The organism is Kitasatospora sp. NPDC030952, from assembly GCF_055571335.1.
This window is the reverse complement of record NZ_JBVIFM010000023.1, coordinates 40,369-98,039: the sequence shown is the minus strand read 5'-3', so window position 1 is coordinate 98,039 and position 57,671 is coordinate 40,369. Positions and strand designations below refer to the sequence as shown.

General features: G+C 72.6%; 44 protein-coding genes, 1 tRNA gene and 2 pseudogenes (1 of these 47 running past the window's edge). 11 read left to right on the top strand and 36 right to left on the bottom strand.

Annotated features, from left to right (window positions below; genetic code table 11):
* The 5 genes in view from ACZ47G_RS31620 to ACZ47G_RS31600 are tightly spaced (each overlapping or abutting the next) and all read right to left on the bottom strand, a layout consistent with a single transcriptional unit that may run on beyond the window.
* A protein-coding gene (locus tag ACZ47G_RS31620) for an FAD-binding oxidoreductase (RefSeq protein ID WP_465748569.1) crosses the window boundary here: on the bottom strand, positions 1-68 show its start. It extends 1,330 nt beyond the left edge of the window; only the first 68 of its 1,398 coding nucleotides appear in the window; its start codon is at positions 66-68; its stop codon lies beyond the left edge, outside the window.
* Positions 52-768, bottom strand: a complete 717-nt coding sequence (locus tag ACZ47G_RS31615; protein WP_465748567.1) for a VOC family protein — start codon at positions 766-768, stop codon at positions 52-54. The genes ACZ47G_RS31620 and ACZ47G_RS31615 overlap by 17 nt, the downstream gene beginning before the upstream one ends.
* Entirely contained in the window at positions 762-3,026 is a 2,265-nt protein-coding gene (locus ACZ47G_RS31610; RefSeq protein ID WP_465748565.1) for a Gfo/Idh/MocA family oxidoreductase, read from the bottom strand. Before ACZ47G_RS31610 ends, ACZ47G_RS31615 begins: the two co-directional genes overlap by 7 nt.
* Positions 3,023-4,105, bottom strand: a complete 1,083-nt coding sequence (locus ACZ47G_RS31605; RefSeq protein WP_465748563.1) for a saccharopine dehydrogenase NADP-binding domain-containing protein — start codon at positions 4,103-4,105, stop codon at positions 3,023-3,025. The genes ACZ47G_RS31610 and ACZ47G_RS31605 overlap by 4 nt, the downstream gene beginning before the upstream one ends.
* A complete protein-coding gene (locus ACZ47G_RS31600; protein ID WP_465748561.1) occupies positions 4,102-11,877 on the bottom strand; it encodes an amino acid adenylation domain-containing protein in 7,776 nt (2,591 codons plus the stop codon). The genes ACZ47G_RS31605 and ACZ47G_RS31600 overlap by 4 nt, the downstream gene beginning before the upstream one ends.
* A gap of 181 nt (positions 11,878-12,058) precedes the next feature.
* Here ACZ47G_RS31600 and ACZ47G_RS31595 point away from each other — a divergent pair, with 181 nt between their 5' ends.
* The gene (locus ACZ47G_RS31595; RefSeq protein ID WP_465748559.1) at positions 12,059-13,669 is read left to right on the top strand and encodes an MFS transporter; all 1,611 of its coding nucleotides are present in this window, start codon (positions 12,059-12,061) and stop codon (positions 13,667-13,669) included.
* A 160-nt stretch (positions 13,670-13,829) separates the two neighbouring features.
* Here ACZ47G_RS31595 and ACZ47G_RS31590 read toward each other — a convergent pair whose 3' ends face one another.
* From ACZ47G_RS31590 to rpmB, 8 genes and pseudogenes are all read right to left on the bottom strand, one after another.
* The gene (locus ACZ47G_RS31590; protein ID WP_465748558.1) at positions 13,830-14,618 is read right to left on the bottom strand and encodes a thioesterase II family protein; all 789 of its coding nucleotides are present in this window, start codon (positions 14,616-14,618) and stop codon (positions 13,830-13,832) included.
* Positions 14,618-17,200 carry an ABC transporter ATP-binding protein/permease gene (locus tag ACZ47G_RS31585; RefSeq protein WP_465748557.1) on the bottom strand — a complete coding sequence of 861 codons (2,583 nt, stop codon included), beginning with the start codon at positions 17,198-17,200 and terminating at the stop codon, positions 14,618-14,620. The genes ACZ47G_RS31590 and ACZ47G_RS31585 overlap by 1 nt, the downstream gene beginning before the upstream one ends.
* Positions 17,197-18,162: an ABC transporter permease gene (locus ACZ47G_RS31580; protein ID WP_465748555.1), complete on the bottom strand. Its 966-nt coding sequence runs from the start codon at positions 18,160-18,162 to the stop codon at positions 17,197-17,199. Before ACZ47G_RS31580 ends, ACZ47G_RS31585 begins: the two co-directional genes overlap by 4 nt.
* Positions 18,159-19,748, bottom strand: coding sequence for an ABC transporter substrate-binding protein (locus tag ACZ47G_RS31575; RefSeq protein ID WP_465748553.1), 1,590 nt, complete (start codon positions 19,746-19,748; stop codon positions 18,159-18,161). Before ACZ47G_RS31575 ends, ACZ47G_RS31580 begins: the two co-directional genes overlap by 4 nt.
* 55 nt (positions 19,749-19,803) lie before the next feature.
* Positions 19,804-20,000, bottom strand: a pseudogene (locus ACZ47G_RS31570) (large ribosomal subunit protein bL32).
* A gap of 137 nt (positions 20,001-20,137) precedes the next feature.
* A complete protein-coding gene (locus ACZ47G_RS31565; protein ID WP_465748551.1) occupies positions 20,138-21,325 on the bottom strand; it encodes a CobW family GTP-binding protein in 1,188 nt (395 codons plus the stop codon).
* Between the two features lie 17 nt (positions 21,326-21,342).
* On the bottom strand, positions 21,343-21,648 hold the full coding sequence (gene rpsN, locus ACZ47G_RS31560; protein WP_465748549.1) for a 30S ribosomal protein S14: 306 nt from the start codon (positions 21,646-21,648) through the stop codon (positions 21,343-21,345).
* Positions 21,648-21,884, bottom strand: a complete 237-nt coding sequence (gene rpmB, locus ACZ47G_RS31555) for a 50S ribosomal protein L28 (protein WP_465748547.1) — start codon at positions 21,882-21,884, stop codon at positions 21,648-21,650. Before rpmB ends, rpsN begins: the two co-directional genes overlap by 1 nt.
* Positions 21,885-22,112: 228 nt before the next feature.
* Between rpmB and ACZ47G_RS31550 the strand changes: the two genes are divergently transcribed.
* Complete coding sequence (locus ACZ47G_RS31550) at positions 22,113-23,306, top strand: GTP-binding protein (protein WP_465748545.1); 1,194 nt, start codon at positions 22,113-22,115, stop codon at positions 23,304-23,306.
* Between the two features lie 339 nt (positions 23,307-23,645).
* On the opposite strand, the gene ACZ47G_RS31545 is transcribed toward ACZ47G_RS31550, so the two are convergent.
* The 16 genes and pseudogenes from ACZ47G_RS31545 to ACZ47G_RS31470 all read right to left on the bottom strand — a co-directional run bounded on the left by ACZ47G_RS31545 (position 23,646) and on the right by ACZ47G_RS31470 (position 40,694).
* Complete coding sequence (locus ACZ47G_RS31545) at positions 23,646-24,659, bottom strand: WD40 repeat domain-containing protein (protein ID WP_465748543.1); 1,014 nt, start codon at positions 24,657-24,659, stop codon at positions 23,646-23,648.
* A complete protein-coding gene (locus tag ACZ47G_RS31540; RefSeq protein ID WP_465748541.1) occupies positions 24,656-25,690 on the bottom strand; it encodes a CobW family GTP-binding protein in 1,035 nt (344 codons plus the stop codon). The genes ACZ47G_RS31545 and ACZ47G_RS31540 overlap by 4 nt, the downstream gene beginning before the upstream one ends.
* A gap of 2 nt (positions 25,691-25,692) precedes the next feature.
* A complete protein-coding gene (locus ACZ47G_RS31535) occupies positions 25,693-25,968 on the bottom strand; it encodes a hypothetical protein (protein WP_465748539.1) in 276 nt (91 codons plus the stop codon).
* Positions 25,969-26,001: 33 nt separating this feature from the next.
* A complete protein-coding gene (locus ACZ47G_RS31530; RefSeq protein ID WP_465748537.1) occupies positions 26,002-26,514 on the bottom strand; it encodes a Fur family transcriptional regulator in 513 nt (170 codons plus the stop codon).
* Between the two features lie 20 nt (positions 26,515-26,534).
* The gene (locus ACZ47G_RS31525) at positions 26,535-27,371 is read right to left on the bottom strand and encodes a metal ABC transporter permease (RefSeq protein WP_465748535.1); all 837 of its coding nucleotides are present in this window, start codon (positions 27,369-27,371) and stop codon (positions 26,535-26,537) included.
* Positions 27,368-28,285, bottom strand: coding sequence for a metal ABC transporter permease (locus ACZ47G_RS31520; RefSeq protein WP_465748533.1), 918 nt, complete (start codon positions 28,283-28,285; stop codon positions 27,368-27,370). The genes ACZ47G_RS31525 and ACZ47G_RS31520 overlap by 4 nt, the downstream gene beginning before the upstream one ends.
* On the bottom strand, positions 28,269-29,180 hold the full coding sequence (locus tag ACZ47G_RS31515; protein ID WP_465748531.1) for a metal ABC transporter ATP-binding protein: 912 nt from the start codon (positions 29,178-29,180) through the stop codon (positions 28,269-28,271). Before ACZ47G_RS31515 ends, ACZ47G_RS31520 begins: the two co-directional genes overlap by 17 nt.
* Complete coding sequence (locus tag ACZ47G_RS31510; protein WP_465748529.1) at positions 29,177-30,151, bottom strand: metal ABC transporter solute-binding protein, Zn/Mn family; 975 nt, start codon at positions 30,149-30,151, stop codon at positions 29,177-29,179. The genes ACZ47G_RS31515 and ACZ47G_RS31510 overlap by 4 nt, the downstream gene beginning before the upstream one ends.
* 242 nt (positions 30,152-30,393) lie before the next feature.
* Complete coding sequence (locus tag ACZ47G_RS31505) at positions 30,394-32,310, bottom strand: putative Ig domain-containing protein (RefSeq protein ID WP_465748527.1); 1,917 nt, start codon at positions 32,308-32,310, stop codon at positions 30,394-30,396.
* Positions 32,311-32,903: 593 nt separating this feature from the next.
* Positions 32,904-33,890, bottom strand: coding sequence for a phenylalanine 4-monooxygenase (locus ACZ47G_RS31500; protein WP_465748525.1), 987 nt, complete (start codon positions 33,888-33,890; stop codon positions 32,904-32,906).
* Between the two features lie 502 nt (positions 33,891-34,392).
* Positions 34,393-34,563, bottom strand: a complete 171-nt coding sequence (locus ACZ47G_RS31495) for a hydrophobic protein (RefSeq protein ID WP_465748523.1) — start codon at positions 34,561-34,563, stop codon at positions 34,393-34,395.
* A gap of 301 nt (positions 34,564-34,864) precedes the next feature.
* Positions 34,865-35,782, bottom strand: a pseudogene (locus ACZ47G_RS31490) (aminotransferase class I/II-fold pyridoxal phosphate-dependent enzyme); the annotation flags it as partial.
* Positions 35,783-35,914 carry a hypothetical protein gene (locus ACZ47G_RS31485; RefSeq protein ID WP_465748521.1) on the bottom strand — a complete coding sequence of 44 codons (132 nt, stop codon included), beginning with the start codon at positions 35,912-35,914 and terminating at the stop codon, positions 35,783-35,785.
* Between the two features lie 78 nt (positions 35,915-35,992).
* Positions 35,993-36,454, bottom strand: coding sequence for an SRPBCC family protein (locus tag ACZ47G_RS31480; protein WP_465748519.1), 462 nt, complete (start codon positions 36,452-36,454; stop codon positions 35,993-35,995).
* A gap of 205 nt (positions 36,455-36,659) precedes the next feature.
* Positions 36,660-38,294 carry a PP2C family protein-serine/threonine phosphatase gene (locus tag ACZ47G_RS31475; protein ID WP_465748517.1) on the bottom strand — a complete coding sequence of 545 codons (1,635 nt, stop codon included), beginning with the start codon at positions 38,292-38,294 and terminating at the stop codon, positions 36,660-36,662.
* A 306-nt stretch (positions 38,295-38,600) separates the two neighbouring features.
* Positions 38,601-40,694 carry an alpha-galactosidase gene (locus tag ACZ47G_RS31470; protein WP_465748515.1) on the bottom strand — a complete coding sequence of 698 codons (2,094 nt, stop codon included), beginning with the start codon at positions 40,692-40,694 and terminating at the stop codon, positions 38,601-38,603.
* A 574-nt stretch (positions 40,695-41,268) separates the two neighbouring features.
* Here ACZ47G_RS31470 and ACZ47G_RS31465 point away from each other — a divergent pair.
* Together ACZ47G_RS31465 and ACZ47G_RS31460 are read left to right on the top strand one after the other, a co-directional pair.
* Positions 41,269-41,619 carry a hypothetical protein gene (locus ACZ47G_RS31465; protein WP_465748513.1) on the top strand — a complete coding sequence of 117 codons (351 nt, stop codon included), beginning with the start codon at positions 41,269-41,271 and terminating at the stop codon, positions 41,617-41,619.
* Positions 41,620-41,764: 145 nt separating this feature from the next.
* Positions 41,765-42,841, top strand: a complete 1,077-nt coding sequence (locus ACZ47G_RS31460) for a hypothetical protein (protein WP_465748511.1) — start codon at positions 41,765-41,767, stop codon at positions 42,839-42,841.
* On the opposite strand, the gene ACZ47G_RS31455 is transcribed toward ACZ47G_RS31460, so the two are convergent.
* Both ACZ47G_RS31455 and ACZ47G_RS31450 read right to left on the bottom strand, forming a co-directional pair.
* Positions 42,810-43,580, bottom strand: coding sequence for a GNAT family N-acetyltransferase (locus ACZ47G_RS31455; RefSeq protein WP_465748509.1), 771 nt, complete (start codon positions 43,578-43,580; stop codon positions 42,810-42,812). The two genes, ACZ47G_RS31460 and ACZ47G_RS31455, sit on opposite strands and share 32 nt — an antisense overlap.
* Before the next feature lie 52 nt (positions 43,581-43,632).
* Positions 43,633-44,478: a class I SAM-dependent methyltransferase gene (locus ACZ47G_RS31450; RefSeq protein WP_465748507.1), complete on the bottom strand. Its 846-nt coding sequence runs from the start codon at positions 44,476-44,478 to the stop codon at positions 43,633-43,635.
* Between the two features lie 334 nt (positions 44,479-44,812).
* Between ACZ47G_RS31450 and ACZ47G_RS31445 the strand changes: the two genes are divergently transcribed.
* On the top strand, positions 44,813-46,210 hold the full coding sequence (locus ACZ47G_RS31445) for a N,N-dimethylformamidase beta subunit family domain-containing protein (RefSeq protein WP_465748505.1): 1,398 nt from the start codon (positions 44,813-44,815) through the stop codon (positions 46,208-46,210).
* On the opposite strand, the gene ACZ47G_RS31440 is transcribed toward ACZ47G_RS31445, so the two are convergent.
* Together ACZ47G_RS31440 and ACZ47G_RS31435 are read right to left on the bottom strand one after the other, a co-directional pair.
* The gene (locus ACZ47G_RS31440; RefSeq protein ID WP_465748503.1) at positions 46,161-46,958 is read right to left on the bottom strand and encodes an HAD family hydrolase; all 798 of its coding nucleotides are present in this window, start codon (positions 46,956-46,958) and stop codon (positions 46,161-46,163) included. The genes ACZ47G_RS31445 and ACZ47G_RS31440 overlap by 50 nt on opposite strands.
* Positions 46,959-46,968: 10 nt before the next feature.
* A complete protein-coding gene (locus ACZ47G_RS31435) occupies positions 46,969-48,144 on the bottom strand; it encodes a serine/threonine protein kinase (RefSeq protein WP_465748501.1) in 1,176 nt (391 codons plus the stop codon).
* Between the two features lie 197 nt (positions 48,145-48,341).
* On the opposite strand from ACZ47G_RS31435, the gene ACZ47G_RS31430 reads away from it, so the two are divergent.
* The 4 genes from ACZ47G_RS31430 to ACZ47G_RS31415 all read left to right on the top strand — a co-directional run bounded on the left by ACZ47G_RS31430 (position 48,342) and on the right by ACZ47G_RS31415 (position 52,516).
* Positions 48,342-49,634, top strand: coding sequence for an extracellular solute-binding protein (locus tag ACZ47G_RS31430; protein ID WP_465748499.1), 1,293 nt, complete (start codon positions 48,342-48,344; stop codon positions 49,632-49,634).
* Positions 49,624-50,535 (top strand): carbohydrate ABC transporter permease, encoded by a 912-nt coding sequence (locus ACZ47G_RS31425; protein WP_465748497.1) that lies wholly within the window; start codon positions 49,624-49,626, stop codon positions 50,533-50,535. The genes ACZ47G_RS31430 and ACZ47G_RS31425 overlap by 11 nt, the downstream gene beginning before the upstream one ends.
* Positions 50,532-51,356, top strand: coding sequence for a carbohydrate ABC transporter permease (locus tag ACZ47G_RS31420; RefSeq protein WP_465748495.1), 825 nt, complete (start codon positions 50,532-50,534; stop codon positions 51,354-51,356). Before ACZ47G_RS31425 ends, ACZ47G_RS31420 begins: the two co-directional genes overlap by 4 nt.
* A 62-nt stretch (positions 51,357-51,418) precedes the next feature.
* Positions 51,419-52,516 (top strand): radical SAM protein, encoded by a 1,098-nt coding sequence (locus ACZ47G_RS31415; protein ID WP_465748493.1) that lies wholly within the window; start codon positions 51,419-51,421, stop codon positions 52,514-52,516.
* Positions 52,517-52,519: 3 nt separating this feature from the next.
* Here the strand turns inward: ACZ47G_RS31415 and ACZ47G_RS31410 are convergent, their stop codons facing one another.
* The 3 genes from ACZ47G_RS31410 to ACZ47G_RS31400 are packed head-to-tail and all read right to left on the bottom strand — an operon-like array spanning position 52,520 to position 55,136.
* Positions 52,520-53,503: a GHMP family kinase ATP-binding protein gene (locus ACZ47G_RS31410; protein WP_465748491.1), complete on the bottom strand. Its 984-nt coding sequence runs from the start codon at positions 53,501-53,503 to the stop codon at positions 52,520-52,522.
* Positions 53,500-53,994: an NUDIX domain-containing protein gene (locus tag ACZ47G_RS31405; protein WP_465748489.1), complete on the bottom strand. Its 495-nt coding sequence runs from the start codon at positions 53,992-53,994 to the stop codon at positions 53,500-53,502. The genes ACZ47G_RS31410 and ACZ47G_RS31405 overlap by 4 nt, the downstream gene beginning before the upstream one ends.
* A 59-nt stretch (positions 53,995-54,053) precedes the next feature.
* Positions 54,054-55,136, bottom strand: a complete 1,083-nt coding sequence (locus tag ACZ47G_RS31400; RefSeq protein WP_465748487.1) for an NAD-dependent epimerase/dehydratase family protein — start codon at positions 55,134-55,136, stop codon at positions 54,054-54,056.
* A 346-nt stretch (positions 55,137-55,482) separates the two neighbouring features.
* On the opposite strand from ACZ47G_RS31400, the gene ACZ47G_RS31395 reads away from it, so the two are divergent.
* A complete protein-coding gene (locus ACZ47G_RS31395) occupies positions 55,483-57,063 on the top strand; it encodes an NAD-dependent epimerase/dehydratase family protein (RefSeq protein WP_465748485.1) in 1,581 nt (526 codons plus the stop codon).
* 440 nt (positions 57,064-57,503) lie between these two features.
* Positions 57,504-57,580: transfer RNA gene (locus ACZ47G_RS31390), tRNA-Met, on the top strand.
* Positions 57,581-57,671: the final 91 nt, after the last annotated feature.

The following is a 57,671-nucleotide window of genomic DNA, read 5'->3' as shown; positions in this document are numbered from 1 at the left end:
TAGCCGGGATCGCCGGGGCGAAGGAGCTCACCGTGGAAGCGGGCGAGCGGGTCAACGGTCGGATACACGGGGGTCCACTCCTTCCGTGGCGGCGCTCAGCACGGCGCCGTGCAGCCTGGCGGGATCCGGTTCGTCGCGCAGGCCCGCCAGCTCGACGCCGAGGACGCCGGTGCGCGGCGCCTCCTCGGGCGCCAGTCGGCGGTCGTCGTCGACGAGCGTGCGGTACGCCCGCTGGTCGGCGGGCGCCACACCCAGCCGGATCCTGGCGATGGAGAGCGCACCGTTGGGGTGCCGGATGGCGGCCGGGCGCTGCGGCGGATCGTAGGCGGAGACCACGAACGGCACCTCTGCGGGGCGGGGGGCGAGGAACTGGTAGCGCACGAGCTCGCCGTCCGGGCGGGTGCGCTTGCCCTTGATCACGCGGGAGACCGGAAGTCCCGCCGCGAGCAGTGCCGAACGGGTGGCGGTCAGGTCCAACTCATCGTTTTCCAGGGCGAGATCACGCCAGCCCTCACCGGCTCGCGCCCAGTGGGCCAGCCGCCGGCCGGCGGCCGCACCGTAGGCGGCGCCGAACGGCAGCCTCAGCAGCCGGAAGGCCGGGGGGAGTCGGAAGAACTCGATGAACGGTCCCTCGGCGAACCTGAGCAGCGCGTTGTGCGCCCGGGCCGGGTCGCTCCCGAACTCCATGGTGAAGCCGAGGCTCTCGTAGTCCCGGACCACCGCCCGCACGTCGTCGACCTTGCACAGGACGTGGCTCGCGCTCAGCATCCCGGCCTCCTGGCCGCGAAGAGCCGCTGGCCCAGCGGCGCGAGCGGATGGTCCTCCCCCGGCAGGACCAGGACCTCCTCGATCCCGGCTGCCGCGAGCGCCCGCAGCCACTGGCGACGCGACAGGAAGGTGCTGTCGGAGGCCGAGCGGGCGTCCTCGGGCGCGGTCATCATGAAGGCCTGCGAGACGAGGATCTCCAGATGCTCACGGGTCGGCTCGGTGATCAGCAACCACCCGCCGGGAGCGAGGAGTTCGAGCAGTCCCCGGACGGTCGCGCCGGTGTCCCGGGCGTTGTTCAGCACCCCGGCCGCCACCAGGACGTCGAACGAGCCGCGGTCGTACCCCTGCCGCGTCGGGTCCTGGTCGATGTCGAGCAGACCGAAGCTCAGCCAGGGGTGCGCGGCGAACCGGGACCGGGCCGGGGCGAGGAAGAACGCCGAGACGTCGGTGAAGCGGTAGTCGACCGCCGGCCGGGGCCGCCCCACCTCGGTCGGCACGCCCCCGGTCAGTGCCCGCACCACGGCCTCGGTCGTCGCTCCCGTGCCGGCGCCGACCTCCAGCACCCGCAGCGTGCCCGGGTGCGCCTCGGCGATCGTCCGGACGGCCGTCGCCACGGCGGTGTTCAGGTAGCGGGCGGTCACGGTGTCGCGGTACACGGCGTCGGCGCGCTCGGTCCGTCCCTCGGGGAAGAGCAGCAGTGCGGCGCGCTGCTCCCCGGTCATCAGCTCGGGCAGCCGTTCGGCGTTGAGCCTCAGGTAGTCGATGAACTCCGCCGAACCCAGGGCGCCGGTCCACGCTGCGGCCGCCGCGTCCCAGGCGGCCCGGATGGCGCCCTGCTCGACCGTACGGGTGCCGTGCAGCCGCTCACCGTCGCGCTTGACCAGCCCGCGTTCGACGAGCACCCGGAGCCAGCGCTCGATCAGCCGGTGGTGCGCGGGGGCGACGTCCGCCGCGCACAGGATCTCGGCGCCGGTGTGGCCGGGGCCATCGGCGCACAGCACGTCCGCCCGTTGCAGGGAGAGCAGCATCGAGGCGAGCACGGCCTCGTCCAGGCGCTCGACGAACGTCCTGACCTGCTCGGCGGTGACACCGACGACGCGGGCCTGCGCGGCGGCCATCGCTCGGGCCAGCACGTCGTGCAGCGTCGTCGCCACCGCGTCCGCACCGGACGGCGCAAGGTCGGCGACGCCGGCCACCGCGGCCGTCAACTCGCCGACCGGCAGTGGCTGGTGGTCCTGGTGCGGCCGCAGTACCGGGTAGCCGAGCGCGGTGGTGACGTCCTGCCACATCCGGCACAGCGTCAGGTGGTACTGCTCGGGCCGCTCGGCGCCCGGCTCGCCCAGGATCGCGGCGCGCATCGCCAGCAGGTCCGCGCCGATCGCGGCCGGCCACAGATCGCGCAGGATCCGCCGGTAGCTCGGCGGCTGCGCCGGACCGAGGACCGTCGTGCCGGGCTCGTCCAGGTGGGCCGCGCCGGTGAAGTCGAAGCGGTCCTTGACGGCCTCCGGTACGTGCAGGCGCGGACTCCAGGTCACCGGGCCGTGCGTGTCGGTGAGGGTGAGGCTGCCCCCGGCGGTGCCGATGGTCAGCCGGTGCAGGAGGTGGAGATGGTTGTCCGGGTCGGCCGGGTCGACCTGGTTGTGCACGCGCAGGGTGAGCGGCACCCCGCCGACCTCCCCGGCGAGCTGGGAGAACGGGGCGTCGCCACCCTCGCCCACCCGGGAGATCCGCCACGGGCGGAGCGCCCCCAGGGCGTCACCGAGGAGGTGCGTCAGGGGAAAGGCGACCTGCGACGAGCACGCGGCGTCCACGTACCGGGCCGGCTGCCGGGCGAGCAGTACGCGCGCCGCCGCGACGAACCCGCGTACCGCGGGAAGCCGCGGGTAGAGGTCGCCGATCCGGTAGCCGACGCCGTGGCGCCTGGCCTCGCGCAGGCACGCGGCCAGGTCGTCGTGGTGCACGGGCTGCTCCTGGACGACGTGGATCCCCCGGCCGAGCAGGCGCAGCGCCAGATCCGTCCCCGCGCCGCCCAGCACCCCCGAGCGCAGCACGACACAGGCGAGGTCGACGCCGGCGGGCAGCTGCTCGGGGTCGGTGAACAGCGGAACCCCGTGGCGGGCCGCGCACTCGACGGACCGCGCGCTGCCCTTGGCCAGCACGCCGACGAGTTCGAACTGCGCCGGCAGCGCGGCGAGTGCCGCGAGGTAGAACTGGCCGAACGTGGTGCCGCACACCACGACCTTGAGCCTGCGACTCACAGGGATCCCTCCTCGACGGTGGCGAGCTGGTCGATCGCCAGGTCCAGGACCGTCAGCTCGCGGACTCCCGGTGTCCCGCTCAGCCGGGTCACGGCCACGGTGGGATCGAGCGCCGTCGCGGCGAGGTGCGGACCGGCCGGGACCTCGCCGCGCAGCACGGCCAGCGTGGCGGCGGCCGTGACGGCACCGGTGAGCTCGGCGATGCCGGCTGCGCGCAGCACCGCCGTCCGAGTGAGGGCGCGCCCGGCCCGGGTGCCGTCGAGCTGGACCAGCAGGGTCACGTACGGGCTGCGCCCGGCGACGTCCAGGGCGGTGGCCCGGCACAGGCCCGCCACCGCGTCGGCCCGCTCCAGCGTGCGCGCGGCGTCCAGTGCCGCGCCCAGGTGCTCGCCGTCCAGCACGTTGTACCAGCGGCCGTGGTCCAACTCCAGCTCGCGGGCGAGCTGTTCGGCCTCGGCGTCGAGGTAGGGGAACGCCGCGACCTCGCGCGGGAAGTACGGCAGCGCGGTCGCGCCCTGACGGGTCAGCGCACGCCCGAGGCGGCGGCCGTCGCGCCAGGCGGCGAGGGGCTGGTTGGCGCCGCCGAGGACGCCGTGCAGGTAGTCCTCGGCTCCGGTCGCCGTGAACCGGTCGAGCACCCCGGTGTAGGCGGTCAGTCCGTGCACGGTGTCGAACTCCTGGGCGGCGAGCCAGCGCGGCAGCAGCCCGGACAGACCGGGCAGCGCGCCCGCGGCGAACAGCGCGGTGCGCTCCCCCGGGAGCGCCCCGGGCGCCTCCCCGCCGGCGTCGACGTGGTGCGCACCCGCCGCCAGCGCGGCGCGGGCCACCCGTTCCGCGCTCCGGTGGGACGGCCCGGCGCAGTGCACGACCACCTCGCAGCCGCTCACGAAGGCCGCGAGCGAGGCGCCGTCCTCGACGTCGACCACGGCGGCCTCCGCCCCGCCCGCCAGCTCGTCGGCCAGACGCTGCCCGCGCGCCGGGCTTCGGCCGCCGATCCGCAGCGGACCCGCTCCCCAGGCGGAGAGCAGCCGGGCGGCCTGCGCCCCGACCGCTCCGTAACCGCCGATGATGCCGATCACAGGGCTCCCTCCTCCATCTCCTCGGCGGCCGCCAGCTCCTCGGCGATGGCCGCCGTGACCTGGGCGAGGCTGGGCCCGGAGAACATCCGGCGCAGCGGTAGTTCGATGCCGTGGCGTCGGCGCACCTGCTCGATGAACCGGGTCGCCAGCAGGCTGTCGCCGCCCAGGGCGAAGAAGCCCCGACTGCGGCCGACCGTCGAGCAGCCGAGCAACTCGCCCCAGAGTGCGGCCACTTCCTCCTCCAGCTCGCCCTGCGGCGGCTCGTCGGCGTCCCCGGCGCCGTCCGCCGTGAGGAGCAGGGCGACGGCGGTGCGGTCGACCTTGCCGTTGGCGCTCAGCGGCAGCCAGGGCAGGATGTCGACGCGCTCGGGCACCATGTGGCCGGGCAGCCGGGCGGCGGCCTGCTCGCGCAGCCTCACCGGATCCAGGTCGGCGGCGTCCCCGGGGCGCCGCCCGCGCAGCATCTCGCTGAACGAGTCGCCGACCGGGCCGTGGCCCACCTCCGCCCACCCGGCCTGGGCGAGCAGCTCGGCCCAGCGGGCGCCGGGCAGCATCGGGCTGCCGGCCCGGCGGCGTTCCCGGTCGAGTCCGGCGTAGCCGCGGTCGAGCAGGGCGGCGGTCAGCAGGGCGATCGGCGTCAGCTCCACCCGTTCGACCGCCAGCAGCAGGCCGCCGGGGCGGCTCAACAGGGCGGCCAGTGCCGGGCCTCGGCCGGGTTCCGGGTAGCGGTGCAGGACGTTGTCGGCCAGTACCACGTCGAACCGGTGGCGCAGTTCGTCGGGGACCGGCGCTTCGAGCAGTTGGTGGCAGGCGGTCTCGTGCGGGAGTGCCGCCAGCCGGCGGGCCGCGGTGGCCGTCATCGCCGCCGACGGGTCGAGCAGGGTGTAGCGCACCTGCCGGGGGTCGAGCAGCCGGAGCAGGCGTTCGGCGGTGCGCCCGTCGCGGCCGTCCAGCTCGGCGAGCTCGATCGGGCGTCCGGCCGTCTCGGCCAGCGCCGCCAGCTCGCGGGCGATGCCGGCGAGGGCCTGGGCGCCGCCCGGGTCCTGGTCGGCGAGGCCGGCCGGGGCCAGCACGTCGTCGTCCAGCAGCACGGCCGCGTCGAGCCGGCCCGCGAGGATCTCCCGGTAGTCGTCCAGCCGCTCGATCAGTCGCCGGTGCGCCCGGCCGACCAGCCGGCCGTACTCGTCGGTCGCCTGGGCCGGCTCCTCGCGGGCGAGTGCGGCGGCGAGCTCCGGCCCCGCCGCGTACGAACCCGCGTCCTCGGTGAGCACCTTCCGCGCGACCAGCCAGTCCAGCCAGAGCCGCAGGACCGGCAGGTGCTCCTCCGCCACGTCGAGTCGCGCGGTCGGCTCACCCGGGCGGTAGGTGGCGCCACCGGCGACGGAGTCCAGGCGCAGCAGCCGGGCCAGGACCGCCTCGGCCGCCTCGGCCTCCGGTTGCCCGGCCCGGGCCCGGGCCGCCAGCAGGTCCGTGGATGTCGCGACACTCGTCGCCACGGCGCCCGGCGGCACCGCCGGGACCACCGCCGCGACCAGCCGCCGGCCGGCTCGCTCGCCGGCCACGGCCGCCACCGCCCGGCCGACGCCCGGTGCGGCCCGCAAGGCGGCCTCGATCTCGCCGAGTTCGATGCGGTGGCCGCGGATCTTGACCTGCTGGTCGGCCCGGCCGAGGAACTCCAGTGTCCCGTCCGGCCAGTACCGGCCCAGGTCACCGGTGCGGTACCAGCGCTCGTCGTCCCACGTCACGAACTGGAGGACCGTCAGCTCCGGTGCCCCCCGGTAGCCGCGGGCGACACCGGCACCGCCGATCCACAGCTCCCCCGCCACCCAGTCCGGGCAGTCGCGCCCGAACCCGTCGGCCACCCGGAACCGCTGGTTGCGCAAGGGGTGACCGTACGGGATCGAGGACCAGCCGGGGTCGACCTCGCCCACCTCGAAGGAGTTGGACCAGATCGCGGCCTCGGTCGCACCGCCGAGGGCGACGAACCGGCAGCCGGGGCGCTGGGCGGCGAGCCGGCCGGGCAGGTCGAGCCCCACCCAGTCGCCGGAGACCATCACCAGGCGCAGCGGGTCGGGCGGCGCGGCGCCCTCCGCGACCACCAGCAGCATGTCGAGCAGCGCGGGGACGGTGTTCCAGACGGTCACCCGGTGCCGGCGCACCAGCTCCAGCCAGCGCCGGGCGTCGCGCCGGGCCTCCTCCTCGATCAGCACGACCGCGCCGCCCGCCGAGAGCAGGCCGAAGACGTCGTGGACGGAGAGGTCGAAGTCCAGTGCCGAGACGGCCAGCACCCGGTCGTCCGCGCCGATCCCGAACCGCTCGTTGACGTCCGCGACGGTGTTGGCCGCCGCCCGGTGGGTGATCTCGACGCCCTTGGGGTCGCCGGTGGAGCCCGAGGTGAAGATGACGTAGGCGAGGTCGTCCGGCTGCGTGTCGACCGGCTCCGCCAGGGCGTCGGCCGATGCCGCGTCATCGATCAGGACGGGCTCGGTCTGCCGCGTCCACACCGAGGCCGCGCGCCCGGCCTCGTCGGTGACCGCGAACCGGGCGCCGGCCAGTCGGTGGATCCGGTCGCGCCGGGCCTGCGGCTGGTCGACGCCGACCGGCAGGTAGGCCGCCCCGGCGGCCAGCACCCCGAGGACCGCCGCGAGCTGCTCCGGCCCCTTCGGCAGGGTCACCGCGACCACCTCGCCGCGCCGTACCCCGCGCTCGACCAGGACGGCGGCCAGCCGCAGCGCCCGGTCGGCGAGTTCGCCGTAGCTCAGCCGGCCGTCGTCGCCCCAGCACAGCGCGACGCGTCCGGGCCGCTCGGCCGCGTGGCGGAAGAACTCCCGGTGCAGCAGCGCGTCGGGGGCCCCGGTGCCGGTCGCGTTGACCTCGGCACGGGTCCGCCGCTGGGCGTCCGGCAGGAGGTCGGGCACCGGCAGCTCCCAGTCGGCGGTGCCCAGCCGGTCGAGCAGTCGCAGGTAGCCCGCGAACATCGCGTCGATCAGTCCGGCCGGGAAGAGTTCCTCGACCACGTCCCAGTTCAGCCGGACGCCGCCGCCGGCGGCCTCGGTGACCTGGTGGTCGAGCCACACCTGGGGCGTCTGCGACACCCCCCAGACCTGCTCGGCCAGCAGGCTGCCGGGCGCGGGCGCGCCCTGGTCGCCGACGCCGAGCGCGCTGGTGAACACCACCGGCATGGTCGTCTCGGGCTCCCCGGTCGACCTGGCGAGGTCACGCAGCACCTGGACGGCCGACACCTCCCGGTGGTCGAGCGCGTTCCACAGCTCCTGCTGGATCCGGCGGGCACCCGCCAGCCAGCTGTCACCGGCCTCGGGGCGGGCGGCGACCAGGACCAGCGAGGTGAAGTCCCCGAGGACGTGGGCGATGTCGGGGTGCACCTCGTGGCGGTCGAAGAGGGTGAGGTTGAGCGTCAGGTCGGCGCGGCTGCTCCACCGGCCCAGGACCTCGGCGAAGGCGGCGAGCAGCACCGCGGAGGGCGTCAGGCCGTACTCGCGGGCGCGGTCGGCGATCGGCTGCCACCGCTCCGCTGACAGCAGCGCCTCGCGGCGGGTGAAGCGCGGCTCGCGCACCGTGGACGGGTCGACGGCCAGCGGGAGTCCGGGGGCGGGCGGCAGCTGGGGCAGCTGCTCGGACCAGTACCGGCGCGCGGCGGCGAGAGCCGACGGCTCCGGCGTGGCACCGAGCACGTAGTCGCGGAACGACACGCCCACGGTGGGGAGTTCGGCCGCCGGGTCCTCGTAGAGGGCTGCCAGTTCGGTGTAGAAGGTGAGGATGCTGAGGGCGTCGAGGACGATGTTGTCGATGCCGATGGCCAGGCGGGCCCGGTCGCCCGAGCGCACCGCGCGGATCGCGAAGAGCGGCCAGTGCGCGGGGTCGAACACCTGGTGCGAGGCGCTCTCCCGCAGCTCCTGGAAGGCTGCCTCGGGATCGGGACCGGCCTCGGTCACCGCGATGCGGTAGTACGGGACTTCGGGCAGGATCCGCTGCTCGCCGCTCGGGTCGACCACCGCGCGCAGCATCTCGTGCCGCGCGACGAGCCGGTTGACGGCGCCCTCCAGCCGGGCCACGTCCAGCTCCGCCACCTCGTACTCGCGGTAGAAGTGGCAGCCGATCCCGCCGAGGGTGAATCCGGTGTCCCGCCCGAGCCAGTAGGCGCGTTGGACGTCGGTGAGCGGGAACGGCTCGTGCCGGCGCGCGGGCTCGGCGACCAGCTCCGGCGTGGCCTGCCGGGCGGTACCCGGGCGCAGCACGGCCGCGAAGTCGGCCAGCACCGGGTGCTGGAAGAGTTCGGCGAGGGTGACGTCGGCGAAGCCCGCCGCCCGCAGGCGCCCGATCAAGCGGGTGGCCAGCAGCGAGTCACCGCCGAGCGCGAAGAAGTCGTGCTCGCGGCCGACCTCGGTTGCCCCGAGGACCTCGGACCAGGCCGCGGCGGCGAGCCGCTCTACCTCGCCGATGGGCTCGGTGACGGGGGTGGCGGTCCGCCCGTCGTCGAGCAGGCACCGCAGGGCGGCACGGTCGATCTTCCCGTTCGCGGTCAGCGGGAGCGCGGGGAGCAGCACGATCGGCTCGGGCACCATCGCGGCCGGCAGCCGCTCGGCGAGGAACTCGCGCAGCCGCTCGGGGTCCGGCGCCTGCGGGTCCGCCGGGCGGGCGGGCTCCCGGCCGTCCCGGAGCGCCGCGACGGCTGCCAGCGTCTGCCAGTCGGGAACGGGCGCGCGGTCGGCGGACGAGGCCGTGATCGCGGCGGCCGGCCGGCCGTGCTCCCCGATCACCGCGACGGCCCGGGCCACGGCCGGGTGGTCGGCCAGCGCGGCCTCGATCTCACCGAGTTCGATGCGGTGGCCGTGCACCTTGACCTGGTGGTCGGCCCGTCCGAGGAACTCCAGGGTTCCGTCGGGCCGGTAGCGCGCCCGGTCTCCGGTCCGGTACCAGCGACGGCCGTCGACGGTCGGGAACCGGTCCGCCGTCCGGGCGGGGTCGCCGCGGTAGCCGCGGGCCACGCCCGCACCGCCGATCCACAGCTCCCCCGCCACCTGGTCCGGACAGTCCCGGCCGAGCGGATCGACCACCCGGCAGGCCACGTTGCGCAGCGGGGTGCCGTAGGGCACGGACGTCCAGGCGGGCGGGACTTCACGGACCTCGCAGACGGTGGAGTGGATCGCGGTCTCGGTGGTGCCGCCGAGGGCGACGAACCGGCAGCCGGGCGCGGCGGCGGCCAGCCTCCCGGGCAGGTCCAGCGGGACCCAGTCGCCGCCGAGCAGCACCAGCCGCAGCGGCAGCTCCTGGACGTCCCCGCTGCTCGCCGCGGTCAGCAGCATGTCCAGCAGGGCGGGCACGCAGTTCACCACGGTCGCGCGGTTCGCGTGCAGCAGCTCGACCCAGGCGTGGGCGTCGCGCCGCTGCGGCTCGGTGACGCAGACCACCGCCCCGCCGGCCGACAGCGGGCCGAAGACGTCGTAGACCGAGAGGTCGAAGTCCAGCGCGGAGAGTGCCAGCGTCCGGTCCTCGGGGCGGAGGCCGAAGCGCTCGTTCAGGTCGTCGACGGTGTTCACCGCGGCCGCGTGGGTGAGTTCGACGCCCTTGGGCTCGCCGGTGGAACCGGAGGTGTAGATGACGTAGGCGAGTTCGGTGTCGTCCCCGGGCACCGGCGCGGCGAGTGGCTCGACTCCGGCCGGTACGGCGAGGTCGTCCAGCACCAGCCGCACCCCGGCGGACCGGTGGATGCGCTCGCGCCGCAGAGTGGGCTGGTCGACGCCGAGCGGCAGGTAGGCGGCGCCCGCGGCCAGCACGCCCAGGACGGCCGTGAGCTGGTCGGGCCCCTTCGGCAGGGTGATCGCGACCAGGTCGCCGCGGCCCACCCCCTGGGCGGCGAGGTGGGCGGCGAGCGTCAGTGCGCGCGCGGCCAGCTCGCCGTAGCCGAGTTCGCCGGGGTCGAGTTCGCCGTCGGCTCCCCAACGGACCGCTGTCGCGCCGGGGTTGGCCTTCGCCTGGGCGAAGAACCCGTCGTGCAGCCGCGCGCCGGAGCGGGGCGCCTCGGTGGCGTTGACCGTGGCGCGCACGGCGAGCAGGCTCGCGGGGAGCAGCGCGGGCACCGGCAGCGACCAGGTCTCGGGGCCGGACAGCAGCCGGTCGAGCAACGAGCCGTAGGTGTCGAACATCGCGTCCAGCACGCCCGGCGCGAACGCGGCCTCGCGGGCGTCCCAGTTGACCAGCAGACCGCCGTCCAGCTCGGTGACCTGGGCGTCCAGCCACACCTGCGGCCCCTGGGAGATGATCCAGGACGCCTCGCCGAAGGCGTCCCGGACCGCCGCCGGGAACAGCTCGCCCAGTCCGAGCGCGCTGGTGTAGACGACCGGGGCGAGCACGCGTTCACCGTGCAGCCGGGAGGCGTCGCGCAGCACCTCGACCCCCGAGTAGCCGGCGTGCGCGGCGTCGGTGTGGAAGCGGGTCTGCAACCGCGCGGCGCGCTCGGCGAACGAGCCCGCGGCGGCGCCGTCCCAGGCGAGCAGCACCGAGGAGGTGAAGTCGCCGACCAGTGAGCCGACTTCGGGGTGCAGCGGCTCGCGGTCGAAGAGCGGGAGGTTGAGCAGGAAGCCGGGGTCGGCGCTGAAGGCGGTCAGGGTCTCGGCGAACACGGCGGCCAGCGCCATGGCCGGGGTGAGTCCGTGCCGCCGGGCGAGGCCCTCGAAGGTGCGGGCCGTCTCGGCGTCCAGTCGGCGGTGGCGCCGGACCACGGTGGTTGCCGCGGCCTCGGCCCCGGCGGCGAGCGGCAGTTGGGGAGCGGCGGGGAGGTCGGGCAGCCGTCGGCGCCAGTGGTCCTGGTCCGCGCGCAGGGCGGCCGCCCTGGTCGGCGCCTGCCGGGCCGCCTCCCGGTCGGCGAGGTAGCGCGGGTAGCTGTAGGCCAGGGGTGGCACCGGGCGGGCGGGTTCCGTGTAGCACCGGGCCAGATCGGCCAGCAGCACGCGCAGGCTCAACGCGTCGGCGGCGACCATGTCCAGGTTGACGTGCAGTCGGGTGCCGTCGATCCGCATACCGGGCGGCAGCAGCGACAGTTGGACGTCGAAGACCTCCCCGGCGGCGATGTCCAGCGAGCGGTGGGAGAGACATCGGCGCAGTTCCGCGAGTTCCCGCTCGGCCTCGGCCACGGTCAGCGCCCGCAGGTCGTGCACCCGGAGCCCCGACCAGTCGCTCTCCGGCGCGATGTACTGGCGCCCGTCGTCCAGGATCCGCGCTCTGAGCATGCCGTGCCGGGCCAGCAGCGCCCGCACCGCGGCCTCCAGGCGCGCCGGGTCCACCCGGGCGCCGTCGAACTCGTGGTAGAAGTGCGCGGCGACGCCGCCCAGTTGCTGACCGTCGGCGCGGCCCACCCAGTAGGCGTGCTGCATCAGGGCCAGTTCGAAGGGCTCGGCCTCGTCCACGTCGGCGCCGGGGTCCCCGGCCGGGGCGGGTGCCTCGGCCGGGGCGGGTGCCTCGGCCGGGGCGGGTGCCTCGGCCGGGGCGGGTGCCTCGGCCGGGGCGGGTGCCTCGGCCGCCGGCCGTTCCACCAGCTCCTGCCACGCCGCCAGCATCGGTTCGGCGGCGAGTTCGGCGAACCCGACCTCCCGGCCGGAGCGCCGCAGCTCCCCCGCCAGCCGCATCATCGCCAGTGAGTCCAGGCCGAGTTCGATGAGGTTGGCGTGCGCGTCGATCCCTTCGGCCGGCAGTCCCAGCAACGCGGCGACGGCGTCGGCGAGTTCGGCCGCTGTGATTCCACGATCCTGCGTCACGTGAGGTCCTCTTCTTGGGATGCGGCGTGCTCGGGTGCCGAAGCGGTGCGCCTTGCGGATCGGCCGGTCCGGGACTGACGACCCGGACCCTTATCGGTAGTGGTTATCATATGCATTAAGCCGTCTCGGCAGGCAAGCCCGCTGCGGTGAGGGCGAATTCACAGACGAAGAGAGGGTGACCATGAGCAGTACGGAAGCGGAGCCGGTGGACGGATCGGCGACCTCCGCCGACTCCCCGCAGACGCCCGTCCCACCCGAAGTCCGCAGCGCCCGGCGCTGGACCACCGCACTGACCTCGCTCGCGGCGGCGATGATGACGCTGGACATCACCGTGGTCAACGTGGCGATGCCGCAGATCGGCGACGACCTGCACGCCTCGCTGGACAGCCTGCAGTGGATCGTCAACGCCTACACGCTGACCTTCGCCGCCCTGCTGCTCACCGCCGGCTCGGTCTCCGACCGGATCGGCCGGCGCCGGATCTTCCTCGCGGGGGTTGCGCTCTTCACCGCGTCCTCCGCCGTCTGCGCGCTGGCTCCGAACGCGGCGGTACTGATCGGGGCGCGGGCGGTGCAGGGAGCCGGGGGCGCACTGGTCCTCGGTACCGCGCTCGCCCTGATCGCGGGAGCGTTCGAGGGCGCGCCGGGTCGTGCGCGGACCACCGCGATCGGCCTGTTCACGGCCGGCGGCGCCGTCTCGGCCGCCCTCGGCCCGCTGGTCGGCGGCTCGATCGTGCAGTGGTCGAGCTGGCCGTTCCTGTTCGCCGTCAACGTGCCGGTCGGGCTGCTCATCCTGGTCGGCGCGCTGCGGAAGGTCCCCGAGAGCGTGGTCGCCGACGCGGCCGAGCGGATCGACTACGCCGGAGCGGTCCTGGCCGTCCTGGCGCTCTTCTCGCTCAACTACGCCCTGCTGTCCGGCTCGGAGAAGGGCTGGTCGGCGGCGGACGTGCTCGCCACTCTCCTCCTGGGGGCCGTGCTGGCCGTCGCTTTCGTCGCCGTCCAGTGGCGGCTGGGCTCGCGCGCGATGCTGGACCTGCGGCTGTTCGCCATCCCCTCCTTCACCGGCGCGGTGCTGCTGAGCTTCGCCGCCCGGATCTTCAGCTTCGGTCTGCTGCCCTTCCTGACCCTGTGGCTCGGCGGCATGCTCCGGCTCACCCCCTTCCAGGTCGGCCTGGTCCTGCTGGCGCAGTCCGTCGCCCTGGTGATCGCCGCGCCGCTCAGCTCGGTGCTGGCCAAGGCGCTGTCGGTCCCCAAGGTCCTGGCGCTGGGCATGGCCCTGGTGGGTGCGGGGATGTTCCTGGCGGTCGGCATCGGCCCGCGCGACGACTGGACGGCGGTGCTGCCCATGCTGCTCCTGCTCGGCGCGGGCGCCGGTCTGACCCTCCCCCACCTGCTCGCACTGGCCGTGGGCGTCGTACCGGCCTCCCGGGCCGGGACGGCCTCCGGCACGGCGAACAGCTTCTTCCCGCTGGGCACCGCCACCGGCGTCGCGCTGTTCGGCGTGGTGCTCACCGGCAAGGTGAGCACCACCCTCTCGGACTCGGCACTCGGCTCTCTCGGTGCCGCGCCCGGCAGCGGCCACCAGGTGCGCGAGCTGGTGACAGCGGGCCGGTTCGACGTGGTCGGCACGGCCGTTCCCGAGTCCGCCCGCGGTGCCGTGCTGACTCTCGCGCACACCGCCTACACCGGAGCCCTCTCCAGCATCTTCCTCATCGCCGGCGTGGCCGGTCTGCTGGCCGCCGTCGCCAGCCTGCTGCTCATCCGCGAGAAGGACATGCTGACCGCCGCCGACTGACCCCGTGCCGCGCTCGGGCCGAGGCGCGGACCAGCCGGAACCCAAGGCGAGAAGGGCTACTTACCGTCCTGCCCGTCCTCCTGCACGGGCCTGCCCCGTGACCACGACCCGGTCGACGTCGTGGTCACGGGACAGCATTCTCAGCCACCGCCCCATTCGGTCAGCAGGCCGGGTTCGACCACTCGGATCGCGGAACCCTGGGGGCGCGGCCGGAGACGGGCAGGCGGTGCAGGATGGCGCTGACGACCTCACCGGGGTGGGTGGAGAGATAGAAGTGGCCACCGGGGAAGGTCAGCAGTTCGAACGAGGCCGTGGTGCACGCCCGCCAGCCCGCGGCCTCCTCAACCGTCAGCTCGGTGTCGTCCGCTCCGACGAGCGCGGTGACCGGACAGGGCAGCACTCCGCCGGGCTGGGCCTGGTACGTCTCGATCAAGCGGTAGTCGCCACGCACCACCGGCAGCACCAGCTCGCGGACTTCGGGGATCTCCAACAACTCCGAGGCCGTGCCGCCGAGGCGGATCAGCTCGCCGCACAGGGCGTCGTCGTCGAGCAGATGCGTGGTGCCGCCGTGGTGGTGCTGCGGCGCCTCGCGGGCGGAGGCGAAGAGGTGGACCGGAGCACGATGCCCGGCCGCCAGCAGGTGCAACGCCAACTCGTGGCCGACGGTGGCGCCCATGCTGTGGCCGAAGACGGCCCATGGCCGGTCCAGCAGTGGCACGAGCGCGTTCGCCAGGTCCGCGACCAGCGCGGGCAGGTCCTTGGGAATCGGATCGTCAAGGCGCTCCTCCCGCCCCGGCGGGCACGCGAGCAGCAGTTCGACCTCGGGCGGGAACAGGGCGGCCCAGCGTCGGTACAGGCCCGCCGTGCCGCCGGCGTGTGGCAGGCAGAGCAGGCGCAGCGCGGCGTCGGGGCGGGGCTGCGGGCGGCGCAACCACTCGGCGGCGGGCATCAGGCGGGTCCTCCGTCCAGGCCGGCCGACAGGGCCGCGGGCAGTTTCGGGACGGCCGCCAGCAGTTCCGCGGTGATCGGATCGGCGGGTGAGTCGAGCAGTCGACCGGTCGGGCCGACTTCGCGGATGCGGCCCTCCGCGAGTACCGCGAGCTGCCCGCCGAGCCGGGCCGGAACCGAGAGGTCGTGGGTGACGACGATCAGTGCCACGCCCAGCTCTCTGCGCAGCTCCGCCAGCAGACCGAGCACGGTGTCGGCGGTCGGCGCGTCCAGCGCGCTGGTCACCTCGTCGCACAGCAGGACGGCCGGCTCGGCCGCCAAGGCCCGTGCCAGGGCCACCCGTTGGCGCTGGCCCCCGGAGAGCTGCGTGGGACGGCGGTCGGCGTACTCGACCGGCAGCCCGACCCGCTCCAGCAGTCGGTGCACCTCGCGGCGCAGCGGGACACCCTCGACCTCCGGGCGGAACCGGCTGAGCGGCCGGGCGATGATCCGCCCGACCGTGTGGCGCGGGTTGAGCGAATCGTGCGGGTCCTGCGGGACCAGCTGCACCATGCGCAGCTGGTCCCGGGAGCGCCTGCGCACTCCCGGTGCCGCGCCGTGGCCGGCCAGCTCCAGCGTGCCCGACCAGTCGGCGTGCAGGCCGGCCAGACAGCGCAGCAGCGTGGTCTTGCCGCCGCCGGAGGGGCCCACCACGCTCAGGCAGCCTCCCGGCTCGACGGCCAGGTCGACCCCGGAGAGCACCCGCCGCGTGCCCCGCCGCGCCTCCAGCTCGTCGACCTTCAGCGCTGGTTCCGCGGTCGAGGCGGTCGACCCCGTGCCCGGTCCGGGCCGCCGCACGGCCGCTCGCACCGCCGCGCCGACGAGCAGCCGCCCCGCCTCGCTCGACGGCCGCCCCAGGACCTGCGCCACCGGACCGCGCTCCACCACCCGACCGGCCTCCAGGACCGCCACCTCGTCGGCCACCGAAGCGACTTGGGCCAGGTCGTGGGCGACCAGCAGTACGGCCGGACCGCCACGCTCACGCAGCCGGCTCACGTCCGCGAGCAGCGCCGCCGCGGTGACCGGGTCCAGCGCGCTGGTGGGTTCGTCCAGCACCAGCAGATCGGGCCGGTGGGCGAGTGCGGCCGCCAGTGCGATGCGCTGGCGCTGACCGCCGGAGAGCTGGTGCGGATAGCGGCGCCGGAAGGCCTGGTCGCTCGGGAGCCGGACCAGTTCCAGGGCGGCGCGGATCCGCTCGGGGCGCTGCGCCCGGGGCACCGACCGGGCCCGCAGGAACTCGTCGATGTGGTCGCCCACCCGCATCGTCGGGGCGAGTGAGGTGCGCGGGTCCTGCGGTACGTATCCGGCGTGTCGGCTCCGCAACCGGCGCAGCGCGCCCTCGGGTGTCCCGAGCACCGGCAGGCCGGCCAGCCGTACCTCGCCGCCCCGCAGCAGCAGCCCTGGCCGCAGCTCGCCGAGCGCGGCCAGCGCGACCGTGGTCTTGCCGCTCCCCGAGGGCCCGACCAGGGCCAGGATGCGGCCCGGCGCGATGTCGAGGTCGACGCCGTCCAGCACGGGCCGTGGGCCGGTCGGCCCGGGAGCGTCGACGGTGACTCCCCGGAGTCGAAGTGCGAGGCCATCAGCGCCGCCAGGCCCTGTCCCGCCGATCTTGCCGGGCCCGCGATCGGCCGGACAGGGCCTGGTCTCCCGCGCGACCGGACGCCATCGCCCACGAGAGCGCCCGCGGCCGCCGGACCGGCGGCCGCGGGGCACCCCCACGGCCGGGAACGCCGCGTCCACCAACAGGTTCGCGGCCAGCAGCACCACCAGGATCCCGGCTGCCGGCACGGCCACCGCCAGCGGCTGCAGCGACATCCCGTCCCGGTTCTCCAAGACCATCAACCCCCAGTCCGCAGCCGGTGGTTGGGCCCCGTATCCGAGGAATCCGGCGGTGGCCACGATGAACACCGCACCCACGAACCGGACCCCGGCGTCCGCCGCCAGCACCGGCGCGAGGTTGGGCAGCACCTCGCGCAGCAGCAGGTACCCGGTGCGCTCGCCGCGTGCCTGCGCGGCCTCCACGTAGTCGTGCTGCAAGGCCTGCAGCGTGGCGGCCCGCACCACCCGGACGATCTCCGGCAGGAGCACCACGGCGGTGGCCCCACCCACCCCGAGCACTCCGCGTCCCAGGGCCACCACGGTGACGCTGAGCAGCAGGAAGGACGGCAGGCTCAGCAGCACGTCCGCGCACCGCAGCACCGCCGTGTCGAGCCGGCCGCCGCGCAGCGCCGCCAGCATCCCGGCGCTCGCGCCCGCCAGGTAGGCGACGACGAGCGCCGCCAGCGAGAGCAGCAGCAGCGAGCGCCCGCCGGCCAGGACCCGGCTCAGCACGTCGGCGCCCAGGTGGTCGGTTCCCAGCGGGGCGCCCCCGCCGGCCGGGGCGTACGGCATGTCGAGCACCTCGCCGGGCCCGTGGGGGGCCAGCAGCGGACCGATCAGGGCGAGCAGGACGACGGCCGCCAGCGCGATCCCCGCGGCGACGGTCCGCGCCCGCGGGCGTCCGCCGTTCCCCTTCGGGTTCAGCACTGCCTTCTGCGATGTCAACTCAAGCTCCTTGCCGCAGGGTTGAGCGCTGCGGCGAGGAGGTCCGCCAGCAGGTTGAGGACGACGGTGACGGTGGCGACCAGCAGCGACACCCCGAGCAGCACCGGCACGTCACGGGCGGCGGTGGCGTCGACCAGTGCGGCGGCCAGACCGGGGTAGCCGAACAGCTTCTCGGCGACCAGCGTCCCGCCGAGCAGGTAGGCGAGGTACCGGGCCAGCACCGGCACGGCCGGCACCACGGCGGCCGGCAGCACCCAGCGCAGGACCACCCGGCGCTCGGGCACCCCACCGAGCCGTGCCGTGCGCACCGCGTCCGAGCCGATGGCGGCGACCACCCCGGCGCGCACCAGCCGCACGTTCTGCGCCAGGCTGACCGAGAGCAGCGTCACCACCGGCAGCACCAGGATCCGCGGCTCGGTCAGCGGACTCTGTCCCGCCGAAGGCACCGAGACGGCGGGCAGCCAGCCGAGCCCGACCGCGAAGAGCAGCACCAGCAGCGTGCCGGTGACGAACTCCGGCAGGCTGACCAGGGTGAGCGTCACGGTCGACACCACGTTGTCCGCGGCCCGGCCCGCGCGCAGCCCCGCCCACAGGCCGAGGCCGAGGGCGAGCGGTACCAGCAGCGCGGCGGCGACGGCGCCCAGCAGCAGCGAGTTGCCGGCTCGGTCGGCGATCAGCTGCGAGACCGACCCGCCGCCGGTGTAGGAGGTGCCGAGATCGCCCTGCAGCGCATGCCACAGCCAGTGGCCGTAGCGGACCCAGGCGGGCTGGTCCAGGCCGAGGCCGTGCCGCAGCTCGGAGATCTGCGCCGGGCCGGCCCGGCCGCCCAGCCGCGCGGCGGCGGCGTCGCCGGGGGCCAGCGTGGTCGCCGCGAAGACCAGGGCCGAGACGGCCAGCAGCGTGCCGGCGGCCAGGCCGACGCGGCGCACCCACCACAACGCCGAGGTCCGCAAGGCCGTCACGCGCTCAGGAAGGCGTCGCGCAGGCACGGGTAGTCGAAGAACCCGCGCGCCTGGACACCGTGGGCCGCGGGGGCGGAGGCGGCGATCGGGGGGATCCGGGCGAACACCGCGTCCCCACCGTTGTCGTACAGGTAGTGCTGCACGTCGTGCACCGCGCTGGTCCGCCTGGCGTCCCCGACGGCGGCGTGCATGGCCGTCAGCAGACCGTCGAGGGTGGCGTTGGACGGGCCGGTGAACGGGTACGAGGCCTTGGCGCCGTAGTACATGGAGAGTTGCAGCGGCAGCGGCATCGCGTGGTACAGGTTGGTCTGCAGCGGCGCGCTCAGCAGGGCCTTGATGTCGGTGTAGTAGTCGGCCGCCGGGATTTTGTTCACCGATACCGACAGACCCGCCCCCTGGGCCTGCTGGACGAAGGCGGTCGCGCTCTCCAGCGTCCCGTATTCGTAGTCGCTGGTTCGCACCGAGAGCCTGGTTGCGTCCAGCCCGGCCGCCGACCAGAGCTTGCGAGCCTGGTCCGGGTCGTGCGCCCGGCGCGGCAGCGAGCTGTCGTACCAGGACTGGTGGCGCCCGAACGCGTCGTCGGCGACCTCACCGTAGCCGAGGGTGACGGTGCGGACCATCGCGTCCCGGTCGATCGCGAAACGCACCGCTCGGACGGCCTCGGGCTGGGTGAAGGGGCTCGTGCCGAGGTTCATGTCGAAGGCGAGGTCGCTCCAGAGCTCCTGCGGAGCGGTGAGGATCCGCAGCGCCTGGTTCTTCTCCTCCGCACGCGCGGCGGTCAGGGTGAGACCACCGGCGTAGTCGAACTGACCCGCCTTGAGGCCGCTGAGCCGAGCGCCGGCGTCCGCGACCGAGAAGAGCTCGATCTCGTCCAGGTAGGGCCCGCCGTTCGCGGCGTCCCAGTAGTCGGTGCGGGCGGTGAGCAGACTGCTGCTGCCGGCCGTCCAGCTCTTGAGGACGAACGGACCGGAGCCGGGCGCCTTCGCGAAGTCCGTGGTGCCGTCCGGGAAGACGAACATCGACTGGGCGAGCACCAGGTCGAAGAAGCCGTCGGGGGCCTTGAGCCGTAGCTCCAGGGTGCGCGGGTCCCGCACGGTGGAGTTCGCGGTGTCCAGCCCACCGAGCAGCCCGCTCTGGGTGGTCGGGTTGGACGCGAGCGTGCGCAGGCTGAACAGCACGTCCTGGGCGGTGAGTTTGCGGCCGTCGCTGAAGGTGACGCCGTCGCGCAGCCGCACGGTCCAGTGGGTGGCGTCCGCGTCGGGCTGGACGGAGGAGGCGAGTCGCCAGACCGTGCCGCTGCCGTCGATCTCGCCGAGGGTGTCCCAGACCAGCCGGGCGCGGACGTAGTCGAGGGCGCTGCCGGTGGCCTGGAGCACGTTGGTCGACTCGGCACTGGAGCCGGCGAAGGCGGCGCGCAGCTTGCCGCCGCGCCGTGGCGGGACCGAGGCGTCCGCGGTGGCAGCGGCCAGCGGCGCGTGGGCCGCGCCGCTGTCGCAGCCTGCCAGCAGGCTGCCTCCGATCGCCACCCCGGCGCCGGCTCCGAGGGTGCGCAGCAGGGTTCTCCGGGATATCTGATGTGCGGTCACGGTGTCCTCATTCGGCGGTTCCGGGATGACGGTCGGGCGGGCTCGAAGCTGCGACTCAGGGCGTGAGCAGTCCGCGCTCGTACGCCTTGACCAGGTTGCGCGGGACGAGGAGTTCCCGTCCGTTGACGGTGATCGGGACGAGCTGCGGCGCCGCGGCCTTCCACTGGGCGCGGCGTATGGGCCCCTCCTGCCCGAGGGCGGGCAAGGAGGGAGGGTGTTGCTGCGGGACGTCTTGCGCTTGGGGACGGCCATGTCGGTTCTCCGGTAGGTGAGTTGAAATCAGCGAGCGGTCGAGGAGTAGGGCAGCGGTGTCATCCCGCGTGCGTTCTGGGGGCGTCCGGTTCCCGGGTGCTTTGCCACGGGGGCCGTCCCTCCTTCAGGGCAGGGGTTCAGGACTGGGCGTCCAGCAGGTCGGCGAAGGCGTCGGGCAGGGCCTTCCATCCCGGTTCGCCGGCCACCAGTTCGGCGTCGGTGAGCAGGCAGGAGTCGAGCAGCTCGACGATTCCGTCGGCGTCCAGTCCTTCGGCGGTGAAGCTGAGTTGCTGGATGCGGTCGCCGTGCCGGGGGTCCCAGTCGAGGGCGGCGGCGGCCCGGCGGGTGGGCGGGTAGAGCTCCCAGACCGCGTCGGGCAGCGAGGCGAGCCAGGGGCCGCACTCCTCCACCGCCAGGCTGGCTCCGGCGGCGTCCCAGGCGAGCATCAGGTCGGGGCGGTTGGCCAGCCAGAACCGGCCGCGGCTGCGCTGGGCGGCGGGGACCAGTTGCTCCAGCGCCTGGTGCAGCCGGGTCGGGTGCAGCGGGCGGCGGCGCTCCCAGACCACGGTGGCCACGCCCGCCTCGTCCCGCTCCTGGGGCAGCAGCGCCAGGGCCGGGTTGACCCGGTCGCGCGCGGCGGCGACGTCGAAACCGCCGAGCGCCGCGCGGATCAGTTCACCCGTCCCGAACCGCGCCAAGCGGGCGGTGGGGTGCAGCTGGCGGAGCATCGCGAGGCCCGCCCGCCGCTCGGGCGCGTCACCTTCGCCGCCGGCCCGCGGCACGGCCAGCACGGTGGCGTACTCGATCTGGTGGGCCAGCGCCTCGGCCAGTGTGCGGCCGTCGTCGGCGCTGGTGTGCTGTCCGTGCTCGTGCAGCGCGTCCGGCACGGACAGCTCGCCGATCAGTCGCAGCGGATCCACGGCGGCGACCACACCGGCGAGTTCGACCACCTCGTGCATGCAGGTGTCGTCGACCTCGCCGCCCGCGATCAGTTCCACGACCGGGTGCGGGTCGCTGCCTCCCCACAACTCAACGACGGCGAGCCCGTGTTGGCCGGCCTCGGCGATCCGGGCGAGTTCGGGCAGCAGATCCTCGCGCACGGCGCAGCAGGGGCAGTCGTTGGTCAGCGGGACGGTCGCCGGGGCCGACTCGCCTTGTCCGTCGCGGATGTGGCGGTGCACCACGCCGTCGGACGCGTCCCGCAGGTCGTGGTGGAGGACCACCGCGTCGACGCAGCCCTCCAGCAGTTCCAGCACCGCCTGGCGGCGCTCCGCCTCGTGCAGTCCGGCGACGACCACCACGGGCAGTCTGACGTCCTGGGGCACGGCTCCTCCTCGGGTGGTCACCAGCTGGACTTGCGGACGCCGGGGAGGTGGCCGGCGTGGGCGAGGATGCGCAGGTTGATCCTGGAGAGGCCGAAGGCGCGCTGGTAGCCGCGCGGGCGGCCGTCGACGCTGTCGCGGTTGCGCAGCCGGGTGGCGCTGGCGTCCCTGGGCTGGCGGCTCAGCTCCTGCTGGGCGGCTTCGCGTTCGGCCGGCGTGCTGGCCGGCCGGGCGATGATCCGCTTCAACTCGGCGCGACGGTCGGCGTATCGGGCGATCATCCGGCGGCGGGCCTCGTTCTTGGCGATCTTGCTCTGCTTGGCCATCAGACCTTCTCCCCCCGGGCGCGGATGCGGGCGACGGCGGCCTCGATGCCGATCACGTCGACGGTCTTGAGTCCCTTGGCACTGAGCGTGAGGCGGACGTACCGGCCCTCGCTGGGCAGCCAGTAGCGCTTGCGCTGGATGTTGGGGTCGAAGCGCCGCGGGGTGCGGCGGTGCGAGTGGGAGATGGTGTTGCCGAAACCGGGCTTGCGGCCGGTCAGTTGGCAGTGGGCGGACATGGCGGACTCCGGTGATCGCGGGCGCGGCGGGGCAGCGCGGCGGGGTGGGCGGGCGCATGGCCCGTCCTGACGGAACCAACAGTACCCCAGATGAAAACGACTTCCATTTCGGTATAGTGCCAATCGACCCAGAGCCCGAGTCAGCCCCGAGAGGCTGACCCACCGTCACCCCTTCGCCCCTGCCGGCAGTCACCCCGGCCGGAGCCCACCACGCAAGGAGATCCGCTCGTGCCCGGGCGCCCCACCCTCGCAACGCCACTGCCCGTCACCGTCCTGTCCGGATTCCTCGGCGCGGGCAAGACGACCCTGCTCAACCACCTCCTCAACAACCGGGAGGGCCTGCGCGTCGCGGTCATCGTCAACGACATGAGCGAGATCAACATCGACGCGGCCCTGGTCCGCGAGGGCGGCGGCGCGCTCTCGCGCACCGAGGAGCGGCTGGTCGAGATGACCAACGGGTGCATCTGCTGCACCCTGCGCGACGACCTGCTGGAGGAGGTGGACCGGCTCGCCCGCGCCGGGCGCTTCGACTACCTGCTCATCGAGTCCAGCGGCATCTCCGAGCCGATGCCGGTCGCGGCGACCTTCTCCTTCGCCCGCGACGACGGCGCGACGCTGGGCGACATCGCCCGGCTCGACACCATGGTCACCGTCGTCGACGCCGTCAACTTCCTCCCCGAACTGCGCACCGGCGACGAACTCGCCGACCGCGGCCTGGACCAGTACGAGGACGACGAGCGCACCGTCAGCGACCTCCTGATGGACCAGGTGGAGTTCGCGGACGTGATCGTCCTCAACAAGACCGACCTGATCACCCCCGAGGAGGCCGACACGCTCTCGGCCACCCTCAGCCGCCTCAACCCGGCCGCCCGGATCGTCCGCTCGACGTTCGGCCGGATTCCGGCCGCCGAAGTCCTCGGCACCGGACGCTTCGACGTCGCCCGCGCCCAGGAGGCCCCGGGCTGGGTCGCCGAACTCAACGGCGACCACGTGCCCGAGACCGAGGAGTACGGCATCTCCAGCCTGGTCTACCGGGCCGACCGGCCGTTCCACCCCGAACCGCTCTGGGACCTGGTCAGCCGCCGCCTCGACAGCCCGGAGTTCGGCGCCGTCCTGCGCTCCAAGGGCTTCTTCCGACTCGCCACCCGCCCCAGCGTCACCGGCCTCTGGTCGCAGGCCGGCGCGGTCGCCCGATTCGAACCCTCCGGCGTGCACGCCTCCCGGCCCGAGCCGCCGGCCCCCTCGGACGAGGCCGCGCGGGGCCAGGAACTGGTCTTCATCGGCACCGGACTGCGCCCGGAGCAGCTTCGCGCCGCGCTGGACGAGTGCCTGCTGACGGACGCGGAGCTCGCGGCGGGACCGGACGCCTGGTCGGCCTACGACGACCGGTTCCCGGCCTGGGCCGAGTACTGCCCCACCTGAGCGACCACTCGATCCGCGGGATCGTCGGTGAGCGGTGACGATCCGAGCGGCCCGCAGCACCCGCAGCGGCCGGCTGCGGCACGACAGGAGGTGGTGGGGCCGACTACAGCCGGCCCCACCACCTCCCTTGTGACGGCGGCTCGAGCGACGTCCCCCACGGTCGCCCCCCGAGCCGCCTTCCGATGGCGCCCCACAGCACCATCGGCCCGCCGCCGCACGCTCAGCGCACGGCGACCAGAACGGGGTTCCGGGTGCAGGGGCGGTAGGCGCGGGCGCCTCCCCTGAGAGAGATCTCCCTACGCGATGCCCGGCGCCGCCCAGCGCCGCAGCGCCACCGCCTCACCTCAGCCTGTCCGGCAGTGGCCATGCCTCCACCCGTCCCTCATAGTCGGCGTGCACCAGCAGCTCCGGCCCGGCCCAGGCCATCGCGGTGACCGGCTCGGACAGTTCGCGCTCCTCGACGGGCCTGAGCAGCGCTCCGGCTCGTCCGGAGTCCGCCCGCCAGAGCGCGAGGGTGCCCTCGGCGCCCGCGCTGGCCAGGAGGGCGGCGCCGCCGGGCCGCCAGGCCAGCGCGGTGACGGTCTCGTGGGCGCGCAGCGAGCGCGGCTTGGTGCCGGCCGGGCCCTTGCCGGAGAAGTCCCAGACGGTGATGTCGGGGGCGCCGTCGGAGGCCAGCCAGCGGCCGGAGTCGTCGAAGGCGAGCCGGGAGATCTTCTCCGGGTAGCCCTGCATGGTGAGGTCGTCGCCGTCGCGGGTGCGCCAGATGTGGATGCTGGAGTCCTGGTTGCCGGTGCAGATCCAGCGGCCGTCGGGGTTGAGGGCGATGGCGAGGTGCGAGCCGAGGTACTTGTACTCGGCGACCGGCTTGTCGGTGTGCCGTTCGTGGCAGCGCACGCCGCCGTAGGCCGAGCTGACGAGGCGTCGGCCCTCGCGCAGCCAGGCCAGGTCCGTGACGGTGCTCGGGGCGGGGTCCGTGCGCCACTGCTGGATGCCGTCGGTGTCCAGCACCAGGACGCGGCGGCCGACCGCGACGGCGACGCGGTCCGGTGCGGCCCACCGTACGGCGGCCGACCACTGGCCGGTGTCCCAGGTGAGGAAGCGTCCGTCGGAGCGCCGCCACAGGCCGTGGCCGGTCGGCCCGGCCACGGCGAGGTGGGCGGCGTCCGGTGAGAACTCCAGGGCCAGGAGTCCGCCGGGCAGGGTCACGGTGCCGACAGGGGTCCCGGAGGCGATGTCGAGGATCCAGCCGGTGCCGGCCGCGCCGGCGACCGCGACCAGGCCCGCGGCGGTCGCGACGGCCACCGGGGCATCGTCGACAGTGGTGGTCCAGGCGGCGGCGAAAGCGGTGGTCATGCGTTCACCCCGGCGAGGCAGGCGGCGAAGCCCTCGTTGAGGGCGTCGCGGTCGAGGTTGCGCCCGATGAAGACGAGCCGGTTGCGGCGCGTCTCGTCCGCGCGCCATTCGCGGCCGTTCTCGCCCTCCAGCAGCATGTGGACGCCCTGGAAGACGTACTGCCGCTCGTCGCCGGCGATGGCGAGGATGCCCTTGGATCGGAAGATGTCGGCGCCCTGGGTGCGGAGCAGGTTGCCGAGCCAGGCGTTGAGGCGCTTGTCGTCGAGTTCGCCGGGCAGGTCGATGCCGACGGAGGTGACGGTGGTGTCGTGCTGGTGCTCGGTCTCGGTGAGGAAGGTGGGGTCGCCTTCCAGGACCCGGTCCAGGTCGAAGGCGTGCACGTCCAGGATCCGGGTCAGCGGCACCTGGGCCTGCTGAGCGGGGATGATCTCCACCAGCGCGTTGATGGCCCGGATGTGCGAGGTCACCTCGGCGATCTGCTCCGGCGTCGCCAGGTCGGTCTTGTTGAGGACGATCTTGTCCGCGAAGGCGACCTGCTCGACGGCCTCGTTCTCCACGCCCTCGGGCTTGACCTCGGTGAGGTGCTCCAGGACGTGGGCGGCGTCGACCAGGGTGACGATGGCGTCCAGGCGCAGGTGGGAGGCGATCTCGTCGTCCATGAAGAAGGTCTGCGCGACGGGGGCGGGGTCGGCCAGGCCGGTGGTCTCGATGACGATCCGGTCGAACTTCTCGCGGCGGCGCATCAGGGCGCCGAGGATGCGGATCAGGTCTCCCCGGACGGTGCAGCAGATGCAGCCGTTGTTCATCTCGAAGATCTCTTCCTCGGCGTCGAGGACCAGGGCGTCGTCGACGCCGACCTCGCCGAACTCGTTCTCGATGACGGCGATCCGCATCCCGTGCTGCTCGGTGAGGATCCGGTTGAGCAGGGTGGTCTTGCCGGAGCCGAGGAAGCCGGTCAGGACGGTGACGGGGACTCGGGTGTCCACGGCCTCGTCCGAGGCGGCGTCGGTGTCGGTGTCGGTGTCGGGCACGTTCATTCTCCTTCGGAGACGGCCGGGGCTCCGGCCAGGGCTTCGGTGAGCAGTTCGGGGGTGATCTCGGCCACCGGGTGGTGCAGCGTCCAGCGCCTGGTGGGGCCGGCGGACGGCAGGACCGCCACGACGGTCTCCACCGGCGGGCAGCCCGGTTCGGTGCAGTCGAGTTGGCGCACCATGACGGTGTCCTGGTCGCCGAGTTCGAGCAGGCGTCGGGTCTGCTCCTTGATCGCACTCAGTTGGGCCGCGCGGTGCGGGGACGGAGGTCTGGGCATGGCAGGACCCGCCCTTCAGGGGTTGGGTTGGATTCAACGAGTGGCGCAGGCGAGACAGGTGCCGGTCAGTTCGACGGTGTGCTCGACGGCGGTGAAACCGGAGCTCACACCTATCTCGTCGGCCCAGGTCTCGACCGGGGCGGAGTCCACCGGGAGGCTGAAGCCGCAGTGACGGCAGATCAGGTAGTGGCAGTGGTCGGCGCCGGGCCGGTAGCGGAAGGACCGTTCCCCGGCCTCGTCCCGCACGACATCGGCCCGGCCTGCGACGACCAGCGCGGTCAGCGTCCGGTAGACGGTGCTCAGCCCGACCCGGCTCCCCGTGGTGAGCAGCCGGGCGTGCAGGGCCTGCGCGCTGACGAAGCCCTCGGTGTCGACCAGGGCCTGGAGCACGGTGACGCGCTGCGGAGTGGGGCGGCCGATCAGCGCCACCTCGCCCGGCGGCGGGACGCCGGTCGTGTCATCGGCCACTCGGCGGCGCCGCGCGTTCGCTGCGGCCGGCGGCCGGTCGCCGGTGGCGGGTGCTGTGGTCCTGCTCGTCTCGGTCATGGCGTCCCCCGTCCTGCCGGTCAGGCCGCTGCCGGGATGGCGCGCCGCGAGGGTCGGACCAGGAAGGTGGCGGCGTAGACGGCGCTGGCGGTGGCCATGATGGCGAAGCTCGGCGGCAGCTTCGGCACTTCGGCGCTGAGCAGCAGCCCGCCCCACATCTCCCCCACCGCGAGCGCGCCGGAGAGCGCGAGCGCGCGGAACGGGCGGTCGGTGAGGCGGATCGCCGCACCGGCCGGGGCCGCGAGCAGGCCGAGCAGCAACAGCGAGCCGACCGCCTGGGTCGCCTCCCCCGCGCAGGCGCCGACCAGGGCCAGGAAGCCGAAGCCGAGCAGCCGCACCGGCACCCCGCGCGCGGCGGCGACCGCCTCGTCGAGGGTCGCGAAGAGCAGCGGTCGGGCGATGAGCAGGACCACCAGGCAGATGGCGGCGGCGATGGCCACGGCGAGCGTGGTCTGACTGCCGTTCAGCCCGAAGATGGAGCCGAACAGCACGGTGGTGCCCGCGCCGCCGCGGGCCGCGCTGCGCGAGGTGGTGTAGAGGGTGAGGAAGAACGCGCCCAGGCCGAGGATCCAGGCGAAGACGCTGCCGATGACCACGTCGTCGGGGCGCCCCTTGCGGCCGAGGCCGCCGAGCAGCAGGCCGACCCCGATGGTCGCGGCGAACAGGCCCAGCCGCAGGTCGTAGCCGCCGGCCAACGCCGCCATCGCCCCCGTGAACGCGACGTGGCTGAGCGCGTCGCCGGTGAAGATCTGGGCGCGCAGTACCAGGAAGTAGCCGACCAGGCCGCAGGCCGACGCGATGAACGTCCCGGCCAGCAGCGCGTGCTGGAAGAACTCCTGGGAGAAGACCGTGCTCATGCCGCACCTCCGATCGCGAGCGGACCGCGCGCCCGACGGCCGTGGGCCTCGCGGGTCATGCGCACCAGGTGGGCCGCGACATAGCCGGCGAAGGCGAAGCCGGTCACGAAGAAGCCCAGCGGGTAGGGCTGGTAGTACGCGGCGGTCAGTCCCGCCCAGCACGCCGCCAGGCCGATCAGCACCGCCAACAGCAGGCTCCGCCCCGGACGGGCGGTGAGCTGCTGGGCGGTGGCGGCCGGTATCACCATCAGCGCGAAGACCAGCAGCGTGCCGGTGATCTGGCTGGCCTCGGCCGTCGCCGCACCCAGCAGCACCAGGAACACCGTGGAGAGCAGCCGCACCGGCACTCCGCGCCCGGCGGCGACCTCCGGGTCGACGGAGGCGAACAGCAGCGGGCGCCCGATCACCGCCAGCACGGTCAGTACCACCGCCCCGACCACCGCCAGCACCACCACCTGGCCGGTGGTGATGCCGAGGAAGTCGCCGAACAGCAGCGCCGTCGGCCCCTCCAACAGGCCCTTGTACAGGCTGATGAACAGGAAACCGCAGGCCAGCACGAACGCCTGGACGGTGCCGGTGACTGCGGACTCCTCCGACCCGCTCTCCCGGCCCTTGCGGCCGAGCGCGGCGATCACCAGGGCCGCCGCGACGCAGAAGCCGAAGTAGCCGAGCGAGAGGCTGAAGCCCGCCAGCGTGGCCAACGCCGCGCCGGGGAAAGCCGCCACCGACAGGGTGTGCCCGGCGAAGGTCTGCCGACGCAGCACCATGAACCAGCCCACCACCGCGCAGACGACGGCCACCACGAGTCCGGCCCGGAAGGCGTTGACCATGGATAGGTAGGACCACATGTCCTGGAGGTCCGCGATCAGGTTCCAGGAGAAGGCGGGCGACGTGGCGTCAGAGGCCAGCGGCATGACCGCCTCCGCTCCCGTGATCGGAGTGCCGGTCGGTGTGCAGAGCCGGCGCCTCGGGCTGGCCGACCACCACCAGCCGCCCGTCCGAGGTGCGCAGCACCTCGACCGGCGTGCGGTACAGGCGGCTCAGCGTCTGCGAGGTGATCACCTCGGCGGGGGTGCCGGAGACGGCGCCGCCCTCGGCGATGTACACCACCCGGTCCAGGTGGTGCAGGATCGGATTCACGTCGTGCGCGACCATCACCACCGCGACCCTCTCCTGGTGGCAGATCCGGCCCAGCAGCGCGGCGACCGCGCTCTGGTTGGGCAGGTCGAGGCTGTCCAGCGGCTCGTCGAGCAGCAGCACCCGTGGGCGCCGTATCAGCGCCTGCGCGATCAGCAGCCGCTGCTGCTCACCTCCCGAACACTGCCCGATCGGGCGGTGCGCGTACGTGGACGCACCGACCAACTCGACCACCTCCGCGACGCGTTCACGCGCCGCCCGGCGCTTGGCGCGGCCCCAGCCCGGAACGGGGATCCCCCACGAATCCCCGTCCAGGCCCAGCCGCACCACGTCCACCCCGCGGATGCGCACGCTCGCGTCGAAGCTGCGCCGCTGCGGCAGGTAGCCCACGGCGGCGTTGCGCGCCCCGGGCCGCTCGCCGAGCACCCGCACCTCACCGGCGGCGGCCGGCAACACGCCGAGCAGTACCTTGACCAGGGTGGACTTGCCGACTCCGTTGGGGCCCAGGACCGCGGTGAACTCACCGGCCCCGACGGTCAGTTCGACACCCGACCACAGGGTCCGCCCGCCGACCCGCACGGCCGCGCCGCGCAGCGACAGCACCGGTTCACTCTTGTCCGTCGCCGCCCCGGCCTTCGGGGTACGGACCTCTTCGGTCGGGTGAACACTCACTTGCCCGTCGCCGCCTTCAGCGCGTCCTCGATGCCCTGCAGCTGCTGGCTCTGCCAGTCCTGGAAGGTGGCACTGGCCGGCGCCAGGGTCTCGGTGACGGTGGCGACCGGGATGCCCTGCGCCTTCGCGGCGGCCACCTGCGCGGTGACATCGGGGGTCGAGTTCTGCGAGTTGTACACGTAGACCTTGATCTGCTTGCCGCTGATCTGCTGGTCGATGGCCGCCTTGTCGGCGGCGGTCGGGTCGGTGCCCTCGCTCATCGCGTCCAGGAACGTCTCCGGGGTGAGCATCTTCAGACCCAGGCCCTCGGCGAGCGGCGTGACGATCGACTCGGACGCACCGATCGGGGTGCCCGCGTACTTCGACTTGATCTCGGATATCAGCTGGTTGTACTTGGCCAGCGTCTTCGTCTCGAAGGTCTGCTTCTGGGTGTCGAAGTACGCGGCGTCCGCCGGGTCGATCTTCTTGTAGTCGGCCGTGATCTGGTCGACGACCTTGTTGACGCTCTCCGGCGCGTACCACTGGTGCGGGTTGTCGCCCTCCTTCTTCCCGAGGAGGTCCCCCACCTTCAACGCGGTCCGGCTGCTCGCCGGGTTGGCGGCCAGCAGCTTGTCCGACCACGCGTCGTAGCCGATCCCGTTGGTGATCGCGTAGTCCGCGCCGGCCACGGTGCGGCCGTCGGCGGCGGTCGGCTCGTAGGAGTGCGGGTCGGTGTCCGGGTTGGTGATGATGCTGCTCACCTTCACGTGGTCACCGCCGAGCTGGGTGGCGATCGAGCCCCAGAAGTTCTCCGCCGCCGCCACCTGGATGACCTTCGAACTCCCGCCGCTGCTCGCGCCTGCGGTCGGCGACGTGCTCTTGGCCGAGGAGGTCGAGCAGGCGCTCGTGGCGGCGAGGGCGGCGACGGCGGCGGCGCCGACCACGGCTCTGACGGCGCTTCGACGGGCCGTGCGGGACAGGGCTGCGCTCATGACGGGCTACTCCTCGAAACCTGCTGGCCCGGCCGTGTGCGGCAGGGTTCAGCTCCGGTGGACACCTCCAACACTAGATGGAAACGGTTTTCATAACTAGCCTGCTCGACTCGGAGATGGAAATCATTGCCAAACCTTGACTGCGCCCGAGCAGGGCCGAACCGGCCACACCGTGGGACCCACCCAAAGGGTCGGCCCGGCGGCAAGGAGCCGCCGGGCCGAAGGTTCGGACGGGCCAGGGGTCAGCTGGTCTGGATCGCGGTGTCGTCGATCACGAAGCTGGTCTGGAGAGAGGAGTCCTCCACGCCGGTGAACTTCAGCGTGACGCTCTGCCCGGCGTAGGCCGACAGGTCGATCGTCTTCTGGGCGTAGCCGGTGTTGTGGTCGAGGTTGGAGTGCGTGGCCACCGTGGTGCCGTTGACGGTCACGGTGAGCTTGTCGTACTGGGCGGTGGTGGTGGTTTCGGCCGTGTCGATGTGCAGCCAGTAGCTCAGGGTGGCCTTGCAGCCCGACGGGATGGTGACGGTCTGCGCGAGGCTGTCGGTGTGCGAGGTGCCGTAGCCGTTCAGCCAGGCCTTCCAGGAGCCGCTGTGGGCGGGCTCGGACGTCGAGTTGTCGATGACGCCGCTGGTCGCGGTCCACGGCGCGGCGGAGCCGGTCTCGAAGCCGGGGTTGCCGAGCAGCTGGGCCGGGGTGCAGGAGCCGCCGGTGCCGTTGACCGTCCAGCCGAAGCTGGTGGAGCCGGTGGCGCCGGTGGTGTCCTTGGCGGTGGCGGTCACGTTGTAGCTGCCGGCCGCCGTGGCGGTGCCGGTGATCAGGCCGGTCGCCGAGTTGATGGAGAGGCCGGTCGGCAGGCCGGTGGCCGAGTAGGTGAAGCTCTGGCCGGAGGCCGAGTCACTGGCCTGGACCTGCAGGCTGACCGAGGCGCCCTGCGCGGTGGTCTGGTTGCCGGGGTTGGTGACGCTCACCGTGTTGCCCGTCGAGCCGCCGCCCACGATCGGGTGGGAGATCGCGCAGGAGTTGGTGTCGTTGGACCAGCTGGCCTGCTCGGCCCAGGTACCGAAGCTGCCGAAGGTGATGTTGGCCGCGCCGCCCGCGGTACCCGGGGACAGCCAGGCGCACTCGTCGGAGTTCTCCTGGCCGTTGTACGAGCTGCCGGACACGTGGTTCGTCCAGCCGCCGGCCGGGTTCTGGTCCGACATCATCTCGTGCCACTCGTGGCCGAGGGTCATCGTGAAGCCGTCCAGCGTACCGGGCGAGTTGACGAAGCCCACGCCGCAGCCGGCGCCGGAGTCGATGTTGTACGGCTGGTTGCTGAACGCGACGTCGCCGTACGGGGAGTTGACCGCGCCGCCGGTCAGCGTGGTGTCACCGTTGTAGTCGTGCCACGCGCAGTACTGGTTCTGGTAGTTGTCCGGGTTGGTGCCGTGCGGCGACAGGATCACGTAGTAGGCGTCCCGGTTGGACGCCGCCGTGGTGTTGCCGAAGTGCGCCGCTGCGTTGACGGCTTCCTGGCCGAGCTGGTGCCCGGTGGCCGCGCTCGGCGAAGCCGCCGCGTTGTCGTACCACACGCCGGCGAGCACGCCACCGCTCTGGTACGGGACGAAGTTCGCGTTGGAGGGGCAACTGGTGGCCCCGGCGGCCACGTTCGGCCCGTCGCACCACTGCGTCAGGTCCGCGGACCACAGCTCGTTGCCGGTGCCGATGCCCTTGAACATCTGCTGGGCGGCGCCCGCCGCCCCGGCGGAGTCGCCCGAGAACTTGGCGTTGCCGTTGGCGTCCGAGGTCTGCGTGCCCCACTGGTTGCCGTAGAAGACCAGGTAGACCTTGGAGTGGCCGCTCTGCACGCCGATCCCGTCGATCCCTCCGCCGTAGGAGAGGGTCTGCGGTCCGGTGGCCGCGCCGGCACTGGGCTCCTGGTGCGTGGAGGCCCACTGCTTCATCTTCTCGTTCTGTGCGATCGTGGGCATGACGCCGTGCCGGTAGGAGTGCTGGTAGGCGGGGCTGTACGGGTTGGTCACGGAGCCCTTCTGCGACGATGCCGACTCGTCGGCCGCCTGGGCGGCACCGCTGGTGGTCAGGGCGGCGGTGACGAGGGACAGCGACGCGACGGCGGCCAGGGCCGCTCGTCTGAGCGCACGAACGTGGGGGATGCCCATGTGTGGGGGTTCCTCTCTCCTGCCGACTCCGGTGCCGGTCGGCCCGGATGACGGCTCGTGGCAGGGCGGGTGCCGGCGAGGCTCGGGCGCGAGGCGTAACGGTGGAGTGGCCCGTGCTTGCCGGCAGTGCCGTGGGGGCTGACGGACGTCGACCGACGCCGCGTCAGCGGCAGAGCTGCGGTGCGGGTGGAGCAGCGGAAACCAGTGCCCGGTGGCCGGCCTACTGAGGCTCCGGCGGGGGCGTGAACGGAAGAAAAGCAGCGGTGACAGGCCGCAGTCAACGGATAACGCAAAAGAAGGATGCGCGCGCCGCCGAAACCTCTGAGAAGGAAAGAATCTGACGAGAAATCAGCAACGGGATGCTCTCGCATCCGTCATTTCGGGATCTCCGGAACAGCGCGCGGCCCGGGTCACCAAAGGCCCGACGCGATCGGCAACACCCGGTTCGACTCAACCGGTTACAGCACCATCGGACCTGGCCTCAGACGGCGTCGCCCGACACCAGCGACGCAGTGTCCGATTCAGACCACCGACGTCCATGCGCGTCCAGGGCGCTTGGTCCCAAAGTGGTCCAGGACGGCGACCCCGCCCAGTTACAACCGGTGACCGGGATCTGTCGGCCCTTCAGCAACTCCCGCCGCGAGCACGGCCGGAACCGCCACCGGGCCGCCCGCAGCGGCTGGAAGTCTGGGAATCGCGCCGCGTTGTGACCTCGGCGGCAGCCCCAGCCGGGACCCGGTCTCCTCATCGAAGTCGTCCAGGAACGCGTGCAGTTGCTCGGAGAGGTGGTCGAGCGAGCGCGTCGCGAACAGGGTCGGCTGGTAGCCCGCGACCTCGAAGGGTTGGCGCAACACCTCCCCGAGGTCCCAGGGACGGACCTCGGCCAGGTGCAGGCGGGCCAGCTCGCCGTAGGAGGACAGCAGTGCCGCGCCGTACGCCCGCACCTGCCCTCGTTGCACCAGCACGCCGTACTCCAGGCTGAACCAGTACACCCGGCTGATCAGGTCCAGCGCGTCCTCGGTGTCCACGCGCTGGGCGGCGGCCCCGAACAAGCGGTACAGGTCGGCGAACCACGGCGAGGTCAGGTGGGTGCCGTGACCGAACACGTCGTGGATGATGTCCGGCTCCGGGGTGTAGAGCGGCAGCGCGGGATGCCGCACGAACTGCACGGCGTGGAAGTAGCCCAATGCCATCGACCCGAGGAACCGCTTGTTCGGCACGAACCCCCCGGCGACCGCGAAGTCGAACCCGGTCAGCGACCGAAGCCGGTCACCGACCTCCGCGTGCTGCGGCACGTGGTCCGCCGGGATCGGCGCCGCCTCACGCGCCTGCTCCACCGCGGCGCACACCCGGCCGCGGTGCGCGGCCACCAACGCCCGGTACACAGAACGCCACGTCTCGTGCTCCCGGTCGGTGTACCTGACGCGGCAGGCACGATCACCGACTTCTCGACCCTCGGCCAGAGCCGCGACCGCGGCGCGGCGACGCCGGTACACCGGATCACTCAAGCTCGGATGACGATCAGCCCGCCCGAGACGACCATCGGGGCTCAGGGGCGTCCGACTCACGAGCTCGGTCATACGGTTCATGGTCGGGCAGCGGCCCACCAGAGACAACCGGACCACCAGTGCCGGCGTTGCGGCCGTCCCACTGGAGGGCGCCGCCCGCGTAGCTGGAGATGCGGTAGTCGTCGCCGCTGGACGGCAGCGGCTCGGCCGCGCCGGCGGTCCCGGCGCCGAAGGCCATCCCGGACACGACGGTCGCGGCGGACAGGACGACGGCGGCGGCCGTACGACAGGTGATCATCTCCGGTCTCTCGGGCGGCTCCCCCTGGAACCGGCCTGCGGTCATGCCACCGGGCCGTGGTGTACACAGCATTGACGGTCCGTCAACGGATTCGTTGACGGACCATCAATGCGGTGGCGCCGGCCGCTCGGCAGGCCCCGCCGACACCGGCTCCCGCCTCCCGGCTCCCGTACGCACGCCGATGCGCTCGGCGTGGCCGCAGCGGGCCTTGCCGCCGGCGCCCCGGCGGCTGCCGGGACGTCCTCGGAACCACGCGGGCGGCCGCGGGCTGCGGTGCTACCAGCGGTACCAGCGGCCTCGGGTGCCAGCGCTGCTGGTGCCGCGCGCGACGAACCCGAGCAGCCAGACCACCAACACCACCACGGCCACCCACCACAGGGCCTTCAGTGCAAAACCCACACCGAACAGGATCAGGGCCAGCAGGAGCACGAGCAGAAGGGGAACCATCGTCAGCAACCTCCATGGTCGGTCGAAAGTCCTTCGTGCGGACTCGTCTGCCCCGTACCGCCCTCCCCATGCATGTCCAGAGCACAGAGGCGGTGCCGGCGGCGTTCGGCACCAGGACCTGTGTGCTGACAGCGTGGTGCCGGCCGTCGAGGGTGCGCGCCTGGACACGGGCCCGGTCCGACAGGCGCTCGACCAGGTCGCGCGCCTTCCTCCTGCCGGGCGCAGCCGGTGGCTCCGGCGGGTGCTGCGGGGGCGGGTGCTGCGGGGGTGGGGTGCTGCGGCATGGGGCGCGTGCCGGGGATCAGGTCTCGACGGCGACGCGCACCGTGTCCAGCTGCGGGTCGGCGCTGTCGGGGATGAGCATGCCGGCGGACAGGCCGCTGCGCAGGTAGTCGATGACGTCCTGGTTGAGGCGCTCGCCCGGGAGAGCGGCGGGGATGCCGGGCGGGTAGGGGGTGAGCATCTCGGCGGCGATGCGTCCGGCGGCCTTCTCGGCGGGGACTTGTTCGGTGGGTCCGAAGAACGCGTCGCGTGGCAGGAGCACCTGCTCCAGCCGCAGGTCCTGTGGAGCGGGGATGTGGACGCGCGGCGCGGGGCGCAGGTCGTGGGCGATCGCGGCGAGTCCGGTCAGGCCGCGCAGGAGGGTGTCGGTGGTGGTGGTGTCGTCGGCGTGGGTGAGCTGGGCGCTGATGCGGCGGTGGTCGCAGATGTGCAGGGTGAGCTGGTGGTGGGAGCGCAGCCAGTCGCCGGCGCGGTAGCCGGTGGTGCCCAGGGCGGAGATGTCGATGATGACCTGGAGGGGGTCGACGTCGAAGGCGAGGCCGGGGCCGCAGAAGTCCGCCCGGTCGTGGACGTGGAGGCCGTCGATCTGCTCGATCCGCCGGCGGGTGGTGTCGGCGAGTTCGAGGGCGTGGTCGTAGAGGGTGCGGCCGTGCTGAACCATCTGGCGGCGCCAGCCGTCCAGGGCGGCGTAGACGAGGGTGGAGGGGCTGGTGGTGGCGAGCAGGTCTTCGCGCTGCTTGAGGACGGCCGGGTCGACGAGGTCGCCCTGGAGGTGGAAGACGGAGCTCTGTTCCAGGGCCGAGCCCATTTTGTGGACGGAGGTGACGCACACGTCCGCGCCGGCGTCCATGGCCCAGCGCGGAAGTTTGGGGTGGAAGGGCAGGTGCGCGCCCCAGGCCTCGTCCACGATGAGCGGCTTGCCCGCCGCGTGGCAGACCTAGCCGATGGCTGCCAGGACCCGGGGGTCGGTTCCGCGGCCCTGCTTGTGGCCGGGCGGCGTGAAGACGGTGAGCGGGTTGGCGCGGAACGCCGCGAGCGCTTCGAGCACCGGTGCTTGGGACTGGTCCATGCTGGTTCGTGTGCCCGGGCACCGGAACGGAAAACGGGGGCGCCGGATGGCCGGCGCCCCCGGTCGTGAGGGATCAGGTCAGCTGCCGGGGGTGATCCGCCCGCGCCAGCCGCCTTCCTCGACACCGCGTTCCTCGATGAAGGACTTGAAGCGTTTGAGGTCGCCCTTCACCCTGCGGTCGACCATGCCCATCGCGTCGGCCGCCTTTTCCGCGATGCCCTCGGGCTCGAAGTCGATCGCCAGCCGCACCTCGGTGCGCTGCTCGCCCAGGCGCTCGAAGGTGACCACGCCCATCTGGCGGACGTCGCCGCCCAGGGTGCGCCAGGCGATCTTGTGGTCGGGGAGCTGGTCGACGATCTCGGTGTCGAACTCGCGGGTCGCACCGGCGACGCTGGTCGTCCAGTGGTTGTGGCGTTCGTCCAGCTGGGTGACCTGCTCGACGCCTTCCATGAAGCGGGGGAAGTCCTCGAACTGCGTCCACTGGTTGTAGGCGGTGCTCAGCGGCACGTCGACCTCGATGGATTCCTGCACCATGCTCATCGCGGATCCTTCCGGACGATGCGGACGTTGGTGTCCGTTCGCCTGCCCCGCCTTCGGCAGATGATGCACTGATCCGCCCCGGTAACGCGTCGGGCGGTGGCGCTGGGCACCTTGAGCGGGTCACGGGTGGGCGGACCGCAGCCGCCCAGCCCGAAGTCCTCCCTTCCGCCGATCACCGTGGGCAGGACGAGCGACCCACCCCCGCTCAGCGGGCGATGTGCAGGGCGCAGATGTCGTCGCGGCGCGCCTGTGGTCCGACGAGCGCCCGCGTGAGCGCGTCCACGCAGCGCGGATCGCCCACGTGGACCAGGGCGGTGCGCGCCAGACGGGCCAGTCCCTCGTCCAGGGCCTGGCCCGGGGTCTCGACCAGCCCGTCCGTGTAGAGGAACAGGTGGTCCCCGGGCAGCAGGTCGAGGGTGGACGCCTCGTAGTGCGCCTCCGTGGTGGCTCCCAGCAGCGTGCCCTCGGGAGCCGGCAGGAAGCGGGCTCGGCCCCCGCGCACCAGCAGCGGGGGCAGGTGGCCGGCTCGGACCCAGGTCAGCCGGGAAGCGACCGGGTCGTAGCGGGCCATGATCATGGTCGCGGTCTCGAAACCCTGGTCCGGTGTGTGCAGCAGCAGGGTGTTGAGGCGGGCCAGGATGGCGGGCAGCGGCGTGCCGGTGATGGCCATGCCCTTGCCGGTGAAGCGCAGCAGCGCCATGGTGGCCACTGCGTCGAGCCCGTGGCCCGCGACGTCGCCGACGACGAACAGCGCGTTACTGTCGGGCAGTTCGATGGCGCTGTACCAGTCGCCACCGAGGTTGAGACCTTCCTGCGCGGGTTGGTAGGCGACGTCGACGGTCAGGCCCGCCAAGATCCGGGTCTGGCGGGACACCGGAAGGAGAGTGTCCTGGAGGCGGGCGGCCAGCTGGCGTTCGGCGGCCAGCTGGCTCTGCTGGGCGAGCGCCTCCTGCTGGTGATGGCGGAGCTGCTGTTCCGCGTGCTTGGCGGCGGTCAGGTTCTGGAAGAAGCCGTGGACTTCGACCGGGTCGGCGTGCGCGTCAAGTTCGGCTTCCGCGACGATCCGCACGTGCCGCACCTGTCCGCCCGGAGTGGTGATCCGGAACGTGTGATCGATCGGCTGACCGTCGCCCAGCAGCTGATGGACAGCCCCGCCGAGGGCCGGAAGGTCCTCGGCCGGGACGTGGGAGGGCAGTTCCTCCAGAGTCATCGGGCCCTGGGCCGGATCACGGTCGAAGATCGTGTAAACCTCCTCGGACCAGGTGATCACGTTGCGAACCAGGTCCCAGTCCGCCCAGCCCATGCCCGCCAGGCGCTGCATGACCGCCAGACGGCGCTGCTCACGCTCACCCGTGTCCAGGCGGGTCCAGGAGACGATCAGCCCGCCTTGGCACGGCACCGCCCGCACGCCGTAGCGCGAGCGGTGCGGGATGCCGGCCGCGACCTCCTCGTACTCCAGCTCGCCCTCATAGCACTCACCCGTCTCCAGGACCTTCAGGTAGCCGAGCCACAGCTCACTGCCCGCCGCCCCGGGATACGTCTGGAGGACGCTGAGCCCGATCAGATCCCGGCCCCGCCGGCCCCCGATGTCCACCGCCCCGGGCGAGGCCGCCGAGAAGCGCAGATCCGTGACCTCTCCCTCTGGGCCGAGGACCGGCTGGAGGAAGGTCACCGATCCCGGGACCCCGGCCAGGACCTCCTGAACCGCGGAGACCGCCGGCTCGGCGACCGGGTTGAGGGCGGGTGGCTGCTGGCGGGCCAGGTACTGGCGCGAGGAGAAAACACCACCGTCGCCGGGTCCCCCGGACCGCGTGACCTCGTGCTCGACGTCGACATCCATGGGACGAGCATGACACGTAGGCTCCGTGGGACGACCAATTCCTGTTGTTCGTCCCCCCGCTCCCGCCAGAGCGGCCCGTCCGAAAGGCGCCGCGTCGGGAAGTGGCGCGCTACCAGCCGGTGCCGTTCCCCGCCGCGCCGCCCCACACCGCCGAGTGGACCCCCGACCGCTCCAACACCTGGATGCCGGGCCCCGCCGGGGTAGGCGTGCCCACGGGCCCGGGCTCGGCCGGTGCCCCGCTCGCTGCGACGGCGTGCGGGGCACCGGCCACGGTTCGGGGCGGGTCCGGGGTTCAGCGGCCGGGGTTCAGGGCAGGGTCGTCCAACTCTGGCCGGCCGCGGCCGGGTTGGCCGGGTTGGTCATCCCGGTCGAGCCCGCGGTGGTGCCCGCGACGTCCAGGACCAGGCCGTTGCCGACGTTGGTGATGGTCAGCAGGCCGGAGCTGTTCTGGACGACCTTCCACTTCTGCCAGGGGTTGTTGGGCGAGGGGTTGAGCAGGTAGGCGCTGCCGACCCCGCTGCCGCCGGCCAGTACGGTGTGCGTCTGGGCAGCGGTGTAGCAGTTGTCGCTGATCGTCACCGTGCCGTCCGCGTTGGGCGTGAACAGCCACTGCTGGGCGGCATTGCCGCTCTGGTAGGCGTTGATGTCGGAGTTGGCACCGGTGGCGGCGTAGCAGCCGCCCTGGACTTCGAGTGCCCGGCCGTCGGTGCCGCCCGCGCTGATCGCGTGGTACTTGCCGTCACCGACGATGCCGGTGCCGGTACCGGTGCCGGCACCGCCGCCCATGCCGATGCTTCCGCCGGCGATCCGGTAGAGCGTGACGCCGTGCGCGGGGATCCAGTTGCCGCCGATGGTGCCCGTGGTGGTGCCGGTGGCGCCGGTCCACAGGTCCCGGTAGGAGTAGCTGGAGCCGGCGAGGCCGAGGTCCGCGAAGCTGGCGCTGGGCATCGCCCAGTTGTTCGGGTCCTGGTTGATCAGCGCGACGGCCAGGTCACCGTTGGCGAGCCGGCGCTTGAGGATGACGGGGGCCGTCGGGGAAGTGGGCGGGTTGCCGACCAGGGTGGCGGGCTTGGCCAGGCTGTCCTGGTCGATGGCGATCATGTCCGGGTTCTTCAGCAGCCCCAGGGCGGAGGCGCTGATGCCGGTGGACCAGGTGTAGCCGTTCGAGGTGCGCTGCGAGTCGGCGGTGGTGCGCAGGTCGGCGCCGGAGATCAGCGGGGCGGCCATCATCGACAGGATGGACAGCTCGGTGCGCGATTCGTCGTCGGTGAACGGCTTGTTGCCCTTGTAGGTGTCGGTGACGCCCCAGATGCCGCTGGTGTCCTGCCAGCCGGCGAACATCATGTCCATGTCGTTCCAGCTGCCGGGGTGGACGTTGCCCGGGTACTGCAGGGCGGTCTGCAACTGGCCGTTGTAGAGGACACCGTCCAGCTCACTGTCCCGGTCGCCGCCGATCCGGCAGAGGTTGGCGACCTGTCCGCACCACACGCCGGTGGGGTAGTACCCGGGCGCATGGTTCGGCAGGGTGCCGGCGGCCGCGATCAGCGGGTCGGTGCGGGCCGGGTCGTCGGCGTTCAGCAGCGAGGGGATACCGGTGTGCGCGGGCTGCGCGGACAGGCTGAGGGTGACCTTCGGCCGGCCTGCGGCGGCGGTGGCCGCGTCCAGGGCGTGCTGGAAGGTCTGCGTCCGGGCGTAGATGGACCGGGCGAGCTCCTTGCCCTCGCCCTGCGGGTAGTAGCTGTAGTTGTCGATGGTGATCGTGGGCCCGTAGGGGCAGTCGTCGTACTTGACGTAGTCGACGCCCCAGGAGACGAAGTCGGTGGCATCGGTGGACTCGTGGCCCAGGCTGCCGGGGTGGCCCTGGCAGGTGGTGTAGGTATCGGTTGCGTACAGACCGAACTTCATGCCCTTGCTGTGCGCATACCAGGCCAGGTACTGGATGCCGTTCATGGTCCGGCCGTTGACGGTCTGCGAGGGGAACGAGTCGGGGTCCGGGACCAGGTGGCCGCTGGTCGGGTCGTTGCCGCTGCCGTCGGTGCCGGAGACCGGGTTGCCGTGGTTGTCGTACAGCTGCATCCCGTTGTCGGCGTTCTTCACGAAGTCCGTGGTCTGGCCGTCCCGGTGGCGCATCGACCAGCCGTCGTCGACCGTGACGGTGTTGTAGCCGGCCTGCACCAGACCGTTGGCCGACATGAAGTCGATGGTCTGCTTGACCTCGGTCTCGTTGATGGACGCGTTGAAGCTGTTCCAGGAGTTCCAACCCATGGGCGGGGTCAGGGCGTTGCCGTTGCCCAGGGCGGCGGCCGGCGCGGCGGTGACGAGGGTGGTGGCACCGATGCCGGAGGCGGCGAGCGCCATGGCGGCCAGCAGGCCGGCGACGCGAGGTGGCGATGTGCGCATGTGGGGGCTTCCCGAGTGCTGGGTGCGCCAGGTCCGCGTCCACCCGAAGGGGCGGGGCCTGGCCACGGCTGGTGGGGGGCGGCTCTGAGTTCTGACGCGCCTGGACGCGGTCGTGACCACGAGCGGCACCCACAGACGCCACGCTGGGAGAACATCACGACAGCACGTCAGACAGTCACCGTCGGTGGGGCGTTGACAGGGCGGATCGCTGGGCCGCCCGGCTCCGAAGGTGATGCCATATGATATTGCACCAATCAGAACCCCACAAGACTCAACACAAAAACCCACACCTGCTGATGATTGATGTTGCCCCCCACGACCTGGTCGTCACCACCCCGGGCCTCGCGGACAGGTGCATCGAGGCCTACGTCGAACGTGCCCCGGGCCAGCGCGTACGCGCCCTGGATGTAGGCGGCGGACAGCAGCAGTTCGAGTCCGGGGCCAGGACCTGGACCAGCCGGTCGGGCCGAGGGCGACGAGCAGTCACCTGCCGTCAGTTGCCGCGGATGACGGGGCCGATCCTCCTCGCCTCGTATCAATCTGTCCTGAATGCGTCGTCACATCACCCGCGAGTGTGCCGTTCACTGTTCCGACAACGGGGCCCGCTGCCGCGCGGCCGGTCGATGCGAAGGGGGCCGTGATGCGTGGAGCGGGGCGCTTTCTGATCATCGCGGCTTATGCCGCGCTCAGCGCAGGTGTGGTGGTGGTCGTGCACATCGACGGACGGTTGCCGCTCGCGCTCACCCTCTGCGTGGCCGGGTTCGCCGCGTTGTGCTGGCTGACGCTCGTCGCCTTGCTCATGCCCGGGCGACGGGGGTCCGAGGCACCGGTGGACGGGCATCGCGGCCCGGGTGGCCGGCCCGCCGGCGGTTCCCCGCCGGACACCGATCCGCGCGCGCAGTCGCATTGGAGGGCCCGTCGCTGACGCCGGCCCTGCCCTGCGGAAACCGGCCAACGTCAAGCGGCGGCCGTACCCGCCGCAGGCGGCTTCTGCGACCATGGCGCGAGACCCCAGTGCTCCGGATCGAGGGAGGCCTACCGTGCAGCCGGTGCGTGTGAGTTCGGCGGTCATGACCCACCCCGTGCGGCTGACCCAGGCCCGCGAACTGGCCGAGCGGCTCCGGCTGGACGGTCTGGCGCTGGATCCCGCGCCGGACGAGGCACCGTCGGCCTTGCGGACGGCGCTGGTCGCCTGGGCGGCGGCGGACTCCCGGAAGAGTCATCATCTCGTCGTCCAGGACGACGTGTCCGGACCGGACAGCCTGGTCGCGCTCGTCGGCCGGGCAGCCGCCCGGTTCCCCGACGAGGCGCTCGTGTTCTACACCAACTGGCACGCCCGCAACGGCGGCGCCGCCCGGCTCGCCGCGGTCGCGGGCGCCGCCTGGGTCCGGGCCGTGCCCGACGAGTTCACGCCGTCCCTGGCCGTCTGTCTGCCCTTCGATGCGGCGGAGGACTTCCGGAGGTTCGCCGCCGGCAGCGCGGAGCGTCACGACGACGAGCTCTTCTCCGTCTTCTTCCGGGCCCGTGGCGGCCGGATGGGTCTGCTCGCCGTACCCAACGTGGTGGAGCACATCGGCACCAGCAGCATCAACGGCCACGCCACCCAGGGCATCCGGCTCGCCGTTTGCCCGATGGACGCCTCCGACGCCGGGCCGCTGCTGGAGCGGGGCAGGGTCCTGGAGGAGCCGGGGTGCATTCCGTACATGCGGTACGGCGAGGGCTACCTGCGGGTCGTCGGCCAGGAGCACGGTCCGGACGGTGGCCGGAGTCACCGGCCCTGGCGCGAGGCCCTGCCGGCGATCGGCCTCACCGAGCGGGCCGTGCAGGTCGCGGTGGCGGACGGCATGCCGGAGGACCTGGCGTCGGAGGTGGCGCGTCTCTTCGGCCGGGACTTCGCCGAGGAGTTGTGGATCCACTGTCTGCTCCTCGGTCGGCAGGCGGCCGAGGCCGCCCGCCGGCTGGGCGGCGGGCCCGGTGAGGTCCCGCCGGCCGCCGTCGTCCGGATGAGGGAGGCGGCGGTGGCCACGGCCGGCCCCGCCGGCCTGCCGCCCGAGCGCCGCCCGGAGGCGGGGCCGGAGGAGGTGCGGCTGATGTCCGGGTTCGCGTGGACGGCCGTCAGTGCGGGTGAGCGGCTCCGTCCGGCGTGACCGGATGGGTGATCCACACCCCGGGTTCCCAGTAGGAGCCGAGGTCCCGCGCGTGCTCGACGCGCAGCGGGGAGAGGCCGCCGGGGAAGACGTAGTCGCCGTCCTCCGGGAACGCGAGGCCGGTCCAGCTCTCCCATTCGGCGACCGTCCCGGTGATCCGTGACGAATACTCGGAGGCGCCGGCGATCGTGCCGCCGGCGCCGACCTGGGTGCGGATCCACGGGTCGAGCGGGGCCCCGTCCGGGCCCGTCCAGGCCGCGTACCGTTCGATCGGCACCAGCGGGTAGCGGTCCTTCCACGTGGGCCGTACCGGCACCAGCACCGTCGCCAGGCCGGCCCGCCACGCCAGTCGGCGCATTCCGTCGAGGAGCACGGTGGAGAGGCCCCGGCGCTGGTAGTCCTCCGCCACCTCGATGCCCAGCGCGCACAGCGCTCTGGACGGATGCCCCGCCGCGCGGTCGGCGAACGCCCGGGCGATGGAGTCGTCCAGGCCGGTGCCGAGGTCCGCGGCCGTGCCGTCCCAGCTGCGCGGCAGCGAGCGCCCGGCGCCCGCGACCAGCTCGCGCTCCTCGTCGTACAGGACGAACTGGTACTCGGGGAACTCCTCGAACAGGCGGTTCCAGTAGCTGTCGTTGACGTCGCCGTGCAGGTTGTACTCCGGCACGACGCCGGCGAACCGCTCGGGCATGCGGTCCCACAGCTCGGGGCGTTCCGCATGGGTCACCACCACCAGGGCCATCGGGCCTCCCTTCCTCTCCTCCTCGCCGCCGCTCGCCGGCGGACGAACGGATCTACGCGGGCACCTCGACGTCCCAGACGATGACGATCGGCAGCCCGTCCCAGGCCGCCCGCGCCGCCTCCGAGATGAACTCCTCGTAACCTCCAGGCGCCAGGCGCCCGTTGAAGAGCGGTTCATGGCAGGCCCGCACGCGCAGCCCGGCCCCGGTGAACGCCTCCAGGTACCGGCCCGGCAGGTGCACGTGGTTGCGGACGAAGGCCAGCCGGTCGGGGCCGTGCACGAAGAGGCACTGCCCCTGGAGAGCGATGGTGAACGGGTGCATGTCCGAGACGATGATCCGCCCGCCGGGGCGGACCACCCGGGCCAGTTCGGACACGGCCGCCGCAAGATCCGGGAGGTGGGTCATGGCCAGGGAGCAGACGGCCAGGTCGACCGAGTCATCGTCGAGGGGGAGGCGTTCCAGGTTGCCGACCCGGAACTCGGCCTGCGGGGCGTGTTCGCGGGCCCGGGCCAGCATCTCGGGCGACTGGTCCACCCCGATGGTCCGGTGCCCGCGGGAGGCCAGGGCGCGCGTCTGGCGGCCGGTACCGCAGGCGGCGTCGAGGGCGGTGCCGGCGGGCAGGGTGTCGAGGATCGCGTGCACCTCGGGTTCCTCGACCTCGATGTACGAGCTGGGCAGCGAGTCGTACAGCGCCGACCAGGAGGCGTAGCCCTCGGCGGCGTCGAGTTCGCTGACGTCGGCACCGCCGTCCGGCAGCAGTCCCTCGCCCGCCGCGAAGCGCCGGATGTCCTCGACGCGTTCCTGGAGGAACTTCTCGTCCCCGTCCAGGGCGTGGCGCAGAAGTGCCAGGCCCTCGATTCCCAGGACCAGTTCCCGTACGCGGAATTCGCCGCTCATGTGAGCCCCTTGTCAATAGTCGGGTGTGGCGGGATTTCACGGTGGCCGGGCCGGCCCGGCCGCATTCTGGTGTTACCCGCCGGGTGGGAGCGGACTCGGCCCCCCGGAATGCTGTCCGAAAGGCCGCCTTGAATTGTCCGGTTCACGGCGCCGTTGCCCGGCATTCCAGGGACACCTAGCATGACCAGCCGAACGCGTCGAACACGTCGAACAGGCCGGACCTGCCGGCGTCGAATGCATTCGCGCCGATCGATTGTCCCACTGGGGAGGCGGAGTGATAGAAGGATATCTCGGCGGGGAAAGCGTCCTCGTCGGCGGAAGAATGACTTTTCACGTGTCCACCGACGCTGCCGGATTCCGATTGAGGTTCTACCGGCTGGGCAGCAGCCCGGTCCTGGTCGCCGAGACCGGGTGGTACCCCGGGGCACTCCACCTGCCGCCCCCGCACCCGGACGGCGTTCCCGGACGGGCCTCGCCCGCCCACGACTGGAACTGGCCGGCGCTCGCCCTGCCGGTTCCCGAGGCCTGGACTCCCGGGATGCACCTCGTTCAGTTCATCGAGGAGGGCGCCGGCGACCCGCCGCTCCTCGACGCCGCCGGCATCGAGGGGCCCGCCCGCGAGTTCTTCGTGGTACGGCCGCGGCGGGCCGGCAGTCGCTCCCGCATCCTCTACAAGAAGTCGACTTTCACCCGGCACGCCTACAACCGCTCCGACCGCCCGGGCGAGGAGCGCGCCGTCAGTCTCTACGACCACCCGGTGTACCTGTCCGCCACCGACGCCACCCCGCACGGGCACAAGGTCAGCCTGCACCGCCCCGGCGGGGTCATCGATCTTGCTTACTGGGACGCGCCGTTCATCGCCTGGCTGGAGCGCAACGACTACCCCGTCGAATTCTGCACGGATCTCGATCTGCACGAGGATCCGGAGTTGCTGTCCTCCTACGATCTGCTGCTCAGCGTCGGCCATGACGAATACTGGAGCGACGCGATGCGCACCCAGGCCGAGCGATTCGTCCGGAACGGCGGGAACATCGCCTTCCTCAGCGCCAACACGTGCTGGTGGCGCATCCATCCGACCGATGGGAACACCGCCTTCGTCTCCGACACCGACCACCACGTGGGGGACGACTATCCGCACCGGCCCGCGACCGACCAGTGGTGGCCCGCGCCGCCCGACGGTGTGGGCCGCCCCGAGAACTCCCTCACCGGGGTGAGTTTCCGCAACGGCGGAATGTGGGCGAGCACCGAATGGCCCGGGGACCGTCCGCGCGACGGGTACACGGTGCAGCACGCCGACCACTGGGTCTTCGCCGGCACCGGGCTGCGCGACGGCTCCGGTGGCGGGGAGCCCGACCGGCTCGGCGCGGGCACCCCGCTCATCGGGTACGAGTGCGATGGCGCGGCCTACACCCGGGACGCCCACGGCATCGCCCACGCGACCGGTGAGGACGGCACGCCGGCCTCCTTCCTCATTCTCGGCATCCACGTCCTCGAACCGGTCCACGAGGACTTCCACGACTTCAAGTGGGGCCACTGGAACGGCCCGGCCCGCGAGCCGGGCCGGACCGGCCCTCGAGCCGCCACCATGGGCATCCACACCGCCGGCGGCACCGTGTTCACCGCCGGCACCACCGACTGGCCCGTCGTCTGCGGGCGCGAACAGGACGCCGCCGTCGAGCGGGTCACCCGCAATCTGCTGGACCGGCTGCGGCACCGCGCCGCGCGCCCCTGAGCAGTTCCCGCAGTCCGCGGATCCGGGCCGCGCCTGCCGGCAGGGGCGGCTCGGGTCCGCGCACCGCAGGGTTCGGCCGGCACAGGTGGACGGACCGCATCCCGGCGGCGAGCGGGCCGAGCACGTCGGGCTCCCACATGTCACCGACGAACAGCACCTCCCCCGGCCGCAGACCGCAGCTTTCCAGGAGGACCCGGTAGATCAGCGGGTGCGGCTTGCGCGCCCCCGCTCGCGCCGAGCCGACCACGACGTCGACCGCCGCGCCGAGGCCGACCGCGCCGAGGCAGTCCGGCAGGTTCCAGAACCAGTTGGAGCACACCCCGACGAGCAGCCCGGCGGCCCGGAGCTCCCCGAGGACCGGAAGGGCGTCCTCGAAGAGCTCCAGGTGGACGGCTTTCATGGCCCGGTCGATCTCCTCGACCAGGCCGTCCAACGCGTCCTCCGGCACCCCGCAGGCGCGCGCCCGCCGGCGCAACCGGCCCAGTTCCCAGCCCGTGTAGGCGATTTCACCGGCCGAGTGCACCGCGTGCTCCTCGCCCTCGCCGGGACCCACCGCCCACTGGTCACCCCAGCGGGTGCCCTGGTCTGCGAGGCCCCGGCGTTCGAAGATCGCTCGATGATCGGGCGGCAGCGGCTCGACCATCCGCACCAGCGTCCCGTAGAAGTCGAAGACGACGGCCCGGACCTCCGACGGCAGCACCGGCAGCACGTCCACCACCGGCCCGTCCACCACCGGCCCGTCCCCCACCGGCACGTCCTCAGTACCGGCCGTACCGGCGCGGGAAGTAGTCCTGAAGAGTGCCCTCCCGCTCGATGTCGACGGTCGCGCAGTGCAGCCCGCCGCCGAACGGCCCCACCGCCCGGAAGGGCACCGGGACGATCTCGAAGCCGTACGACGACAGCTGCTCGGCCAGCCGGACCTCCTTCTCCTCGATGCACAGGGTGTTCTCGTCGAGGTTCAGCATGTTCCCGGCGAGCCACGGACTGGAGAACGACAGTTTCGGCGGGTGGTCCCAGCTCGCGGGCTGCACCGCCTCGACGATCTCCCAGTCGTTGAGCCGGTAGAACTCCATCAGCTCGGCGTCCGCGAGCCGCTCTCCGCAGTGCAGCACCAGGCCGGGGCGCAGCGGCACCCAGGTGGCGTCGATGTGCAGCGGGTGGGTGTTGGTGGAGGTGACCGCGTGCACCCGGTGGTCGGGGAAGTGGCGCTTCAGCCACCGGTAGCCGCTCCGGTTGGTGACGAACGAGAGCTGAACGAACAGGTCCTTGCCGAAGCGGGCCACGTCGGCGGCGTCGAACAGGGGCTCCGCTTCGGTCAGCACCAGGTCGTAGTCGCGGACCCGGGCCAGTTGCTCCTCGGTCGGCAGTTCGTTGTAGGTGTCCCAGAACCCGGTGTGGTACGAGGCGTCGGTGAGCCGAGGCTTCGGGGCGGCCTCCCAGCGCATGTGCTCGTCGGCTTCGAACAGGCCTTGCAGGACGGGCCGGTAGCACAGGTACTCGTGCCAGCGGCTGCGGTAGGACATGGTCGCTTCCAGGACTTCGTTGCCGACGGTCAGCAGCAGGTCCCGGGGCGGCATGCAGCCGAACATGGAGTCGTGGGTCCATTCGGGGGTGCTGACCGGCTGGGTGAAATCGACGGGGGTGGGGCGATCGACGCGGATGCCGCGGCGGCGCAGCAGTTCGGCGAAGTCGTCGAGCTGTTCTTCGGCCTCGGCGACCATGTCGGCCGGCATGGGGCCGTAGGTGCCCAGGGGGAAGCCGTCGTCGGGGTAGTCCCGGCGGACCGCGTGTTCGGGCGCCTGGACCACGGTGCCCTCGGCCCGGCCGACGATCACATGTCGCAGTGGGTCCCAGCCGTTCCAGGAATTGACCCGTACCGGCCGTGCGGTCGCCTCGGGGGTCGCATCGGGCGCGGTCGTCTTCTGCTCGGTCACGTACAAGCCCTTCGATCGGGGTCGTGTGGGTGACGCAGAGGCCCAACCTGCGGGTGCCACCCTGGAGGCGTCAAGGCGTTGCGCCCTCTGCGGGACAGCCAACGTCATCTTCCGGCCGAATGTCCGTGTCCCGGCGAAGATCAGGGATCAGACGGGTAGTCAGAAGACCGTCGACGAAGCCCAGATGGAGGAAATCCATGGCCCTTCGCATGTCCTGTCGGCCCGTCGTCCTGGCGTTGCTCGTGTCATTGGCCGCGGCCGGGTGCGGCTCGGGCTCGGGGGGCGACGGCTCCGGGGCCGGCGGCAAGCTGACGGTGTGGCTGGCCGTGGACGCCCAGGAGAGCTGGCCGCAATTGGTCCAGGCCACCAACGACCGGTTCGCCAAGGCCCACCCCGGGGTCCGGGTCGACGTCCAGTACCAGCAGTGGACGACGAAGAACCAGAAGCTGGACGCCGTCCTCGCAGGGAAGACCGTGCCCGACGTGGTGGAGATGGGCAACAGCGAGACCACCAACTACATCGTCAACGGCGCCTTCGCCCCGCTCGACCCGGCCCGCTTCGACCAGTCGGACGCTTGGCTGCCGGCGCTCGCCGACGCGTGCCGCAACGACGGGAGAACGTACTGCGTGCCCTACTACGTCGGGGCGCGGGTCGGCGTCTACCGGACCGACTACTTCACCCGGGCCGGGGTCACCGGTGCTCCCAGGACCTACCCCGAACTCATGTCCGCGCTCGACAAGCTGAAGAACACCCTCGGCGCCGACGACCCGAACTTCTCCGCCCTCTACATGCCCGGCCGCTACTGGTACGCCGCCATGGCGTGGGTGAAGGACGCGGGCGGCGAGATCGCCGTGAAGGACGGCAACCAGTGGAAGGGCGCACTCTCCTCGCCGAAATCCGTTGCCGGGCTGACCGAGTGGAAACGGCTGATCGACGCCTACTACGTCGGCGACCGGGCCAAGGACAACGGCGACCAGCCGGCCGTCGTCGGCCAGGGCCGGGTGGGCGTCTTCTACGGCAACACCTGGGAGGCCGACGCCGCCGCCGACGAACGCTCCGGTGGAGATCCGAAGCTGAAGGACAAGTTCGCCACCTTCCCCTTCCCCGGCCCGTCCGGCAAGCTCCTGCCGCCGTTCCTCGGCGGTTCCACCCTGGCGGTTCCGGCCAAGTCGACGCGCAAGGATCTGGCATCCGACTGGATCAGGATGTTCACCGACCGGGAGTCGCAGAAGACGCTGATCGCCGCGAACACCCTGCCCAACAACACCGCCCAGCTGGCCGAGGTCGCCGCCGGGGGCATCAACGGCCCGGCCGCCCAGGCTGCGGCGACCGGGGGCTGGATGACCCCCTTCGCGCCCGGCTGGACGTCGGTGGAGAAGTCCAACGTCCTGCCCGAGATGCTCGAACGGATCGCCAACGGGAAGGCGTCGGTCCAGGACGCCGCGCGCGAGGCGGACCAGCGGATCGACGAAGTGATCAATGAGCGCTGACCGGGTCCGGCGGCGCCGTCCGCTGCTGCCGTACCTGCTGATCGGGCCGACCGTCCTCGCGCTCGCCCTCGTACTGGGCTACCCGCTCGTGGACATGGTCGTCCTCTCCTTCCAGGACATGACCCGCGAGCAGTTGTTCAGCGGCGCGTCGCCGCCGTGGGCCGGACTCGCCCAGTTCCGGCGGATCCTCGGCGACGGGTTCTTCTGGACGGTGGTCGCCCGTACGGTGCTCTTCACCGCGGTGTGCGTCGCCCTCACCGTCTTCTGCGGGATGGTGACGGCGCTGCTGATGCACCGGGTCTCCCCATGGGTGCGCGCCGTCATCGCCGGGGTGCTGGTCACGGTGTGGGCGATGCCGGTCATGGTCGCCGGGTCGATCTTCCGCTGGCTCTTCGACGCCGACTACGGCGTGGTGAACTGGCTGCTCTCCCGCCTGCCGGGGGTCGACCTGGCCCGGCACAACTGGTTCACCAACCCCTGGGAGGGGTTCGCCGTCATCGTCGCGGTCGTGGTGTGGGGCTCGCTGCCGTTCGCCGCGATCACCCTGCGGGCCGCGCTGGCGCAGGTCCCGCCCGAGTTGGAAGAGTCCGCGGTGCTCGACGGTGCCCGTCCGGTCCAGGTCTTCCGGCACGTCACCGTCCCCGTGATCAGACCGGTCCTGCTCATGGTCACCACGCTGATGGCGATCTGGGACTTCGGCGTCTTCAACCAGATCTGGCTGATGCGCGGCGGCCAGCCGGAGCGGGAGTACTACCTGCTGGGCGTCTACTCCTTCATCGAGTCGTTCGCCGTCAACCGGTACAGCGTCGGGGCCGCGATCGCGGTGGTGACCGTCGTCCTGCTGCTCGCCGGTTCGGTCGTGTACCTGCGTCAGATGCTCAGGACGGGAGAGATCGAATGAGGCGACGGCGGTCGCTGGGCTACGACCTGCTCGGGCTGATCGTCGCCGCCGCGATCGGCTTCCCCGTCTACTGGATGGTGCTGACCGCGTTCCGGCCGGCCAGCGAGATCCTGAGCCTGCCGCCGAAGTTCTGGCCGGGCCGGCCCACGCTCGACAACTTCGCCCGGGCGCTGGGCACCGAGACCTTCTGGGCCAACGTCCGTTCGAGTGTGGCCATCGGCCTCGGCACCGTGCTGGTGTCGCTGGTCGTCGGCACCCTCGCCGCCTTCGCCCTCGCCCGCTTCCGCTTCGCGGGCCGCCGGGCCTTCGTCGTGGTGATCCTCATCGTCCAGATGGTCCCGCTGACGGCCCTGATCATCCCGGTGTACCTGCTGCTGAACGACGTCGGGATGACCGACAGCCTCACCGGCGTGATCCTCACCTACCTGGTCTTCACCCTGCCGTTCACGGTGTGGATGCTGCGCGGCTTCATCGCCGGGGTCCCCGTGGAACTGGAGGAGGCGGCCCTGGTGGACGGCTGCGGCCGCCTCGGCGCCTTTCGCCGGGTGGTGCTCCCGCTGCTGGCACCCGGCATCGTGGCCACCTCCGTCTTCGCCCTCGTCCAGGCGTGGAACGAGTACGTCCTCGTCTACGTCCTGCTGTCGAGCCCGAAGAAACAGACCGTCAGCATCTGGCTGGTCTCCTTCCAGACCAGCTTCGGGACCGACTACGGCGGTCTCATGGCGGGTGCCACGCTGACCGCCCTGCCCGTCGTGGTCTTCTTCCTCGTCGTCCAGCGCAGGATCGCCGCCGGCCTCGCCGTCGGCGCGGTCAAGGGCTGACCGCGAACGCAGAAGGACCGGCCCGCACGGTGGCACCCCGTTCACGTCCACAGGAGGATTACGTGACGCACGACCGCCTCGATCTCGTGTCCAAGCTGTACCAGCCCTCCGGCTGGCCCCGCGTGCTGCAGGCCGCATCGGGAGAACCATCCAAGGCGCCACTCGTCGTAGACCTCGATCCGACCACCTTCTGCGACCTGGCCTGCCCCGAGTGCATCAGTGGAAAGCTGCTCAACCAGGGCCGTTTCACCCCCGAACGGCTGGCCGCACTCGCCGAGGAGCTCGTCGACCTGTCCGTGCGGGCCGTGGTGCTGATCGGCGGCGGCGAGCCGCTCGCCCACCGGGGTACCCGCCGGGTGCTACGCATCCTCGGCGAGGCCGGCCTGGCCGTCGGGGTCGTCACCAACGGCACCATGATCGACAAGAACCTCGACGAACTCGCCCGGTACGCCACCTGGGTCCGCGTCTCGATGGACGCCGGCACCCCCGGGACGTACGGACTGTTCCGCCCCGACCGCAAGGGCCGCAGCGTCTTCGACAAGGTCGTCGCGAACATGCGGCTGCTCGCCGCGGCCAAGACGGGCGCCCTCGGCTACTCCTTCCTCGTGATGACACGCCAGGAGCCGGACGGCCGGGTCGTCAGCAACCACACCGAGGTGCTGCGGGCCGCCGAACTCGCCCACGACATCGGCTGCGACTACTTCGAGACCAAGGCCATGTTCGACGACGACCACCACGTCATCCAGGTGTCCCAGGACATCCTCGACTCGGTCGACCGCCAGCTCGCCGAGGCGGCGCGGCTGCAGAGCGACACCTTCCAGCTCGTCAACTCCTCCACGCTCACCTCGCTGCGCCGCCACACCGGCCCCGTCCAGCCCAAGGAGTACCACCGCTGCCGGGTGGCGGAGCTGCGCACCCTGATCACCCCGTCCGGTGTGTACGTCTGCGCCTACCACCGGGGCAACCCGCTCGCCCGGATCGGCGACGCCGTCACCGACAGCCTGAGCGACATCTGGCAGGACTCGGACCGCGGAATCGTCGACCCGAGCCGGGACTGCCGGTTCCACTGCGCGCGGCACCGGTCCAACCTGGAAATGGAGCGGATAGCGGAGGGAACGGGCGCAGTCCCCCTCTCCGGGGACTACGACCCGTTCCTGTGATCCTCACGCCCTGACGTCCACCCCGACCCCCGCCCGGCGGTTCCGTTTCCCCGAGGCCGCCCGGGCGGGGATCACGCGCGCCCCGGGGTACCGGCCGCGCAACGCCCCCGCCAGGCGCTCCACCACCCCGGGCGCCTCGGCCGCGCGGCACACCCCCACCAGCGAACCGCCTCCGCCCGCCCCGCTGAGCTTCAACGACAGGCCGGCGGCGCGCAGCGCCAGCGACCGCAGCTCCTCCAGGAGCGGGGTCGACATCCCCTGGTGGTCCCGCATCGCCCCGTGTGCCCGGGCCATCGCGGCCCCCAGCGCCTCGTGGTCGCGCCCGCGCAGCGCCGCCCACGCGTCGGCCGACGCCCGGTCGGCCGCGGCCCGGTACGCCGCGAGGGCGGGGTCACCGGCGGCGAGCTGCGCCCGCACCGTGCGGATGTGGTCGCCGGTGTTCTTCCGGGTGCCGGAATCCACCACGACCACCCGCCAGTCGTCCGGGAACTCCAGCCGCTCCCGGACGACCGGCAGGCCGCACTCCCGGCCGTCGAGCAACAGCGCGCCGCCCTCGGCGACGGCGAGGTGGTCCATCCCGCCGCCGTTGAACCGGGCGAACTCGAATTCGTACGCCCACTGGACGATCGATCGGTCCGGAACCCGCCCGCCCGCCGGTGCCCCGGCCTCGGCGAACGCCCGGAACAGCGCCACGATCAGCGCCGTGGACGAGGACAGCCCGCTCGCGGCGGGCGCCTCGCTGCGTACCCGGACCGCCGGCGGGGCGGCGGACAGCCCGGGGAGCCGGGCGCGCAGGAACGCCCACACCTCGGCCGGCCAGTCGCCCGGCTCCCCTGGGCCGGCCGTTCCGCCGAGCACCACCTCGACCGTGGTCGGCAGGTCGAGGGCCAGGCTGACCGAGCGGCCCCCGCCCAGCCAGTCCAGGTCCTCCCCTGACAAGCACGCCCGGCACGGCACCGCGGCGCGGATCGCATGCTCCTCGCTCACCTGGCCTGGAACCTCCCGTCGACGAGGAACGCCTGATGCATCGCCAGCGCGAGCCGGGTGGGCGGGTGCAGCGGACCCGGCGGGTCGTCCAGCGCCCGGAACTCCGCCCGGCGCACCTCGTCCGCCCCGGGGACCAGCTCCCCCGACCAACGGCGGGCCACGAAGCAGAGCGCGAAGCAGTGGTTCACGTCCCCGTTCGGGTAGGTCAGGGTGTGCAGAGCCGGTTCGGAGATCGACCCGAACGCGACCAGGTCCTCCTTCTCCACTCGCAGCCCGGTCTCCTCCGCGACCTCCCGGACGGCCGCGTCGGCGAACCCCCCGTCCTCCTCGCAGGCGCCCGCGGGCAGCTCCCAGACGCCCGTGTCGACCCGCTGCTGGAACAGCCCCCGGCCGGCCCCGTCGATCAGCAGGACCTGGGCACCCGGCACCAACAGCCGCATGCCGCCCAACTTCTGACGCAGCGACCAGACGTACGACCCGACGTAGCCCATACCCGCACCGCCTCCTCCGCCATCCGCCCCACGACGGACGGCCACGGGGCGACAGGCTGTCACGCGCCCTCCTCCGCCAGCCAGCGCGGCACAGCCTCCGGCGTCGCTTCCAGCCACCGCACGTACCGGTCCACGCCCTGTGCCACCCCGATCCGGGCCCGCCAGCGCAGCAACTCCCGGCAGCGCTCCGTGGAGGCGTACCCCCCGAGCGGATCGCCGTCGGGGCGCGGGGTGACGATCCGGCTCGCCCCCGGGAAGTAGGGAGTGAGCAGGTCCGCGACCTCCCGGACGGACGTCGGGCGGCCCGTGCCCACGTTCACCGTCCGGTCCGCCACCCCCTCCTCGACGAGCGCGAGCGCCGTCGCCTCGGCCACGTCCTCGACGTGGACCAGGTCGCGCACCTGGACGCCGCCGCCGTTCAGCCGCATCGGACGGCCGAACCGGGCCTGGAGGGAGAGCCAGGGCACCATCCAGGAATGGCTGCCCGGCTTCGGCACCTGCGGCTCCCCGTACACCGAGAAGTACCGGACGATCGCGTACTCGCACCCGGAGGGCGCCCCGAGCATCAGCCGGGTCTGGTGCTCCGCCCACAGCTTGCCGTTCGCGTACACCGACAGCGGGAACAGCGCCTGGTCCTCGTGGAACACGTGCGGACCGGGCGAGCCGGCCGGGCCGTCGCCGTACACGGACGCGGACGAGACCAGTACCAGGCGGCGAATCCTCGCCCGTGCCGCCTCCTCCAGGACGATCTGGGTGCCCTGCACATTGGCTCGGAACGCGACGTCGGGGTTCCGGGTGCAGGCGGCCACGTCCGCGTAGGCGGCGGCGTGGACCACGAAGTCGGCGTCCCGGAACAGCCCGGCGACGACGTCGCGGTCGCACACGTCGCCGACCACGACCCTGGCCCCGGTCCCCTCCACCCCGAAGATCTCGTGGGTGGACTCGGGGTAGGCGTCCATCCGGTCCAGGACGGCCACATCCGCACCCACCCCGCGCAGCAGGGCGGTGAGCCGACTGCCCACAAGCCCTCCGCCGCCCGTCACGACGATGCGGGCGTCGCGCAGTTTCTCCAGCCGGGACTCGACGGTCTCTCCCCCGTCGTTCCCCGCTCCATTCGATGGCGCGTGCGATCCAGCGGACATGTGTGTCCCTCCCGTGGAGACGGCGAACTCTCGAATGCGCGCTCACACACCGCCACAGGCTTCACACAGAAGGTGGCGTGCCAGGCCAGCATCCGTGGCACTCCAGCCGCTCCGCCAGAGTGAATTCGGCACTCTTGCCAGCCCCCGGCTCGATCCGTACTGTCCGGAACCGGCGGCCACCGGAGCGGTCACCCGCTCCAGGTGAAACGCCAATTCACTGACGCCCCATGAGAGAAGAGAAGTCAATATGACGTACCATCAGCTCAGTGGGGTGGTCATGACCCACCCAAAGCGCCGGCACGCCGCTGAGCGGATGGCCCAGGCGGCACCGCCAGGTGCGCTTCGCGTGGTCATGGACCCGGACCCGACCGGAACGCCCTCGGTGCTGCGCACCGCTCTCGCCGCCTGGGAGGCCGTGGCGGACGGGGCAACCCATCAACTGGTCGTCCAGGACGACATGCTGCTGTCCGAATCGTTCTTCGAACGAGTCCGCCTTGCCGTCGACGCGATGCCCACTGCGGCACTGGCCCTGTTCGCCCTGTGGGACTCCCGCAACGGGGCGGCGGTCCGCTTCGGCGCCATGGCGGGCGCCCGCTGGGTCGGCGCGGTCAACGAGTACTTCCCCTGCGTCGCGATCGTGCTGCCCCGGTCCGTCGCCGAGGGCTTCGTCGGCTACGGCCGCGAACGCCTCGGCGCCTGGCCCGACGACATCCTGATGCACCGCTACCTGCGGGACAACGGCGTCCCCCGCTATGTCTCCGTACCCAACCTCGCCGAGCACCGGGATCGCGGCTCGATCTCCGGCAACGCCTTCCGAGGGCCACGCCGTTCGGTCTGCTTCCTCCCCGACGACCTGCCCGCCGACGAGGGGAACCGGCTGACCGGCCTGGAGGTCCTGCCGTTCTTCAAGTACGGCGTCGCCCGCTGCGCGGTACGGGTCGCCGGACCCGGCCCCGAGCGTTGGCTGCACCTGGACTGCGACCAATACCTGCGCGGCCTGGACCTGCCCGGCTCCCTGCTCCTGCCGCCCGGGCCGGAGCGCGTCGCGCCGGACGTCAGGGGGACGTGGCTCACAGCCGTCGTCATGGGGCACGAGGCCGCCCGCCGCGGCCTGGCCGCGGACGCGGCCGACACCGCGAGCCGATCCGAGGTACTCGCGGAGGCGATCGCGACGATCGGCCCCGGCGGCATCAGCAACGCGAGCACGGAGGAGCGGATCGCCGAACGCCGCGAGCTCCTGGCGGCCGTGGCACGGCGAGCGGTGAACGCCGGACGGGAGGCCGCCGAACGGCCGGCCTCCCGCCGTTCCCGGCGGCCCGGTGGCCTCGTCCTGCGCGGCGGGGCCACACCGCTCGGCGAGCACCTCGCGCGGCGGCTGACCGACCTCACCGGAGCCGAGGCGCCCGACGTCGTCGTCGATCTGACGCAGCTGCACAATGGCACCGAGAAGCCGAAGTTGACGATCCATCTGCCTGACGTCCCGCAGCCGTACACGCTGGCGGTGGGCGAGGTGTACGGACCCGGCTGCTCCCGGGACACTCTCATCGGGCGCATGGTGTGGGACGCCCTGCGCAGTCAACCGGTGATCGTGGAGGGGAACCAGGACACCGAGGTGTTCCCCGTGTACGTGGATGATCTGGCCGATGCCGTAGCCGCGGTACTCCGCACCCGGCCGAGCGCCCGCGCCATCACCGTCGCGGGCGACAAGCCGACCACTCTCGGCGAGTTGGCCCACACCGTGCACGCGGCCGTCCGCCCCGTCCCGATCCGGTCCTCGTCGTCGACCACCGAACCCCCCGCCCCCCGGTCCGGATTCGCGGACGGCCCGCGCCCGCCCTCGTGGACACCGGCGACGGACCCGGCGAAGGGACTGCACGCCTTCGCGCAATGGCTGGCGTACGAGGGAACGCTGCTCACCACCATGTGACGTCGCACGCCGTCCTACGCTCCGGGGTACGTCCTGGCAACTCGCTCTCGGCAGCAGGTGGAATCTCAGGACCAGGCCGTTCGGCCGCCGCGGAGCGAGGAAGAGGCCTCGCGCCTGCCGTGCGTCAAGGACGTGGACGGTGCCAGCGCCACGAGGTGGCCAGGGTCCGGCACTAGTGACCTGAATCGTTGGGTTTCGTCAGACTCGATTGCCCCAGCGGGCAGTCGAGCTGGGCAAGAGGCCCGGTCGGGGAGCGTTGCCCTGGCGGGGCGGTGGAGGAGGCCGGCCGGGGTGCCGTTGCCACGGGTTGCGCGCACGCGTGCGGTGCGGCCAGAGCGAGTTGGGGTGGACGTGGATCAGGAGCCGGTCGCGGGTTGCCTGGCGCTGGCCGCACGCATTTCTCGTCGTGGCCGTGGATGGCGTACAGTCTCCCTCATCGACGCGGGGTGGAGCAGCTCGGTAGCTCGCTGGGCTCATAACCCAGAGGTCGCAGGTTCAAATCCTGTCCCCGCTACCACAAAGGCCGGGCCCGGGGGGGGGGGGGGGGCGGGGGGGGGGGGGGGTGTGGGGGGGGGTGGGGGGGGGGGGGGGGGGGGGGGGGGGGGAGT

What these genes read in the sequence shown, in the direction of transcription:
- ACZ47G_RS31615 (WP_465748567.1), bottom strand. Translation starts at nt 768, where the DNA reads ATGCTGAGCGCGAGCCACGTCCTGTGCAAGGTCGACGACGTGCGGGCG.
- ACZ47G_RS31595 (WP_465748559.1), top strand. Translation starts at nt 12,059, where the DNA reads ATGAGCAGTACGGAAGCGGAGCCGGTGGACGGATCGGCGACCTCCGCC.
- ACZ47G_RS31590 (WP_465748558.1), bottom strand. Translation starts at nt 14,618, where the DNA reads ATGCCCGCCGCCGAGTGGTTGCGCCGCCCGCAGCCCCGCCCCGACGCC.
- rpsN (WP_465748549.1), bottom strand. Translation starts at nt 21,648, where the DNA reads ATGGCCAAGCAGAGCAAGATCGCCAAGAACGAGGCCCGCCGCCGGATG.
- rpmB (WP_465748547.1), bottom strand. Translation starts at nt 21,884, where the DNA reads ATGTCCGCCCACTGCCAACTGACCGGCCGCAAGCCCGGTTTCGGCAAC.
- ACZ47G_RS31545 (WP_465748543.1), bottom strand. Translation starts at nt 24,659, where the DNA reads ATGACCACCGCTTTCGCCGCCGCCTGGACCACCACTGTCGACGATGCC.
- ACZ47G_RS31535 (WP_465748539.1), bottom strand. Translation starts at nt 25,968, where the DNA reads ATGCCCAGACCTCCGTCCCCGCACCGCGCGGCCCAACTGAGTGCGATC.
- ACZ47G_RS31530 (WP_465748537.1), bottom strand. Translation starts at nt 26,514, where the DNA reads ATGACCGAGACGAGCAGGACCACAGCACCCGCCACCGGCGACCGGCCG.
- ACZ47G_RS31525 (WP_465748535.1), bottom strand. Translation starts at nt 27,371, where the DNA reads ATGAGCACGGTCTTCTCCCAGGAGTTCTTCCAGCACGCGCTGCTGGCC.
- ACZ47G_RS31520 (WP_465748533.1), bottom strand. Translation starts at nt 28,285, where the DNA reads ATGCCGCTGGCCTCTGACGCCACGTCGCCCGCCTTCTCCTGGAACCTG.
- ACZ47G_RS31510 (WP_465748529.1), bottom strand. Translation starts at nt 30,151, where the DNA reads ATGAGCGCAGCCCTGTCCCGCACGGCCCGTCGAAGCGCCGTCAGAGCC.
- ACZ47G_RS31505 (WP_465748527.1), bottom strand. Translation starts at nt 32,310, where the DNA reads ATGGGCATCCCCCACGTTCGTGCGCTCAGACGAGCGGCCCTGGCCGCC.
- ACZ47G_RS31500 (WP_465748525.1), bottom strand. Translation starts at nt 33,890, where the DNA reads ATGACCGAGCTCGTGAGTCGGACGCCCCTGAGCCCCGATGGTCGTCTC.
- ACZ47G_RS31495 (WP_465748523.1), bottom strand. Translation starts at nt 34,563, where the DNA reads ATGGTTCCCCTTCTGCTCGTGCTCCTGCTGGCCCTGATCCTGTTCGGT.
- ACZ47G_RS31485 (WP_465748521.1), bottom strand. Translation starts at nt 35,914, where the DNA reads ATGGACCAGTCCCAAGCACCGGTGCTCGAAGCGCTCGCGGCGTTCCGC.
- ACZ47G_RS31480 (WP_465748519.1), bottom strand. Translation starts at nt 36,454, where the DNA reads ATGAGCATGGTGCAGGAATCCATCGAGGTCGACGTGCCGCTGAGCACC.
- ACZ47G_RS31475 (WP_465748517.1), bottom strand. Translation starts at nt 38,294, where the DNA reads ATGGATGTCGACGTCGAGCACGAGGTCACGCGGTCCGGGGGACCCGGC.
- ACZ47G_RS31470 (WP_465748515.1), bottom strand. Translation starts at nt 40,694, where the DNA reads ATGCGCACATCGCCACCTCGCGTCGCCGGCCTGCTGGCCGCCATGGCG.
- ACZ47G_RS31460 (WP_465748511.1), top strand. Translation starts at nt 41,765, where the DNA reads ATGACCCACCCCGTGCGGCTGACCCAGGCCCGCGAACTGGCCGAGCGG.
- ACZ47G_RS31455 (WP_465748509.1), bottom strand. Translation starts at nt 43,580, where the DNA reads ATGGCCCTGGTGGTGGTGACCCATGCGGAACGCCCCGAGCTGTGGGAC.
- ACZ47G_RS31450 (WP_465748507.1), bottom strand. Translation starts at nt 44,478, where the DNA reads ATGAGCGGCGAATTCCGCGTACGGGAACTGGTCCTGGGAATCGAGGGC.
- ACZ47G_RS31430 (WP_465748499.1), top strand. Translation starts at nt 48,342, where the DNA reads ATGGCCCTTCGCATGTCCTGTCGGCCCGTCGTCCTGGCGTTGCTCGTG.
- ACZ47G_RS31425 (WP_465748497.1), top strand. Translation starts at nt 49,624, where the DNA reads ATGAGCGCTGACCGGGTCCGGCGGCGCCGTCCGCTGCTGCCGTACCTG.
- ACZ47G_RS31420 (WP_465748495.1), top strand. Translation starts at nt 50,532, where the DNA reads ATGAGGCGACGGCGGTCGCTGGGCTACGACCTGCTCGGGCTGATCGTC.
- ACZ47G_RS31405 (WP_465748489.1), bottom strand. Translation starts at nt 53,994, where the DNA reads ATGGGCTACGTCGGGTCGTACGTCTGGTCGCTGCGTCAGAAGTTGGGC.
- ACZ47G_RS31400 (WP_465748487.1), bottom strand. Translation starts at nt 55,136, where the DNA reads ATGTCCGCTGGATCGCACGCGCCATCGAATGGAGCGGGGAACGACGGG.